Origin of the sequence: Streptomyces sp. 6N223 (assembly GCF_052246635.1) — a bacterium.
GTDB lineage: Bacteria > Actinomycetota > Actinomycetes > Streptomycetales > Streptomycetaceae > Streptomyces.
Genome location: NZ_JBQQCA010000001.1, coordinates 172,011 through 229,681, shown reverse-complemented (window position 1 = coordinate 229,681; position 57,671 = coordinate 172,011). Strand labels below are relative to the sequence as shown.

Annotated in this window: 48 protein-coding genes and 2 pseudogenes (2 of these 50 cut by a window edge); 39 read left to right on the top strand and 11 right to left on the bottom strand. The window is 72.4% G+C overall.

Going from position 1 to position 57,671, the window contains the following annotated elements; genetic code table 11:
* Positions 1–451, top strand: partial view of an eCIS core domain-containing protein gene (locus tag ACTWQH_RS00940; protein WP_443284312.1) — the 3' portion only. It extends 350 nt beyond the left edge of the window; 451 of the gene's 801 nt are visible here — the last part of the coding sequence; its start codon lies beyond the left edge, outside the window; its stop codon occupies positions 449–451.
* A gap of 134 nt (positions 452–585) precedes the next feature.
* Here ACTWQH_RS00940 and ACTWQH_RS00935 read toward each other — a convergent pair whose 3' ends face one another.
* Complete coding sequence (locus ACTWQH_RS00935) at positions 586–1,971, bottom strand: COG1470 family protein (RefSeq protein ID WP_443284311.1); 1,386 nt, start codon at positions 1,969–1,971, stop codon at positions 586–588.
* A 310-nt stretch (positions 1,972–2,281) separates the two neighbouring features.
* On the opposite strand from ACTWQH_RS00935, the gene ACTWQH_RS00930 reads away from it, so the two are divergent.
* The 6 genes from ACTWQH_RS00930 (at position 2,282) to ACTWQH_RS00905 (ending at position 10,527) form a co-directional block, all read left to right on the top strand.
* The gene (locus ACTWQH_RS00930; protein ID WP_443284446.1) at positions 2,282–2,851 is read left to right on the top strand and encodes a helix-turn-helix transcriptional regulator; all 570 of its coding nucleotides are present in this window, start codon (positions 2,282–2,284) and stop codon (positions 2,849–2,851) included.
* A 230-nt stretch (positions 2,852–3,081) separates the two neighbouring features.
* Positions 3,082–5,751, top strand: coding sequence for an HYR domain-containing protein (locus tag ACTWQH_RS00925; RefSeq protein WP_443284310.1), 2,670 nt, complete (start codon positions 3,082–3,084; stop codon positions 5,749–5,751).
* An 18-nt stretch (positions 5,752–5,769) separates the two neighbouring features.
* Positions 5,770–6,525 (top strand): DUF4255 domain-containing protein, encoded by a 756-nt coding sequence (locus tag ACTWQH_RS00920; RefSeq protein WP_443284309.1) that lies wholly within the window; start codon positions 5,770–5,772, stop codon positions 6,523–6,525.
* On the top strand, positions 6,522–8,612 hold the full coding sequence (locus tag ACTWQH_RS00915) for an ATP-binding protein (protein WP_443284308.1): 2,091 nt from the start codon (positions 6,522–6,524) through the stop codon (positions 8,610–8,612). Before ACTWQH_RS00920 ends, ACTWQH_RS00915 begins: the two co-directional genes overlap by 4 nt.
* Before the next feature lie 229 nt (positions 8,613–8,841).
* Complete coding sequence (locus ACTWQH_RS00910) at positions 8,842–9,741, top strand: lysozyme (protein ID WP_443284307.1); 900 nt, start codon at positions 8,842–8,844, stop codon at positions 9,739–9,741.
* 99 nt (positions 9,742–9,840) lie between these two features.
* A complete protein-coding gene (locus ACTWQH_RS00905; RefSeq protein ID WP_443284306.1) occupies positions 9,841–10,527 on the top strand; it encodes a peptidoglycan recognition protein family protein in 687 nt (228 codons plus the stop codon).
* A 253-nt stretch (positions 10,528–10,780) separates the two neighbouring features.
* On the opposite strand, the gene ACTWQH_RS00900 is transcribed toward ACTWQH_RS00905, so the two are convergent.
* The gene (locus tag ACTWQH_RS00900; protein WP_443284305.1) at positions 10,781–11,401 is read right to left on the bottom strand and encodes an MBL fold metallo-hydrolase; all 621 of its coding nucleotides are present in this window, start codon (positions 11,399–11,401) and stop codon (positions 10,781–10,783) included.
* Positions 11,402–11,438: 37 nt separating this feature from the next.
* Here ACTWQH_RS00900 and ACTWQH_RS00895 point away from each other — a divergent pair, with 37 nt between their 5' ends.
* Positions 11,439–12,368, top strand: coding sequence for a type IV toxin-antitoxin system AbiEi family antitoxin domain-containing protein (locus tag ACTWQH_RS00895; RefSeq protein ID WP_443284304.1), 930 nt, complete (start codon positions 11,439–11,441; stop codon positions 12,366–12,368).
* A gap of 80 nt (positions 12,369–12,448) precedes the next feature.
* Here the strand turns inward: ACTWQH_RS00895 and ACTWQH_RS00890 are convergent, their stop codons facing one another.
* On the bottom strand, positions 12,449–13,924 hold the full coding sequence (locus ACTWQH_RS00890; RefSeq protein WP_443284303.1) for an ATP-binding protein: 1,476 nt from the start codon (positions 13,922–13,924) through the stop codon (positions 12,449–12,451).
* A gap of 99 nt (positions 13,925–14,023) precedes the next feature.
* Positions 14,024–14,428: pseudogene (locus ACTWQH_RS00885) on the bottom strand (saccharopine dehydrogenase); the annotation flags it as partial.
* Between the two features lie 6 nt (positions 14,429–14,434).
* On the opposite strand from ACTWQH_RS00885, the pseudogene ACTWQH_RS00880 reads away from it, so the two are divergent.
* The 4 genes and pseudogenes from ACTWQH_RS00880 to ACTWQH_RS00865 all read left to right on the top strand — a co-directional run.
* Positions 14,435–14,829: pseudogene (locus ACTWQH_RS00880) on the top strand (helix-turn-helix domain-containing protein); the annotation flags it as partial.
* Positions 14,830–14,932: 103 nt separating this feature from the next.
* On the top strand, positions 14,933–15,202 hold the full coding sequence (locus ACTWQH_RS00875) for a hypothetical protein (protein ID WP_443284302.1): 270 nt from the start codon (positions 14,933–14,935) through the stop codon (positions 15,200–15,202).
* Entirely contained in the window at positions 15,199–15,603 is a 405-nt protein-coding gene (locus ACTWQH_RS00870; RefSeq protein ID WP_443284301.1) for a hypothetical protein, read from the top strand. The genes ACTWQH_RS00875 and ACTWQH_RS00870 overlap by 4 nt, the downstream gene beginning before the upstream one ends.
* Before the next feature lie 134 nt (positions 15,604–15,737).
* Positions 15,738–16,073 carry an ATP-binding protein gene (locus ACTWQH_RS00865; RefSeq protein WP_443284445.1) on the top strand — a complete coding sequence of 112 codons (336 nt, stop codon included), beginning with the start codon at positions 15,738–15,740 and terminating at the stop codon, positions 16,071–16,073.
* A 952-nt stretch (positions 16,074–17,025) separates the two neighbouring features.
* On the opposite strand, the gene ACTWQH_RS00860 is transcribed toward ACTWQH_RS00865, so the two are convergent.
* Complete coding sequence (locus ACTWQH_RS00860) at positions 17,026–20,298, bottom strand: phage tail protein (RefSeq protein ID WP_443284300.1); 3,273 nt, start codon at positions 20,296–20,298, stop codon at positions 17,026–17,028.
* 394 nt (positions 20,299–20,692) lie between these two features.
* Between ACTWQH_RS00860 and ACTWQH_RS00855 the strand changes: the two genes are divergently transcribed.
* From ACTWQH_RS00855 to ACTWQH_RS00755, 21 genes are all read left to right on the top strand, one after another.
* Positions 20,693–22,252, top strand: coding sequence for a phage tail sheath subtilisin-like domain-containing protein (locus ACTWQH_RS00855; RefSeq protein WP_443284299.1), 1,560 nt, complete (start codon positions 20,693–20,695; stop codon positions 22,250–22,252).
* Positions 22,253–22,298: 46 nt separating this feature from the next.
* The gene (locus ACTWQH_RS00850; RefSeq protein WP_443284298.1) at positions 22,299–22,745 is read left to right on the top strand and encodes a phage tail protein; all 447 of its coding nucleotides are present in this window, start codon (positions 22,299–22,301) and stop codon (positions 22,743–22,745) included.
* The gene (locus ACTWQH_RS00845; protein WP_443284297.1) at positions 22,745–23,212 is read left to right on the top strand and encodes a hypothetical protein; all 468 of its coding nucleotides are present in this window, start codon (positions 22,745–22,747) and stop codon (positions 23,210–23,212) included. Before ACTWQH_RS00850 ends, ACTWQH_RS00845 begins: the two co-directional genes overlap by 1 nt.
* Positions 23,209–23,358 carry a DUF6760 family protein gene (locus ACTWQH_RS00840; protein WP_443284296.1) on the top strand — a complete coding sequence of 50 codons (150 nt, stop codon included), beginning with the start codon at positions 23,209–23,211 and terminating at the stop codon, positions 23,356–23,358. The genes ACTWQH_RS00845 and ACTWQH_RS00840 overlap by 4 nt, the downstream gene beginning before the upstream one ends.
* 101 nt (positions 23,359–23,459) lie before the next feature.
* Positions 23,460–25,004 (top strand): hypothetical protein, encoded by a 1,545-nt coding sequence (locus ACTWQH_RS00835; RefSeq protein WP_443284295.1) that lies wholly within the window; start codon positions 23,460–23,462, stop codon positions 25,002–25,004.
* 40 nt (positions 25,005–25,044) lie between these two features.
* Positions 25,045–25,479 carry a phage tail protein gene (locus ACTWQH_RS00830; protein ID WP_443284294.1) on the top strand — a complete coding sequence of 145 codons (435 nt, stop codon included), beginning with the start codon at positions 25,045–25,047 and terminating at the stop codon, positions 25,477–25,479.
* Between the two features lie 3 nt (positions 25,480–25,482).
* On the top strand, positions 25,483–26,247 hold the full coding sequence (locus tag ACTWQH_RS00825) for a CIS tube protein (protein WP_443284293.1): 765 nt from the start codon (positions 25,483–25,485) through the stop codon (positions 26,245–26,247).
* A 16-nt stretch (positions 26,248–26,263) separates the two neighbouring features.
* Positions 26,264–28,129, top strand: a complete 1,866-nt coding sequence (locus ACTWQH_RS00820; protein WP_443284292.1) for a VgrG-related protein — start codon at positions 26,264–26,266, stop codon at positions 28,127–28,129.
* A 78-nt stretch (positions 28,130–28,207) separates the two neighbouring features.
* Positions 28,208–28,483 (top strand): PAAR domain-containing protein, encoded by a 276-nt coding sequence (locus ACTWQH_RS00815; protein ID WP_443284291.1) that lies wholly within the window; start codon positions 28,208–28,210, stop codon positions 28,481–28,483.
* Between the two features lie 5 nt (positions 28,484–28,488).
* On the top strand, positions 28,489–28,911 hold the full coding sequence (locus ACTWQH_RS00810) for a GPW/gp25 family protein (RefSeq protein ID WP_443284290.1): 423 nt from the start codon (positions 28,489–28,491) through the stop codon (positions 28,909–28,911).
* On the top strand, positions 28,908–30,881 hold the full coding sequence (locus tag ACTWQH_RS00805; RefSeq protein WP_443284289.1) for a putative baseplate assembly protein: 1,974 nt from the start codon (positions 28,908–28,910) through the stop codon (positions 30,879–30,881). Before ACTWQH_RS00810 ends, ACTWQH_RS00805 begins: the two co-directional genes overlap by 4 nt.
* The gene (locus tag ACTWQH_RS00800) at positions 30,881–31,489 is read left to right on the top strand and encodes a phage tail protein (protein ID WP_443284288.1); all 609 of its coding nucleotides are present in this window, start codon (positions 30,881–30,883) and stop codon (positions 31,487–31,489) included. Before ACTWQH_RS00805 ends, ACTWQH_RS00800 begins: the two co-directional genes overlap by 1 nt.
* Positions 31,486–32,724, top strand: a complete 1,239-nt coding sequence (locus ACTWQH_RS00795; RefSeq protein ID WP_443284287.1) for an NADase-type glycan-binding domain-containing protein — start codon at positions 31,486–31,488, stop codon at positions 32,722–32,724. Before ACTWQH_RS00800 ends, ACTWQH_RS00795 begins: the two co-directional genes overlap by 4 nt.
* A 151-nt stretch (positions 32,725–32,875) precedes the next feature.
* On the top strand, positions 32,876–33,943 hold the full coding sequence (locus ACTWQH_RS00790) for a LacI family DNA-binding transcriptional regulator (RefSeq protein ID WP_443284286.1): 1,068 nt from the start codon (positions 32,876–32,878) through the stop codon (positions 33,941–33,943).
* Positions 33,944–34,092: 149 nt separating this feature from the next.
* A complete protein-coding gene (locus tag ACTWQH_RS00785) occupies positions 34,093–35,274 on the top strand; it encodes a sugar ABC transporter substrate-binding protein (RefSeq protein WP_443284285.1) in 1,182 nt (393 codons plus the stop codon).
* 10 nt (positions 35,275–35,284) lie between these two features.
* A complete protein-coding gene (locus ACTWQH_RS00780; RefSeq protein WP_443284284.1) occupies positions 35,285–36,262 on the top strand; it encodes a carbohydrate ABC transporter permease in 978 nt (325 codons plus the stop codon).
* A 39-nt stretch (positions 36,263–36,301) separates the two neighbouring features.
* Complete coding sequence (locus ACTWQH_RS00775) at positions 36,302–37,141, top strand: carbohydrate ABC transporter permease (RefSeq protein WP_443284283.1); 840 nt, start codon at positions 36,302–36,304, stop codon at positions 37,139–37,141.
* A 50-nt stretch (positions 37,142–37,191) separates the two neighbouring features.
* Positions 37,192–38,583, top strand: a complete 1,392-nt coding sequence (locus ACTWQH_RS00770) for a GH1 family beta-glucosidase (RefSeq protein WP_443284282.1) — start codon at positions 37,192–37,194, stop codon at positions 38,581–38,583.
* A complete protein-coding gene (gene yicI, locus ACTWQH_RS00765; RefSeq protein ID WP_443284281.1) occupies positions 38,580–40,871 on the top strand; it encodes an alpha-xylosidase in 2,292 nt (763 codons plus the stop codon). Before ACTWQH_RS00770 ends, yicI begins: the two co-directional genes overlap by 4 nt.
* Positions 40,872–40,929: 58 nt before the next feature.
* The gene (locus ACTWQH_RS00760; protein WP_443284280.1) at positions 40,930–41,589 is read left to right on the top strand and encodes an endonuclease; all 660 of its coding nucleotides are present in this window, start codon (positions 40,930–40,932) and stop codon (positions 41,587–41,589) included.
* A 45-nt stretch (positions 41,590–41,634) separates the two neighbouring features.
* Positions 41,635–41,985 (top strand): DUF3140 domain-containing protein, encoded by a 351-nt coding sequence (locus ACTWQH_RS00755; protein ID WP_443284279.1) that lies wholly within the window; start codon positions 41,635–41,637, stop codon positions 41,983–41,985.
* 55 nt (positions 41,986–42,040) lie between these two features.
* On the opposite strand, the gene ACTWQH_RS00750 is transcribed toward ACTWQH_RS00755, so the two are convergent.
* The 5 genes from ACTWQH_RS00750 to ACTWQH_RS00730 all read right to left on the bottom strand — a co-directional run bounded on the left by ACTWQH_RS00750 (position 42,041) and on the right by ACTWQH_RS00730 (position 47,769).
* Entirely contained in the window at positions 42,041–42,895 is an 855-nt protein-coding gene (locus ACTWQH_RS00750) for an amidohydrolase family protein (protein WP_443284278.1), read from the bottom strand.
* Between the two features lie 7 nt (positions 42,896–42,902).
* Positions 42,903–43,913, bottom strand: coding sequence for an aldo/keto reductase (locus ACTWQH_RS00745; protein WP_443284444.1), 1,011 nt, complete (start codon positions 43,911–43,913; stop codon positions 42,903–42,905).
* A gap of 135 nt (positions 43,914–44,048) precedes the next feature.
* Positions 44,049–45,257, bottom strand: a complete 1,209-nt coding sequence (locus ACTWQH_RS00740; RefSeq protein WP_443284277.1) for an MBL fold metallo-hydrolase — start codon at positions 45,255–45,257, stop codon at positions 44,049–44,051.
* Between the two features lie 60 nt (positions 45,258–45,317).
* A complete protein-coding gene (locus tag ACTWQH_RS00735; RefSeq protein ID WP_443284276.1) occupies positions 45,318–47,072 on the bottom strand; it encodes an acyltransferase in 1,755 nt (584 codons plus the stop codon).
* A gap of 52 nt (positions 47,073–47,124) precedes the next feature.
* Complete coding sequence (locus ACTWQH_RS00730) at positions 47,125–47,769, bottom strand: TetR/AcrR family transcriptional regulator (RefSeq protein WP_443284275.1); 645 nt, start codon at positions 47,767–47,769, stop codon at positions 47,125–47,127.
* Between the two features lie 171 nt (positions 47,770–47,940).
* Here ACTWQH_RS00730 and ACTWQH_RS00725 point away from each other — a divergent pair, with 171 nt between their 5' ends.
* The 5 genes from ACTWQH_RS00725 (at position 47,941) to ACTWQH_RS00705 (ending at position 54,547) form a co-directional block, all read left to right on the top strand.
* Complete coding sequence (locus ACTWQH_RS00725) at positions 47,941–48,846, top strand: SDR family NAD(P)-dependent oxidoreductase (protein WP_443284274.1); 906 nt, start codon at positions 47,941–47,943, stop codon at positions 48,844–48,846.
* A gap of 260 nt (positions 48,847–49,106) precedes the next feature.
* On the top strand, positions 49,107–49,952 hold the full coding sequence (locus ACTWQH_RS00720; RefSeq protein WP_443284273.1) for a phosphatase PAP2 family protein: 846 nt from the start codon (positions 49,107–49,109) through the stop codon (positions 49,950–49,952).
* 169 nt (positions 49,953–50,121) lie between these two features.
* Positions 50,122–51,354, top strand: coding sequence for a transglycosylase family protein (locus ACTWQH_RS00715; protein WP_443284272.1), 1,233 nt, complete (start codon positions 50,122–50,124; stop codon positions 51,352–51,354).
* A gap of 242 nt (positions 51,355–51,596) precedes the next feature.
* Entirely contained in the window at positions 51,597–52,409 is an 813-nt protein-coding gene (locus ACTWQH_RS00710; protein ID WP_443284443.1) for an SAM-dependent methyltransferase, read from the top strand.
* Complete coding sequence (locus ACTWQH_RS00705; RefSeq protein ID WP_443284271.1) at positions 52,406–54,547, top strand: putative bifunctional diguanylate cyclase/phosphodiesterase; 2,142 nt, start codon at positions 52,406–52,408, stop codon at positions 54,545–54,547. The genes ACTWQH_RS00710 and ACTWQH_RS00705 overlap by 4 nt, the downstream gene beginning before the upstream one ends.
* 82 nt (positions 54,548–54,629) lie before the next feature.
* Here ACTWQH_RS00705 and ACTWQH_RS00700 read toward each other — a convergent pair whose 3' ends face one another.
* Positions 54,630–55,793, bottom strand: a complete 1,164-nt coding sequence (locus ACTWQH_RS00700; RefSeq protein WP_443284270.1) for an anhydro-N-acetylmuramic acid kinase — start codon at positions 55,791–55,793, stop codon at positions 54,630–54,632.
* Between the two features lie 190 nt (positions 55,794–55,983).
* Between ACTWQH_RS00700 and metG the strand changes: the two genes are divergently transcribed.
* Positions 55,984–57,671, top strand: partial view of a methionine--tRNA ligase gene (metG, locus tag ACTWQH_RS00695; protein ID WP_443284269.1) — the 5' portion only. 55 nt of this gene lie beyond the right edge of the window; the window shows 1,688 of its 1,743 coding nt (coding positions 1–1,688); its start codon is at positions 55,984–55,986; its stop codon lies beyond the right edge, outside the window.

The window sequence follows — 57,671 nt, the reverse complement described above, 5'->3', positions numbered from 1 at the left end:
CACCGCCGCCCACGAGTCGGCCCAGGACGTCGGCGCCCGCGCGTACACCGTCGGCAGCGACGTGGTCTTCCAGCGCGACGCCTACGACCCCGCCTCGAGCACGGGGCGGACCACCCTCGCCCACGAGCTGACCCACGTCATCCAGCAGCGGAGCGGCCCGGTCGACGGCACGGAGGCGCCCGGCGGGATCCGCGTCAGCGATCCCTCCGACCGCTTCGAGCAGGAGGCCGCCGCCACCGCCGAACGCGTCATGTCCCAGCCCGCTCCCGCCGCCATCGCCCCCGCCCCCGCGGAGGCCGCGGCCCCGGCCGGCGCGCCGGCGCCGGTGCAGCGGCAGAGCGAGTCGGAGGGCGAGGACGAGGAACCGGCCGACGTGCAGGGCGAGTTCGTGCAGCGCACCGCGACGGACGCCGGGGCTCAGGAAGAAGAGGAGGCGCCGCCCGAGGCGTGACCGACCCCGACGGGCGCCCGGCCCGGCTCCGGGGCCCGGGGCCCGGGACGGGCGCGCTTCCGTGCGGGCGGCGGCCCGGCACCCCGGCCCGTGCGTTCCGCGTCGGTGCGAACCGGCCCCGGCCCGTGCCCGCGTCAGTTCGCCGTCAGCACCCCGCTGACGAAGACCGCCTCGGAGCACTCGGACAGCTCGGGCGCGCCCACCGGCGTGCCGACCTCCCGGCAGTCCAGGGACACCGTGATCTCGCCCCCGGCGGGCACCGCGATCCCCGAGACGAAGTGCTGGTCCCAGTCGCGGAAGTTCTCCAGCGCCATGCTCCACAGCGGCTCCCCGCCGCTGGAGATGACCAGCGATCCGGCGTCTCCCTGCGGGTTCTGCACCAGGACGTCGGTCAGCTCGAAGGTGCTGCCCTCGGGCACCGTCATCACGACGTCCTCCTCCCTCTCGCCGCCCACGGCGTCCTGGATCTGCCGCCGGTCGCTGGTCGGCCCCGTCACCGTCTCGCCGCCGTCCGGCCCACCCGTGCCGGCGCCGTCCGACCCGCCCGTGCCGCCCGGGCCACCGCCGCCGGGCTCTTCCTCGGTGCCGCCGGTGCCCCCGGTGACGCCGCTGTCGATGCCGCCGTCGGCACCGCCGGCGTCGGCGCCCCCGCTGCCGCCGCCGACCGACTGTCCGCCCTCGCTGCCGCCGTCCGAGCTGCCCTCGGTGTCCTGGGCGTCCTGGATGGCCTCGGGCGTGATCGCCTCCCGCGCCGCCGACTCCACGGTGGGCCGCAGCACCGAGTACCAGAGGCCGACCAGCAGGATCGCCACCACCGCGGCCGCCAGCAGCGCGCGGGGCAGCCAGCTCGGCAGGATGGGCTGCTGCTCGTACGCCCCGTCCAGGACGACCGGCGCGGGCGCCGTCTCGCCCTCCGCCACCTGGGGCGTCACCACGGCCTGGAAGGGGTGGGTGATCGGCGAGCCGCGCCACACCCGGTTGGCCGGGCGCACGGTGAGCTGCCCGAACTTCGCCTGCCCCGGCGGGATCTCCAGCTCGGCGGGCTCGAACGCCAGGCGGGCGCGTTCGGTTCCCTGCTGCCCGGTCAGCGTCACCTTGGCCGGCACGTTGCCGGTGTTGTCGACCGCGACCTTGTGACGGCCGCGCCAGGAGCTGTGGGAGCCGCGCGGCACCAGCTCGCCGGTGACCTCGGTGAAGGGCGTCACGGTGACGGTGCCCTCGGGGACCACCGTCTCGCTCGCCTCGCTCGTCGGCACGACCCGGACGCCGAACGGCGTCTCGCCGGCCGGGACCTCGGCGCCGCGCGGCGGCCGCAGCGTGAGCATGGCGGCCCCGGAGCGGCCGGGATAGAGCGAGAGGCTGCCCGGCTCCACCGTGGCCCAGGCGGCGCACGCCCCGACCACCTCGAACGTGACCTCCTCCACGGTGTCACCGGAGTTGAGCACGTGCACCGCGACTCGCTCCTCGGCACCGGGCTCTACGGTGACGGAGGACTCAGCCAGGCTCGCCGAAACAGTCATGCCCGGACCGTACGGCGCGCGGGAGCCCGCGACAGCGGCCGTACAGGAACACTTTCGGGCAGCAAAGGTTCCCTCTGAGCCATCGTCAAGCTTCCTTATTAATCCTATGGTTACCGGGGAATCAGGTAATGGGGGGCCGCCTCCCAGGGGCCCAGGGCGTTGAGACAGGCGAGTTGAGCGAGCACGTCACCAACTGCCGGGGGGAGTCACGCGTGATCGGGGGATCAACCACGTGAACAACACCACCACCACTACTACGGATCGCGTATTAGTCGACCTGCATGCCGAGGACCCCATTTCGCGGGCGGGGGTGGCAAGTCATCTTCGCACCAGGCCGGAGATCCGCCTGGCCGAGCAGGGCGGCGCCGAACCGCCCCAGGTGGTCATCGTGGTCGTCGACGCCATCGACGACGACGTGCTGCGTCTGCTGCGGCAGATCCACCGCGGTACCTCGGCCCGCGGCGTCCTGATCGTCACGCACGTCGACGAGCAGCAGTTGGTCAACGCCGCCGAGTGCGGCTTCGTCGGCGTGGTCCGCCGCTCCGAGGCGACGCCCGAGCGCATGGTGCAGGTCATCGGCGCCGTGGCGAAGGGCGAGGGGTACGTCCCGCCCGACCTGCTGGGCAGCCTGCTCGCCCAGGTCGGCCGGGTGCAGGGACAGATCCTGGAACCCCGGGGGCTGAACTTCACCGGGCTCGCGGCCAGGGAGGTCGAGGTGCTGCGGCTGGTCGCCGAGGGATACGACACGGCGGACATCGCGCTGAAGCTCTCCTACTCCGAGCGGACGATCAAGAACGTGCTGCACGCCGTCATGACACGGCTGAATCTGAAAAACCGCTCCCACGCCGTGGCGTACGCGCTGCGGCAGGGCCTGATCTGACGTCTGTTCACGCGACGCTCTCGGGAGTGCGGGCGCGCGGCGGGTTCCTGTCCGCGCGTCCGCCCTTTCGTGCACCGGCCCCTTCCCGAAGGTCTGGCTCGCTCCCCGCTGCGGGATCCGCCCCGGAGGGCGACCGTGGAGGTCAGCGCGCCTGTCTCGAATGATCTCGAATGCGCCGATCTCGAATGGGGTGTTCCGTGCGGGGGTTTCAGCGCATCCGCCTGGGTCACGTGAGCCGTCCGGGCCCTGGCTTCCGGCGGCCGAGCACGCTGGGCCTGCTGCTGACCGCCGCCATGCTGCTCACGCTCGTCCTCGTCTCGGGCTCCCTGGTGAACGCCCGCGGCCCCGACGATCCCGGCGTGACGCCCGCCCTGGTGGAGTCGGCGCTCGACCCGGGCGAGGCGACCACCGCCGAGGCCCGGGTGCGCACGCCGGTCGTGCCGCCGAGGCCGGAGGTGGTGCTGCTGGTGGACGGCACGCAGAGCATGGAGCCGACCATCGAGAACGTGCAGGACAACCTGGACGCCATCACCGGCGCGGTGCGCGAGCAGCAGCCCGACTCGCGGTTCGCGGTGGCGGCCTACGGCGACGCCCAGGTCGACGGCGCGCGGGCGTTCGAGGTGCTGCAGGGACTGACCTACGACCTGAACGAGGTGGCGGACGCGGTGGACCGCCTCACCGCGGATCGGGGGGCGTTCAGCGACGGCCCGGCCGAGGACTGGATCAACGCGCTGTGGCAGATCGGGAACGGCGCCGGCGGGACGACGGAGTTCCGCGAGGGCGCGAGCCCGGTCGTCGTGCTGGTCGGCGACGCCTCCAGCCACGACCCGAGCGCGGGGCACACCCTGGACGACGCGATCGACGTGCTCACGGCCGCGGGCGTGCGGGTCCTGGCGGTGGACGTGGAGACCGACATCGGCGACGGGCTCGACGGCGACGGCACCGCCGACTGGGGCAGCGAGCCGCCGCACGAGCCGGGCCAGGCCGCGGCGGTCGTGGAGGCCACCAGGGGGCGGCTGTTCACGGGGATCGACGCGGGCGGGGTCAGCGCGTCCGTCACCGAGGGCCTGACCAACCTTCGCACCACCGTCGGCTACGAGACGGTGGGCTGCGATCCGGCGCTCGACGTCACGCTGGAGCCGTCGAGCCAGACGGTGACCAGCGGCGAGGTCGCCACCTTCACGGAGAGGATCGAGGTGGCGGAGTACGCCGAGCAGGGCGCCGTGCTGAACTGCACCGTGCAGTTCCTGCTGGACGGCCGGGCGCCGAGCGGCGAGCCGACGCCCGAGGAGCTGCGGGAGGCGTACCGGGGGCTCCACGGCGGGCACGTCGCCGGAGCGGTCGGCGGGGTTGTCGGCGGCGCGGTGGGCGGCGGCGACGAGGGCGCCGTCGCGGGCGTGGCCGCCGGGGCGGCGGTCGGGGTCGCGGGCGGTCCGGACGGCGGCGACGAGTCGGACGCGGGCGGCGGTGGCGTTGCCGTCGGAGGGGCTGTCGGGGGTGCCGTGGGCGGCGAGGACGGCGTGGCGGCGGGCGTGGCGGCCGGGGCGGCGGTCGGCGTCACCGGCGGTCCCGGCCACTGCGAGGCAGCGCTGCTCGGGCTGGCGGCCGGCCTGGTCGGCGGCGTTGACGAGGAGGACAACGTGGGGCTGCTGGGCGGCCTGCTCGGCGGCCTGATCAGTGGCTCCACGGGCGACGACTGCGAGGGCGATCCCGACGGTGGTGACGGCGGGCCCGACGGGGGTGACGACGGCGGAGCCGACGGGGGCGCGGCCGTTGGCGGCGTGGTCGGCGGTGTCGTCGGCGGCGAGGACGAGGGCCCCGACGGTGGACCGGACGGCGGACCCGACGGCGGCCCCGACGGAGGTCCGGACGGCAGTCCCGACGGCGGCCCGGACGGCGGCGACGGCGATCCGGACGGCGATCCCGGAGACCCCGAGCCCGAGCCCGACCCCGACTACCGGCAGACCATCAGCATCGCCGTCAACGACGTGACCGCGCCCGTCGTCATCGTGGACGACCGCACCGTCGAGGCCCCGGGCGAGAACGGCGCCCCCATCGACTTCACCGCGACCGCCGAGGACGAGGTGGAGGGAGAGCTGCCCGTCACCTGCGACCCCGCCCCCGGCTCGCGCTTCCCCGTCGGCACCACCGAGGTGACCTGCACGGCGACCGACTCCTCCGGCAACACCGGCACCGACACCGCCACCTTCACCGTGCTGCCGCCCTCCGACACCCCTCCGGACGAGGCCGACCTCGCCGTCACCGCGACCGTCGAGCCCCGCCCCGGCTACACCGGCACCGAGATCCAGGCCCGCTTCACCCTCACCAACGCGGGGCCCGCCCCCGCCGAGGACGTGGTGCTGGCCACCGCCTGGCCGCGTGCCTCCGAGCCCGGCGACCGCACGCTGAGCGACCTGCCGGGGTGCACCGAGGCCGAGCCCTGCACCATCCCGGCGGGCGGGCGCCTGGTGATCGACCAGACCGCCGTCTACGACGCCGCGGTGACCGGCACGGTGCGCGCCGGCGCCACCGCGTCCGCCCCCGACCCCGACGCGGGCGACAACGACACCACCGCCCCGCTCCGCGTCCTCCAGCCCGAGATCACGCTCGCGCCCGAGGTCGGCGCCCCCGGCGAGGTGGCGATCGTGCGGGGCGAGGACTTCCCGCCCGGCGCCACCATCGCGCTGGACTGGGAGCCGGGCCTGACCGCCGCGCGCTCCCCGGTCGTCGTCGGCGAGGACGGCACCTTCGAGGCCCAGATGCTGGTCCTGCGCAAGGACCGGACAGGCCCGAGAACGCTCCGCGCCGAGGTGGTGGCGTCCGGCATCGACCCGCTGGAGGAGGAGTTCCTGGTGGTGCAGGGCAACCTCCAGCCGCCCGACTTCGCCGGGCGCAGCTGAGAGGCGGGAGATCCACGCATGATCCACGAGGTCGACGAGGTGCTGCGCACCCTCTTCCGCACCGACGCGCTGGCGGGCTCCCCGGTCAGCGTCGTCTTCGACGCCCCGACCCGCGAGTGGGCCGCCACCGTCAACGCCCCCACCGTCAACCTCTACCTCTACGACATCCGCGAGGACATGCGCCGCCGCGAGCGCGGCCTGTACAACGAGTACGACGAAGAGGGCTCGGTCGTCTCCCGGCGCCGGCCGCCGCGCTACTTCAAGCTCTCGTACCTCATCACGGCCTGGACCAAGCGCCCCGAGGACGAGCACCGGCTGCTGTCCTCATTGCTGACCTGCCTGCTGCGCTACGAGGCCCTGCCTCCCGAGCGCCTCACCGGCCAGCTCGCCGACGCCGTCGTGCCCGTCCCGCTCACCATCGCGCTGCCGCCACCCGAGGACCGGTCCTTCGCCGATGTCTGGAGCGCGCTCGGCGGCGAGCTGAAGCCCTCCCTCGACCTGGTGGTCAGCGTGCCCCTCACCGAGTCGCCGGTCTACACCGCCGGCCCGCCGGTCGGCGACGACGGCCTCCGCCTCGGCTTCTCCGGCCTGGCCCCGGCCGCGGAGCCCGCCCCGACCGGCGGCCGCGGCCGGCCCGTCTACGGCAGGCTCCCCGACGTCCCGACCCCGGCCTCCCGCCGGAGGGCCCGCGCCACGGCCCGGCGCACCGCCGCCGCCCGCCCCGGCATCGCCTCCCGCATCGCCGAGGAACAGCGGGAAGAAACGACCGAATGACCGACCCGAGCCTGCGTCACCTCCTCGACCGCGCCATCCTCGTCGAACGCCGCGTGCGCCGCGCCGTCCACGCCCGGCAGCAGAACGACCCGGCGCCCGAGGACCCCTTCCGCGGCCTGTACCTGAGCGACGAGACGATCACGCGTCTCCTCGACGCCGGCCGCCCCACCGCCGCCCCCGACCCGGCCGACGCCGAACACCTCGCCCGGGCCGAGGAGAACGCCGCCGCGCAGCCCACGCCCACCCGCCTGAACGCCCTCACCCGCGGCTTCTCCCTCACCGCGCTCGACACGGAGATCCTCCTCATCTCCCTCGTCCCGGACCTCGACGACCGCTTCGAGCAGTTCTACGGCTACCTCAACGACGACGTGACCCGCCGCCGCCCCACCATCGGGCTGGCGCTCGGCCTGTGCGCCCTCTCCCCCGCCGACGCCGGCGCCCGCGCCCGCCTCGCCGCCGACTCCCCCCTGCGCGCCGGCGGCCTGCTGCTCGTCGAGGACGCCGAACGCCCCTTCCTGGCGCGCTCCCTCCGCGTCCCCGACCGCGTCACCGCCCACCTCCTCGGCGACGACACGCCCGCCCCCCGCGTCACCGAGCTCCTCACACCCCCTCAGCGCCTGCTCCACCTGCCCCACCTGCCCGAGGCGGGCGTCGGCGACCCGGCGCCGCTGGCCCGCTCGCTCGCGGGCGGCGTGCCGCTGGCGTACCTTCACGAGGACCAGGGCGGCGCCGGCACCGCGCTGGCGGCCGCCGCGCTCGCCCACGCCGGGCGGGGCGTGATCGGCGTGGACCTCGCCCGCCTGGCCCGCGACCCGCAGCCCGCCGAGGCCGTGCGCGTGCTGGCCCGCGAGGCCCGCCTGACCGACGCCGGGCTGGTGTGCGGCCCGATCGACGCCCTCCTGCCCGACAGGCCCGAGGTGCTCCGCGCCCTCACCGCCCTGGCCCCGCCGACCGTCCTTGTCGGCCGCGTCCCCTGGGACGCCACCTGGTCGGCCCGCTCCCCGCTCCTCCTGCACGCCCCGCGCGTCGAGCCCGCCGCCCGCGCCGCGCTGTGGCGCGAGACGTACGACGGCTGCGACGGCCCGGCCCCGCCGCCCGGCCACCCCGAGGTCGTCGGCCTGCTGGCGCCCTTTCTCCTGACGCCCGACCAGATCACCCGTGCCGCCCGCGCCGCCGCGCAGGCCGCCACCCTGGACGGCGGCCCGCTGCGCGGCGACCACGTGCGCGCCGGCGCCCGCGCCCAGAACGCCGCCGGCCTGGACCGCCTCGCCCGCCGCATCGAACCGGCGGTCGGCTGGCCCGACCTGGTGCTGCCGCCCGGCTCCCTGGCGCAGCTCCGCGAGCTGGCCGCGCGCGCCCGCCACCGCGACCGCGTCCTCGGCGCGTGGGGCATGCGCCCGGGCGGCGGCCGGGGCCGGGGCGTCACCGCCCTGTTCGCCGGCGACTCGGGCACCGGCAAGACCATGTCCGCCGAGGTCATCGCCGCCGACCTGGGGCTCGACCTCTACACCGTCGACCTGGCGACGGTCATCGACAAGTACGTCGGCGAGACCGAGAAGAACCTGGAGCGGATCTTCTCCGAGGCCGCCGGGATCAACGGCGTTCTCCTCTTCGACGAGGCGGACGCCATCTTCGGCAAGCGCTCGGAGGTCAGGGACGCCCACGACCGGTACGCCAACGTCGAGAGCGCCTACCTGCTGCAGCGCATGGAGACCTTCGACGGCCTGGCCATCCTCGCCACCAACCTCCGCGCCAACCTCGACGACGCCTTCACCCGCCGCCTCGACCTCGTCATCGACTTCCCGCTCCCCGACGCCGACCACCGCCGCGTCCTCTGGGACCGCTGCCTCGGCCCGCTCCTCCCCCGCGCCGACGACCTCGACCTCGACTTCTGCGCATCCTCCTTCGAACTGGCCGGCGGCAACATCCGCTCCATCGCCGTCACGGCGGCCTACCTCGCGGCCGCCTCCGGCCGCCCGGTCACCATGGCCGACCTCATCCACGCCGTGCAGCGCGAGTACCAGAAGCTGGGCCGCCTCACCCTGGCCTCGGAGTTCGGCCCGTACACGGAGCTGCTCCAGGCGTGAAACTTCTCGCCGATTTACGCGCGTAACCGCAGGTCGGACAGTCCTTCACTGGACCAGACCTCAGAGGTCACCCGGAACACCTTTACGCCGTAAGGATTCGTATGCATCACTTATGACGCGCGTTGATTGTGACGCGACCACGTCAATCTTCACCTCAACAACCGTCGACCACCTGACGACGTCAGCGATCCCCTCCCCACACCCCTGATGAGCCAGGAGGTAGCCCGTCATGCGGTTACTCAGCCGCCGCCCCCTCAGACCCCGTTGGCGCAGCGCCGCCCTCGCCGCCGCCGTCGGCGCCATCCTCGCGCTGGTGGCCCCCACGCTCAGCACCACGGCGAGCGCCGCTCCCCCCGCGTCACCCACCGTCGGAAGCCTTGAACCGGGCGAGGCCTACATGGGCGTGGGCCTCCAGATCGAGCAGGGCCTGGCTCCGGAGGGCGACGCCCCCCTGGACCTGTCCCGCGTGACACCGCGCCAGAGCAGCGTGCCGGGCATCGACATCTCGCACTGGCAGGGCTCGATCAACTGGACCTCGGTGCGGAACGCCGGCATCCAGTTCGCCTGGATGAAGGCGACCGAGGGCACCTCGTACAAGGACCCGAGCTTCAACACCAACTACCCGGCGGCGCACGGCGCCGGAGTGATCCGCGGCGCCTACCACTTCGCCCGTCCCGACGTCTCCAGCGGTGCCACCCAGGCCGACTACTTCGCCTCCAACGGCGGCGCGTGGTCGGCCGACAACCTGACACTGCCGGGCGTGCTGGACATCGAGGCCAACCCGTACGGGTCGACGTGCTACGGCCTGTCGACCTCGTCGATGCGCTCCTGGATCATGGACTTCTACAACACCTACAAGGCGCGCACCGGCCGGGACATGGTCATCTACACCAGCCCCAGCTGGTGGAACACCTGCACCGGCAGCTGGAGCGGCATGGCCTCCCTGAGCCCGCTGTGGGTGGCGCACTGGACCACCGGCAGCCCGACCCTCCCGGGCGGCTTCTCGGTCTGGACGGTGTGGCAGTACACCAGCTCCGGCTCGGTCAGCGGCATCTCCGGCAACGTCGACCAGAACTGGTTCAACGGCTCGCGTGACCGCCTGTTGGCCCTGGCCAACAACACTCCGTAACTCCGCGCTCGTTTGCTCCTGGGGTGGGGCCGGCGCGTGCCCGCGGCGGCCCCACCCGCCTTTCCCGTCCTCCTCCCTCGTCCCCCCAGAGGAGTCATCGTGCTCAACGCGCACTCGATCCGCCGTCGCCTCCTGCTGGCCGGCACCGCGGGCCTCGCCACCGCTGCCGCCCTCCCGGCCGCCGCCAAGGCCGCGAACCCCTCGCGGCCCGCCGAGTCCGCGTCGCTCGTCGAGCCGGACATCGACAGCTGCGAGGAGTGGAACGCCCGGCCACCGTCGGGCAGCATCAGCATCCTGCAGACCCCGCCGAACAAGATCATCGTGCACCACACGGTCAGCGAGAACACCAGCGACTTCTCCCGGGAGCAGGCCCACGCCCACGCGCGCTGGGTGCAGGACCTCCACATGGACGACAACGGCTGGTCCGACACCGGCTACCACTTCGTCAACTCCCGGGGCGGCTGGATCACCGAGGGGCGCCACGACAGCCTGGCCACCCTGACGGCGGGCAACGGCCTGGTGCTCGGCGCCCACACCTCCGGCCAGGGCCAGAACTACGAGGCCATCGGCATCTCCAACGAGGGCGCCTACCACGACGGCGCCGTCCCGCCGGACGCGCAGTGGGAGACGCTGGTGCTGATGTGCGCGTACGTGTGCGTGCAGTACGCCATCCCGGCGACCGAGATCTACGGCCACATGGACTTCGACGCCACGCAGTGCCCGGGGATCTTCCACGAGATGCTGCCGCAGCTGCGCGACGAGGTCGCGACCGCGATCGGCGGCTGAGCGGGCCTCGGTCCGGCCGGCCCAGCCGCTCGGCCGGGGACGTCGTTCAGCGGCACGCCCCAGGGCGAGCCGTTGCCCCGGTACTGGCACCACCGGCCGTCGTCGTCGCGGAACACGACGGGGTCGATGGCCTGGCCGCCGCCGTCCGGGTTGGCCGCGATCAGCCGCTGTAGCTTCATGTTTCGCCGCCCCCGGACGCGAGGCAATGCCGCCTGCCGGACATGACCGTTCTCGCGTCTCCCCCGGCGCGAGCTCATAGCACGTACGACCGCCCCTCCCTCCCCCACTCCCCCACGTCCGGCGCGAGCCCCGCATCCATGGCGCGGATGCTGGGCCGCCCGATGTGGGCGTACACGACCCGCCGCACGCCGCGCCGCGCGGCCTGCTCGCCCACCTCCCGCACGCTGGCGTGGCCGCCGACGCCGCCACGGAAGCGGATGGGCCGCGTCCAGGACGACGCATCGGCGAACATCAGGTCCGCCCCCGCTGCCCACCCCGGAAACTCCCAGAACTCCGGCGCCCACACCGCCACCCGGCCGTCGCGCTCGATCCGGTACCCGTACGCCGGATGGCTGGTGTGCACCACCGGGTGCACGCTGACCCGCACCCCGCCCCGCGCCACGTCCAGATCTCGCACGCGCGGCTCCAGCCCCCGCTCCCCCGCCATGCGCCGCAGCTCCGACCGCAGCTCCGCGCGCTCGTCCGTCACCAGCCACGCGACCAGCCGCCGGGGCGGGTCCGCACCGGGCCCGCCGTCGAACGCCACGGCCCGCCCGCCGTACCGCAGCAGCAGCCCGGCGGGCGCGAACCGGGGCGAGTTCATCGCCCCGACCCCGAGCAGCCGCAGCCTGGCTCTCTCCGTTCCTCTCCTCACCCGCTCCAGTGTCAGAGCCCACGCCGACACTGACCCCATGACACTCCGCAACGATCCGCTACACCATGTGCGCGCCATCGTCGCCCGCCAGGACGGCGTGATGACGGCCGCTCAACTTCACGACGCCGGAGTCGGACGCGGCACCATTCGCGGCATGGTGCGCTCAGGCGCCTGGACACGCCTGTTCCAGGGCGCGTACTGGGTACGCCATCACCCTCGAGGCCCATCCCTCCGCGCCCAGGTGCGCGCCGTGCTCCTCATGGCCGGCCCGAACCTCGTGGCAGCCGGCCCAACCGCCGCCCGCCTCCTGGGCATCCAGGGCCTCCCCCACGACCCCACCCTCCACTTCGCCGCCCCGTACGCCCACGAGGTCCGCAACCGACCCGGCGTTCGCGTCCACCGCACCGTCCTTCGACCCGAGGCCCGCACGGTCCTGCGCGGCATCCCCCTCACCACTCCCGCCCGCACCTGCGCCGACCTCCTCCTTGCCCTCCCCCGCGAGGAAGCCGTCAGCACCCTGGACTCCGCCCTGCACCAGGCCCTTCTCACTGCAGCCGACCGCCCGGCCGTCCTCTCCCACCTCGCCGGCCGCCGGGGCGCCCCGCGGGCCCGCGCGTGGATGCGCCTGGCCGACCATCGCGCCGAGTCCCCGTTAGAGACCCGCATCCGTCTCATCTGCCAGGACGGCGGCCTGCCGCCACCCGTCCTCCAGTGGCCCGTCTGCGACCCGGACCACGCCTGCGGCTACCGCCTCGACCTCGCCTGGCCCACCCACCTGGTCGCCATCGAAGCCGACGGCCGCACTCCCCACGCCACCCCGCACGCCCTCTACCACGACCGCACCCGCCAAAACCGCCTGGCCACCCTCCTCCCCGGCCTCACCCTCCTCCGCTTCACCTGGGCCGACGCCCACGCCCCCGAGGAATCCATCCTGACCCCGCTCCGCCAGGCCCTCCGCGTTCCATGATCCCGACGACTGCGACGGAATGGCTCGCTTGGCGGCGAATGCGGTGCGAAACGTCGCAGTGGTGCGGCCGTGGAGCCAGATCAGTCGCCGCCGTAGAGCCGCTGCAGACCAACGAGCTGGACCCCCGGGTCGCGGTCGGCCACGCCCCTCACCTCATCGGTGAAGCCCGCGCCGCTGAAGCAGAGCAGGCGTGTTCGCGCGGCGCCCTCCCCCTGGCGCGCGCGCAGCAGCTCCCGGACGTGCTCCAGCCGGCGAAGGTGCCCGATGCCCATCACGTCGTTCCACTTCACTTCCCCGATCGCCAGCAGCGACTCGCGGTCGTCCTGATCCCTCCCAAAGACCACGACGTCAAGCTCATGGCTGGTCTTCGCCGCCGGGTCGGAGACAACGCCCGACTCCACACGCGTACGCCGCCCGCCGAGGGTGTCGGAGCCGGCGTGCCAACGGGTCCAGCTGCGGCAGACCTGCTCGAAGTGCGGCCCGACGACCTTGCTGTGAAACGTCGCCTGCGACCGCTGCCAGACTTCCGCTCCCTGCCCGGGGCGTTCCAGATCACTCCACTCCGGCCGCATCAGCGCGTGATAGAAGGTCAGGATCGGCTCGGCGATGTGGTACGCGGAGCGCTTGCCGTGGAACGCGTCGGGCTCGCGGACGATCATGCCGGTGTCCTCCAGCACAGTGAGAGCATGCCCGAGGTCCGTCGACTTGCGCTCCAGATAGCCCGCGATGCCGCCCCGCGTATGGTTGCCCTGGGCGATGGCCGCGAGTACGCCGTGATACAGCGCGGTGTCATGCAGGTCTGGCTCCTCGGCCAGCAGGAACCTGGCCTCCCGGAAGAGCGGCCGCCCCGGGTTCAGCACGTTCCGCAGCACCCACGGCCCGAAGTCATCCACATCCTTCGGTCTGTCTCCCAGGACGAACTCGCGCCCATAGGCGGGCGTCCCACCCACGACGGCGTTCACCAGCAGCGCGAGACGCGGATCCGTGATGCCCCAGAACGCCGCGGCCAGCCGGTAGTCCAGCGTCGGCACGATCAGCTCAAGGCTCGCACGCCCCCTCAGCGGCGCAGTCCCGCCCAGCAACCCGCCCATGAAGGACAACGCCGAGCCGCACAGCAGCAGCCGCACCGGCCCGACCTCGCGTCGCGCCTGCGGCCCCAGCGCGCGCTGGAGCAGCGAAGGCAACTCAGGAGAGGCCTTCGCCAGAAACGGGAACTCATCCAGCACCGCCACCACCGGCCGCCCGCCAGGAGCCGCAACGCCCATGAGCACCGTGACAGCCTCGTCCCAGTGCGTGAAGCGATACGGCACGCTCCGCTCCTCGAACCGCGCCAGTGCGGCCCCGAACTGCCGTAGCGACTCGGCCTCGGTCGCCTCACTCGCAGCGAAGAAGAACCCCCCTGTCTCCCGGCACAACGCGTCGAGCAGGAACGTCTTCCCCTGGCGCCGCCGCCCGGAGACGACCCCCAGCGTCGCCTCCGAGCCCTCGTACGAGGCGAATCTCACCAGCTCCGACCACTCGAAGTCCCGGTCGAACATCTCCGTGGGCTTGTCCACCGCACACCTCCGAGGCAATTATAGACTGACCTATAATTGCCTCGTTTATCATTGCGCCCACGCCCGGGACCATGGCACGGACAGCCAGGTCCCTGCCCGCTACTGAGGCAGTTCGAGGGACATGTACCCCCGGACAGCGCGCGGGAAGTCGGGTGCGTCGAAGATCTCGCCAGCGGAGGCGACACCGACCGTCCTGGTCCGGCCCGTGAGGATGCGGTCGACCGCCTCCACCACGAGCGGCGCGGCGACAGCGTAAATGTCCTGGCCCCTCGCCACAGCGCGCCGCTCAGCGTCACCGGAGCGCACGACCACGTCGACGAGGAAGGTCTGCGCGGACCGCCCGCGCTCGTCGACCGCGGCCGGCGTCGGCGTGTCCGGGGCCGACAAGTCCCTGGCCGCCTCGACCGTCATGTAGGTGCGCACTTCAGGAATGGACAGGTGGCTGGGGATGGTGACGACATCGGCCATCGTGAACCCTCCGATGACGGCGCGGGTGCCGCCTGGTCGTGCCCACAGCACCGGGCGGGCAGCCAGGCCCAGTTCGTCACACCCCGGTGCCTACCTGGGACGACCACTCGCTCGCCGCGCTGCTTCCCTGAGTGACCGAACGGTTGGATCAGCCGCTGACCGTCGAAGACCTGGCGCGCCAAGCGAGGATGAGCTCCCGCAAGCTGGGCCGCCACTTCAGAGCGGCGACCGGCACCACTCCGCTGCAGTGGCTGCTGACGCAGCGGATCCGCCGCGCCCAGGAGTTGCTGGAGACCACCGACCACGGTGTCGACGCCATCGCGACAGCCACCGGTTTGGGCACCGCCACGACCCTGCGCCGCCACTTCGACCGCACCGTCGGCGTGCCCCCGGACACCTACCGCCGCACCTGCCACTCGCGGTCCCAGCCGGCGTGAGCGACGGCCGGCAAGACCCTCAGCATGGGAGCGGTGCGTAACACCGCACCGGACCGTGAACTGGCTGCCAGAGTCCAGATTCGGGGGAAGTATGATTCCCAGTATGAGCATGAAGAGGGTAACCGTCACCATCCCGGAAGAACTCCTGAGCTCGATCCGTGAGCGCATCGGAGAACGCGAGCTGTCGGCGTATGTCACAGAGGCTCTTGTGCACCAAGATCGCATCGACCGACTCGGTGAACTGTCCGACTGGCTCCAAGAGGAGTACGGCGCCGTCACAGACGAGGAACTCGCAGAGGCCCGCCGCGTCCGCGAGGCCGCCCAGTCCCGCATCGCCGCACAGATCGCCGCATCGCGCCAGGACGCAGCGTGACCGAATTGCTTGTCTACGTCTTCGACTGCGAGGCACTCTCCAGGGCGGTGAGGGGCGATCGAATGATCACCTCACTCATCGAGGACGCGCGGCGCGAGGGGATTCCCATCGTCGTCACACCACTGACCATCGTCGAAGCCGATGACGGCCGCATCCAGTGGGCCCGCTGGAACTGGATCACCTCGCGACTGGTGGTCCATCCCCTTGGCCTGGACCAGGCCCGATCGGCCCAGCAACTCCGCCGGGCCTCTGGGATGCACGGCCACAAGTACGTGATCGACACCTTCCTCGCGGTTGCCGCACTCGATCAGCGGAGCGCCGTGATCGTCTTCACCTCGGACGTGGATGACCTGTCCAAGCTGCTCGCCGACCATCCGCAGGTGACGATTCAGGGTATCTGACAGCGCATCATGCGAGCTGCTCGCCGGAGGGCACTCCTCGATCCGCGGTCAGGCACTGGTCAGTTCGCTTGCTCGTTCCATGAAGCCAGCCATGTGACCGGCTCACCTACACCCCGTTCGCCCGCAGCGTCAGCCTGGCCCGGCGCCGCTCGGCGCGGCTCGTCGGCGAATGGGGCTACCCGGACCTCGCCGGAGATGTCGAGCTCGTCGTCAGTGAGTTGACGAGCAATGCGCTGCTGCACGGCTCCGTCCAAGACCGCCTGTTCCGGGTCCACCTGAAGCTGACGACGGCGGTGCTGCGCATCGAGGTCACCGACGCACGCGCCGAGTGCCTCCCGATACAGCGAACCCCAGCAGACGACGATCAGTTCGGCCGGGGCATGACGCTGATCGGCGCGCTCACAGCGCGCTGGGGTGTCGAGCCATGCGTGGTCGGCAAGACTGTCTGGGCCGAGTTGGATCTGTCATGAGGGGAAAATGACGGCCGGTCCAGATCCGTCCGATAGGCGTCCGCTTCCTTAAGAAGAGGATGCGATGTTGGTGAGGCCACGGTGGATTGTCCAGGGAGGCTAGGTTCTTCGGCGCCTGATTTTCGTGAAGGAACGTCATCTTGGCGCGCCCGTCCGAACCGGATCCCCAACTGCCGAAGGGAAGAGCCCTTGGAAGGGGTTCCCACGGCAAGATCGTCCAGAACACCAGAGGCTTCACGTTGAGCTCCTATAACCTCGCTCGATGTCCGACACCCGACTACTGGTCGCCCATGCTGGAAGATTGGTTCCCCGAAGGAACTGTGGCCACAATCCTTCTGCCGATTATGCTGCGCTGGTTCTGCGAGGTCACGTGTCCCAAATTTGACTTGGGACGCCGAAATCTCCGGTCCGTCGAAATCGGCAGTGGCGTGTGGCGCTCCAGCAAGGCTAGACGCTTCGCCGATAACTGCGACCAGCGGCCAAGATCGGCCGGTTGGAACGGCTAGCCAATTATGAGTCGACCGTAATCATCGGGCCGACAGCACGTGGCTGTGGGCGAGCCATCATGTCATCCCTGAGGCCTAGCGACCCTAATCCAGCCCTCATCCCCTCTCTCCACATACGTATCTTCGAATTCGGATACCAGCTTCGCGATCAAGTCGCTAACACCCTCAGAACTTAGTCCATCCATTTCCGCAAGGAGAAGTTCGAGCAGCTTATCCAGTTGACCACGAATGAATGTGGACAAATGGATTTGATACCCGGAGTTTCGATATACAATCAGCAGGTTCACCGTCTCATTGTCGCTGTGATACGACAGATAGAGGGACAAGTCATGAGACCGCGAAGAGTATTCGCAATATTCGAACTTGGAACTCTGCACCTCCTTCCAATTGCAGCTTTCAAGCTTCGCAACGAAGAATTTCCAATCTCTCATATATTTTTCCTCGCACTACGAGATCCTGCGACGCACATTCTCTCTCATATTGCTGATAATTGCTACCAACTCTGCATTGCGAGAACGAATTAGCTTCTGGATTCTTTCTTGCACATCCGGAGGAAGATCCGAGTAATCTGGGATCACGTCATCATAGTTATTCACGACCGACAAACGTATCCCGGGACGCCAAAGCTCACGCAACCCTTCCAGCCCTGGTCCTTGTTGATTATTTGGCTTGTAAAGCCCAACGGCTCCGACATCAACAAAGAGCCTCCATCCTATTCCATGTGCGTGATTCTGTTTCCGTGCTATTTCTCCAGCGCAGAGCGAACACGGACTTCTAGTCACCTCTATTACGAGATCCAGCTCTCTGGGTAGATTCACCCTCCTCCTTCCCTCCATAGCATTAATTCGCTCTGCCCTGATATTTTTGAACATTTTGTCATACTGATGCAGAACGCGGCTTTCTGCATGGATTCCCTTGTCCCCCGGCCGAGGACTTATAGCCTCACCGGGCTCTGGCTGCCCACTTGGATGTCTGCCAAGAGGATGGAGCACCCCATTATATCCAAGCTTCCCCACTGCGACCGTTGGGATCGAATTCCAAAGTTTGAGATCATCAGCCTCCAACTGCTCACTAACGTTCGATGCTGGAGGTATCAGATCTCCAATCTCTGCCTCGTGCTCTCGTGTTTCCGGACTCGCGGTTACGTATACAGCAAATCCCCCGGGCTTGCTGTCAACGGGCTCCACTCTAAGAGCAGCGAGGCCGTCCTTCTTTCGGCTCAAGAAGAGTGACTGCAGCTTCGGCACAACCTCTTCAGACGGGATACCGTCGGGAAGGCCTCTTACCAGATCTCTTCTCACGAGCTCGCGAACACGAGTCGATTTTTCACCGTCTTGCGACTTGGCGGGACCATCAGGCTGGCTAGATGAAATTCGCTCCCTCTTCGACTTTGACAACTTCGCCCATAGCTGCTTTCCGGCGTTGACGATCTTGGTGATGATCTTGTCGATGGCGCGGTTGACGGGGCGGGAGAGTTTCTGGAAGACGGATTTGACCTTGTTGGCCAGGCCGCCGACGCCGATGAGGGCGGCGAGGAAGCCGATGAGGAGTGGGATGGAGTTGGCCAGGGCCTGTTCGATGAGTTGAGGGGCGCCGCCGGTGTCGCCGTTGGCGATGGCTATGACGGCGTCGAGGACGGAGTTGACGAACTCCAGGATCTGGGCGCCTTGGGTGACGATGAAGGTGACGATGTCGATGATGCCCTTGACCGCCCGGATGAAGGCTGAGGCGGGGGTGAGCAGGGACATGATCCAGGTGATGCCCGCGATGATGACGGTGGGGATCAGGTAGGACTTCAGGTCGTCCAGTATTTGCTGCTTCAGGTCTCCGGTGTCCTGCTTGATTTCTTCGACGGCGCCGGAGGGGCCCTCCTTGGCCAGGGCCTGGGCGACGGGGACGGATGCCTCGACGGCTTCCATGGCCTGTTCGGGGACGCCCTTGCGGACGATCTTGGCGCGGATGTTGTCCCATGTCAGGCCGAGGAGGGAGGCGATGAGCTGGATGATGCCCTTGAGGTCGAACTTCGAGGGGATCTCGATGCCGGATTTGACGGCGGTGCCCAGGAGCCACGAGACCAGGCCGGTCTGGAGGTGCGTGGTGATGTTGGAGATGAAGTTCTGCAGGCCCTGGCCGATGCCGCGGACGAGGTTGCCGAGGAAGCCGATGGGGTCCTTGATGATCTTCATCACGGCGGAGGCGGCCTTGGCAAGGATGTTCAGGAGGAGGTTTTTGAGCTCGAGGATGGTCTGGATGACTCCGACAACGGCGTCGATGGCCTTCTGGACCAGGCCCTTGTTGGCTTCCTGGAGCTTCTTGATCTCCTCGTCGACGGCGTTGAGGGCCTCGGTGTACTTCTGGGCGAGGGTCTGGACGAGTTCCTGGGACTTGTCGTTGACCTGGGACTCGAGGTCGTCGAACTGTGAGGTGAAGTCGGCGGCGGCCTCCTGGCCGAACTGCTTCAGGTCGGCGGGGAGCTTGTCGACCTCGGCCTTGAGTTCGTTGCGGCCTTGGGCGATGCGGTCCTTGGCCTTGCCCAGCTCCCGGCCGATGGTGTCGGCGATGCCGGAGATGACGCCCTGCATCTTGTTGACGTAGAGCCTGCGGGAGTGCTGGTAGATCTGGTTGGCCTCCTCGGGCATCCCGAGGAGCTTGTCCTTGGCCCACTTGGCCGGGCCGAAGAAGCCGCCGTAGCGCTCGTCCTTGTACTCCTTCATCCGGCGTTCGTGGTCGGCGGTGAAGGCGTCGCGGGCGGTCTTTTCGCCGGCCGTGAACTGGTCGTCGACGAGTTTGTCCAGGCCGTTGAGGGTGTTCTCGACGTCCTTCTTCGTGGCGTCGAAGACGCTCTGGAGCTTGGCGGTGACCTCCTCGCGGCGTTTCTCGTCCTTGGACTTGGTTTCGCCCTTGCCGCTGTCGACCTGCTTCCCGGCCTGCTGGCGCGTCTGGGTGAGCTGGTTCATGGCCTGCGCGCCCTCTTCGGCGGCGGCGGCCTTGGTCTGGGCCAGCTGGGCGTCCTCGGCCGAGCGGGCCTGGGTGGGGGCCTTGGCCGAGTGGTCCTCTGCGGACTTCTTGGAGGACAGGGCCTCGTTGAAGGATGGTTCGTTGCCCTTGGCGAGTTGTTCCTCGGTGACCTCCGCGTCCGCCATTTTCTGGTTGGTCTCGGCAGGGCCCTCGGAGAAGTCGGTGACCTCGGGCGGCTGCTTCTCCGGGGTCGCGTCCTGGGCGTTGGGCGCGCCGGGGTTGGCGGGTGGCTGGTCCGCCTCCATGGGCGTGACCTGCTTCTCCTTCGCCTGGGAGGTGTCGGGCGGGGCCCCGGTGGTGGTGGCGATGTCCTCGGCTGAGGACTCCTTGCCGTCGGAGACCTTGCCGTCGACGGACTGCTTGATCTCGTCGGCCTTGCCGGAGTCGGAGAAGTTGTCGGCCTCTTCGAGGTTCTTTGGGGCCTGCTTGTCGATGGCCTCGTTGACGGCGGCGATGAAGGCGGCCTTGTCGAACTCGCCAGGCTTGGCCTCGTTCATCTTCTCGGCGTTGGCGGCCTTGCCCTGGGCCTCGATGTCGTCGGGGGGCGCGACGGCGGCGTCCTGGGCGGCGCGAGATTCGGTGGCGGGGGGATTGTGCGTGGCGAGCTTGGTCTTCTTGGTGGTGACGTCCTGCTGGACCTTCCGGAAGCCCGGCGCCTGGGAGGGGGGCGGCTTGACCGGCTCGGTGTAGCGCTGGACCACCAGGCGGGAGACGGCGGCGTTGCCGGCGGAACGTTGGAGGGCCGTGAGGTTGCCGGGCGTCAGGCCCCGCGCGGGAGCGGGGGCCGGCGCCGGCTGCGGCGGCGCGGCGGACGGGGAGGACCGGGCCGGGTGTGGGCGGTCCCTGGGGGCGGAGGGCCTGTCTGGGGTGGCCTTCATCGCATCACCCCGCCCCGCACACGCTCGAACGCCCGGCCACGTCCGTCAGGATGCGTGCGGGCGGAGATCGTTCGCGCCGGGAACGGGGAATCAGGCCGGGCACACCCACGTGCCCCATCGGGCAGCACGCTCTGTACACCGGTGCGGCCGATCGCTCTTCCTGGGGTTACGGGCGCGCGGCGAGAATCGCTGACGTTTCCCGGTCGAGGAGAGTGGCATGCCGCAGTATCTGTCCCCGGGTGTCTACATCGAGGAGATGGAATCCGGGTCGCGGCCGATCGAAGGGGTGGGGACCTCCGTCGCCGCCTTCATCGGGTTCGCGCAGCAGGGGCCGTTCAACGAGCCGACGCTGATCACCAACTGGACGCAGTTCCAGACGGTCTTCGGCGACTTCGTCGAGGGGACGTACCTCGCCTCGTCGGTGTATGGCTTCTTCGCCAACGGGGGTGGCGTCTGTTACGTCGTGCGCATCGGCGCCGACGAGGGCAGCGGCGGCGGGGTCGAGAGCCTGGGCCACCACGGCACCGGCTCGGCGGCCGCGCAGCTCGGGCCGTACACCGTGCGGGCGCTGCCCGGGGTCACCGGCGAGATCTCCGTCGAGGTGACGGAGCCGGACGGTGAGGACGCGCCACCGGAGTCGTTCAATCTCCTCGTCAGACGGGGTGGGGAGATCGCCGAGACGTACGAGGGCGTGACGACGCGGCGCAGCAAGGACAACGCCGTGACGCGGGTGAAGGCCCAGTCGCAGCTCATCGGCCTCGAAGGCGCGAGCAGAGGCGCGGCGCCCGACCGGCCGGAGGCGCAGTCGGTGACGCTGGCCGGGGCCTCGCCCGCCGCCGCCGGCGGCCCGGCGGGGCTGCCCGCGACGCTCTCGGCGGAGGCGTACGTCGGCGACCCCGATCAGCGGACCGGCTTCGGCGGTCTGGAGGCCGTCGAAGAGGTCACGATGGTCGCGGCGCCTGATCTCATGAGCGCCTACGAGCGTGGGGCGCTGGATCTGGAGACGGTGGTCTCCGTGCAGCAGGGATTGATCACGCACTGTGAGGCGATGGGGGACCGGATCGCGATCCTCGATCCGCCGCCGGGGCTCAGCCCGCAGCAGGCGCGCGCCTGGCGGCAGGAGACGACGGGGTTCGACTCGAAGTACGCCGCGATGTACTACCCGTGGCTGCGGATCTTCGACCCGTCGGTGGGAAGGAACGCCTTCGTGCCGCCCAGTGGGCACGTCGCCGGGATCTGGGCGCGCAACGACGAGACGCGCGGCGTGCACAAGGCGCCGGCGAACGAGGTGGTGCGGGGCGCGATCGGGCTGCAGACGCAGCTCACGAAGGGCGAGCACGACCTGCTGAATCCCATCGGGCTGAACTGCGTGCGCGCCTTCCCCGGGCGCGGCATCAGGGTGTGGGGGGCGCGGACGCTGTCGGGCGACCCGGCCTGGCGTTATCTCAATGTCCGGCGCCTCTTCAACTACCTGGAGGAGTCGATCCTGGCGGGCACCCAGTGGGTGGTGTTCGAGCCGAACGACGACGCGCTGTGGGCCCGCATCCGCCGTACGGTCTCGGCGTTCCTCACCAACGAGTGGCGCAAGGGCTCGCTGTTCGGGCTCACCCCGGACGAGGCGTTCTACGTCAAGTGCGACCGCGAGACGAACCCGCCGGAGAGCATCGACGCCGGTCAGGTGATCTGCGAGGTGGGCGTCGCCCCGGTCAAGCCGGCGGAGTTCGTGGTGTTCCGGCTCGCGCAGCTCTCGGCGGGCACCAGCGCCGTCGACGAATGACGAGTCGACGAGTCGACGAGTGACCGACTGAGACAAGGAGAGTGGCATGCCGCTGCCAGAGCTCGACAGTTCCGTCGGGCATTCCTTCGGCCTGGAGTTCGACAGCGTGCTCATACGGCAGATCACCGAGGTGAGCGGGCTGAAGATGGAACAGGACGTCATCGAGCTGAAGCAGAACACCGCCGACGGCAAGTTCGCCATCAAGAAGCTGCCTGGGCGGCCCAAGGCGGGCGAGGTCACGGTGACGCGCGGCCTGACCGAGGACAGCAGCTTCGAGCGGTGGATCAGGGACTCGCGGTTCGGGCAGATGACGAACGCCCGCCGCAACGGCTCGATCATCGTCTACGACTTCGAGGGCATCCCGATCAAGCGGTACAAGCTGATCAACGCCTGGCCCAAGTCGCTGGAGATCAGCACGCTGAAGGCGGGCGACACCTCCGTGCTCACCGAGAAGCTGGCGATCACGTACGAGAGCATGGAAGTCGAGTTCTGATGCGGCGGGCGATTTCGGGGTCCGCGGCGACCGCGACCGCCACTGCCACCGCTCCCCCGCCGGAGCCGGAGCCGCTGCGGACGGAGTTCGCCTTCGAGCTGCCGCGCGGGTACGTGGACGGCTCGGGCACGGTGCACCGCGACGGCGTGATGCGGCTGGCGACGGCGCGGGACGAGCTGGTGCCGCTGCGGGACGACCGGGTGCGGGAGAACTCGGCGTACCTGTCGGTGGTGCTGATCTCGCGCGTGATCACCCGGCTGGGCACGATCGAGGACGTGCACCCGGGGGTCGTCGAGGACCTCTTCGCGTCCGATCTGGCGTTTCTGCAGGACTTCTACCGGCGGATCAACGCCGAGGGGCACACGCGCGCGTCGGTCACCTGCCCGGCGTGCAAGGAGAGCTTCGCGGTGGACCTGTCCGGTGGCGGCGCTGGCGGCGGCGGCGGTGGTCGCCTGGGGGAATCATGACGTACGCGGCCGACCGGATCCACGAGGAGGTCGCGTACCTCGCCTACCACTTCCACTGGTCGCTGGACGAGATCCTCGACCTTGAGCACGCCGACCGGCTGCGGTACGTGGAGCAGATCGGGCGGCTGAACGGGGCGCGGCGCTGATGGGGTTGCTGTCCTGGTTCGGTGGGCGACGGCGCGGGGCGGCGGCGCCGTCGCCCGGGCCTGGGACCGGGCCCGGCCCGAGGCCAGCGGGGTGGCGGGAGGTGCCGCCGCTGCAGCGCACGGTCGGGGACCTGGATCTGGTGGTCGATCCCGACGGGTTCCGGGGGTCGCTGGGGACCTGGCAGAACGCGTCGCTGACCGGGGTTCTGGGGCACGTGGTCAGTCCGGAGGCGCCGTCCGGGCTGGTGCACGGGGTTGCCGAGCCCAGCCGGGATCCGGAGCCGGTTCCCCATGAGGGGCCGCCCGCCACGCGTCACTTTCCCGCGCCCGGGAGGGGCGGCGTGCCGGAGCCTCCGGCGGCCGTTCCGGTGCAGCGGGTGGCTGCGGCGGAGCCGCTGACGCGGGTCAGGCCGCTGACCTCGGCGTCTCCGCCGCAGACGCGGCTGCAACGCCAGCTCACGCCGGTGGGGACCGATGACGTCGTGTCGCCTGAGTCGCCGCCGCGCGCTCCCGTCGTGCCTGGGGCAGACGACAGGAGCGAGGGGCGTGGGCCAGTGCAGCGGGCGGCCGCCGCCGAGGGCGGCGAACCGGCCAGGCCGCCGCGCGTCTTCGGGCTGGGCCGGCCGCTCAGCGAACTGCCGCCCACCGCGCAGCGCGAGCCCGCCGCGCGCGCCGATGTCCCGTCGCCCTTCCCTCCTGGGCCCGCGCCCGAACCGGAGGCGGAGCCGGCACAGGAGTCCGGGCCCGGGGAAGAGGCGCCGTCGCGGCCGCTGCTCGGCGAGGACCCGCTGACCGTTCCGGAGGCGCCGACGCCGCCCGAGCCGGCGGTCCGCCATGCCCCTGTCCCCCTGCAACGCCTCCCGGCCGCCACCGACGAGCGCACCGGCCCGGTGCCCGCGCCCACCGGGCCGGTGGTCCCGCTCGTCGCGCAGCGGTCGGTGCCGCTGTTCTCCTCACCGGAGCAGCCCTCGTCGTCACCGCCCGAACCCGAGGCGGGGCCGAGGGTGGTGCCGGTGCGGTGGGAGGCCCCCGCCGCTCCCCCTGCGCCCGGGCCAGGACCGGGAGCGGGGCCGACGGCCGCAACGCCGGTGCAGCGGGCGGCCGTTCAGGCCGTTCCCGAGGACGCCACGGTTCTGGACAGCCGTCCGCCGTCCGGCCCGCGCCGCCTCGCTTCCCCGCCCGCGCCCCCGCCCGCGCCCGTGCAGCGTGCGACGCCCGGCCCGGCGTACGCCCGGCCCGCCCCCTCCGGTGGCCTGGTGGACGCGGGGGCGGTGGCCGTGGCCGCCGGGGTGGCGCAGCGCATGCCGGACGGCTCGGTGGTGTTCCACACCCCGGCTGCGATGCCGGCTCCGGCGCCGACCCTGCAGCGGCAGGACGAGACGGACGCCGCCCCGGAGCCGATGCCCGAGCCGCCGGGCGCGGAGTCCACGGCCGGGATGGGCGACCCGGCGGAGGCCGCCGCCTCCACGGCCCCGGCCCCCGAGCAGGCAGGCGGTGGCGCCGACGGCGCGGGCGGACAGTCCGGCACCCCGGCGGTCAGCGACGAGATGGTCCGCGCGCTGTACGCGCCGCTCAGCCGGATGCTCCGCGCGGAGCTGCGGCTGGAGCGCGAACGCGCCGGGTTCCTGATCAACACCAGGCACTGACAGGCACCGAGAGCGAGAGTGAGAGCGAGAGGAGCACGGCATGGCGGTCACCGATGATGATCCGGCGGTCAGCGTCTGCTTCGTCGTCACCATCGACGGGATCGAGCTGGGCTCGTTCAACAAGTGCGAGGGCCTGGGCTGCGAGGTGGTGCTGGAGCAGCGCGAGGAGGGCGGCAACAACGGGCACCTGTGGCAGCTGCCCACCCGCCTGAAGTACTCCAACGTCAAGCTCTCCCGCCCCCTCACCCGCGACACCGAGAAGGTGGCGAAGTGGTTCGCGAGCATGACCACCGGCTTCACCCGCAAGACCGCGCACATCGAGGCCCGCACCGGCGACGGCCGGAAGGTGGCGCAGTGGGGGCTGCTGGAGGTGGTGCCGGTGCGCTGGACCGGGCCGTCGTTCGACCCGAGCACCCCCAAGGTGGCGATCGAGACGATCGAGATCGCCCACCACGGCTACGTGATGGAGGGCTGAGCGGTGACCTCACCCGTGGCGTTCACCGCCGCCGGGAGCGGTGGCCCGGCGGCGCCGGGCGGCGGCGGGGCGGCGGCCCGGCCGAAGCTGGAGCACGCGTATCTGGAGCTGCGGACCCCGCCCGCCGGCGGCAGCCTGACGCCGGGCGCGCCGTGCGGGCGGATCGACTTCCAGTTCAACCCCAAGGAGGTGAGCCTGACCAAGGCGGCGCAGTGGAAGCGCAGCACCGCCAAGGGCGCCAAGAGCGCGGGCCCGCCCGAGTACCAGGGGCCGCAGCCCAGCAAGCTGACGGTGGAGATGTTCTTCGACGCCAGCGACACGCAGGACTCCAGCGTGGTGACGGCGGTCGAGCGGCTCCTGGCGTGCTGCGTGCCGACGTCCGAGAGCCGCCAGCAGCAGCGCTCGTCCCCGCCCTGGGTGGTGTTCCACTGGGGCGGGCTGACCGGCTTTCCCGGCTACGTCGCCCAGGTGCAGGCCAAGTACACCCTCTTCACCACCTCCGGGGTGCCGATCCGCGCGACCTGCGCGGTGACGGTGGAGGAGATCAGCGGGGAGACGCCGGCCCAGAACCCGACCTCCGGCACGCTCCACGCGCGCCGCGTCCACCGCGTTCAGGCCGGGGACACGCTGCCGCACCTGGCGTGGCGGGAGTACGGCGACCCGGCGGCGTGGCGGGTGATCGCCGAGACCAACGGCATCGACGACCCGATGCGGCTGGCGCAGGGCCGGGAGCTGCTGCTGCCCGCGCTCGACGAGCTGGGCCGCTGAGGAGGGAGGGCGCCCCGTGGCAGGCGAGAGCGTAGCCAAGGCGCTGGTGGTGGAGTTCGCAGGCCGCCCGCTGCCGCCGGCGTTGGCGAACACGCTGGTGGAGGCGTACGTGGACGACAGCCGCACGCTGCCCGACCTGTTCGTGCTGCGCTTCCGCGACCCCAGCCGCACGCTGCTTCAGCAGGCGGGCGTCGCCATCGGCACCGAGGCGCGGCTGCTGGCCAGCGCCGACGGCGGGCCCTCGCCCCAGCCGCTGCTGACCGGCAGCGTCACCGCGCTGGAGGTGGAGATCGACGACACCGGCACGTTCACGGTCGTGCGTGGCCTGGACGACTCGCACCTGCTGTTCAGGGGCCGGCGGGTGGCGAGCTACCAGAACATGACGCTGACCGACATCTGCACCCAGGTGGCCCGGCGCGCCGGGCTGAAGCCGGGGCGCATGGACGTGGCCGGGCCGGTGCTGGAGCACGTGGCGCAGCCCAACATCAGCGACTGGGAGTTCCTGCGCGGGCTGGTGGAGGAGGCCGGGGCCCAGCTGTACGTGGCCGAGGGACGGGTGCACGTCGCCAAGCCGACGGAGGCGGGCACGGCGCCGGACACCTCCGCCCGCGCCCGGACCGACCCGCTGGTGCTGGAGATGGGCGACAACCTGCTGCGGTGCCGGGCCGGGGTGAGCGCCGCGGAGCAGGTCAGCACGGTGGAGGTGCGGGGCTGGGACCTGCGCACCAAGCAGCCGGTGATCGGCCGTGCCCAGGCCGGCACGGCTCCGACGCTGGAGCTGGGCACCACCCCGGCGGAGGTGACGGGCGCCTTCGGCGAGGCGGCGCTGGCGGTGACCGACGCGCCGTACGCCAGCCAGGCGGAGGTGGACCAGGCGGCCGAGGCGCTGGCCGCGCGGATCGCGGGCTCGTTCGCCGAGCTGGAGGCGGTGATCCGGGGCAACCCGTCGGTGCGGGCGGGCGGCGCGGTGACGTTGACCGGGGTGGGCGCGCCGTTCGAGGGCCGGTACACGGTCACCTCCTCGCGGCACGTCTTCGACCCGCTGCGCGGCTACGAGACGTGGCTCACCGTCTCCGGCCAGCAGGAGCGCTCGCTGTTCGGCCTGACGGCTGGCGGGGCCGGGGGCGTCGGGCGGCACGCCGGGCTGGCCAACGGCACGGTGACCGACACCAAGGACCCCGAGGGCCTGGGCCGGGTGAAGGTGCGCTTCCCGTGGCTGTCGGACGAGTACGCCAGCGACTGGGCCAGGACGGCGCAGGCGTCCGGCACCGGCGGCGGGGAGGCGTTCATCCCCGAGGTCGGCGACGAGGTGCTGGTCGGCTTCGAGCAGGGGCACCTGGACCGGCCGTACGTGCTGGCCGGGCTCTTCAACGGGCAGGACAAGCCGGGCGGCGGCGCGGGCGGGGGCGGCGCGCCGGGCGAGGAGGCGGTCGATCCGACGTCCGGCGCCGTCAACCGGCGGGCGCTGGCGTCCAAGGGCGGCAACAAGGTGGAGCTGCTGGACGCGGCGGGCGGGCCGCAGGGCGTGCGGCTGCGCACCGGCGACGGGAAGCTCACCATCTCCCTGGACCGCAACGCCACGGAGATCGTCGTCTCCAGCGACGGCACGGTGCGCATCGAGGCGGCCAAGCAGGTGTCGATCAGCGGCGAGGGCGTCGTGCTGGACGCCGGCGGCGGGTCGCTGGAGCTGACCGGGGACGCGGTGAAGCTGACCGCGCGCGGCGGCGTCGAGGTGGACGGCGGCAACGGCTCGCTGACGCTGAACACCGGCGGCTCGGTGGACGTCAAGGGCAACCAGGTGACGGTGAACGGCACGGCCCGCACCGAGGTCAGGAGCGGCAGCTCGCTCTCCGTCAACGCGCCTCTGGTGCAGATCAACTGAGTGGACGGACAGGACCGGACGGGACCGGACGGGACACGACCAGAGCGGACCAGAGCGGACCAGAGAGGAGCCGGAGTCATGCCAGCAGCGGCCCGGATCGGCGATCCGACCGGTCACCCCGGGGTCATCGTGGGGCCCGGCGTGCCCACCGTGCTCATCGGCGGCCAGCCCGCCGCCACCGTGGGCACCTCGCACCAGTGCTCCTCGCCCGCCGCGCACCCGCCGACGCCGATCGCGCCGCCCGGCAGTTCCGGCGTGCTGATCGGGGGTCAGCCCGCCGCGCGCGTGGGCGACGTGACGGGGTGCGGCTCGCCGATCACGGCGGGCTGCCAGAGCGTGCTGATCGGGGGGTGAGGGGCGTGGCCGAGCAGTTCATCGGCGCGGGGTGGGCGTTCCCGCCGCGCACGGACGCCACCGGCAGCGTCGCGCTGGTGCGCGGCGAGCGGGAGATCGAGGAGGCGATCCGGCTGATCCTCACCACGGCGCCGGGCGAGCGGGAGATGCGGCCGGAGTTCGGCTGCCCGCTGAACGACTACGTCTTCGCGCCCGCCGACGCGGGCACCGCCGGGCAGCTCGCCTACGAGGTGCGCCTGGCGCTGGAGCGGTGGGAGCCGCGCATCGACGTGGCGGACGTGGCGGTGCGGTTCGACGAGGCGGACAAGGGAGTGCTGTACATCGACATCAGCTACGCGGTGCGCGGCGCCAACGACCCGCGCAACCTCGTCTTCCCGTTCTACGTGATCCCGCACCACGACGAGACGTCAGGGGAGGACACGACGTGACGCTGCCCAGCCCGAACCTGGACGACCGCCGCTTCCAGGGCCTGGTGGACGAGGCGAAGCGGCTGGTGCAGCAGCGCTGCCCGGAGTGGACCGACCACAACGTGCACGATCCGGGCGTCACGCTCATCGAGGCGTTCGCCACCATGGTGGACCAGCTGCTCTACCGCCTCAACCGGGTGCCCGACAAGAACTACCTGGCGTTCCTCGACCTCATCGGGGTGCGGCTGTACCCGCCGACGGCGGCCCGCACCGAGGTGACGTTCTGGCTGTCGGCGCCGCAGCCGGAGCCGGTGCGCGTCCGGGCGGGCACGGAGGTGGCGACGGTGCGCACCGAGACGGAGGAGGCGGTGGTCTTCACCACCACCCAGCAGCTGTCGGTGGTGCCGTGCGAGCTGGCGCACCTGGCGACCTGGTACGCCACCGGCGAGGCCGTCGACCGTTCCGAGGAGCTGGCGCTCGGCCAGGACGTGCCGTGCTTCAACGCCGCGCCCACGCCCGGGGACTGCCTGTACCTGGGGCTGTCCAACCCGGTGCCCGGCTGCGCGCTGGTGCTGCGGATGGACAGCCGCGTGGAGGGCGTGGGCGTGGACCCGCGCCGCCCGCCGGTGCTGTGGGAGGCGTGGGACGGCAGCGGCTGGGTGCCCTGCGAGGTCGCCAAGGACGACACCGGCGGCTTCAACAAGGCGGGCGAGGTGATCCTGCACGTGCCGGCGGAGCACGCGGTGTCGGTGGTGGCGCGGCAGTCCGGCGGCTGGGTGCGCTGCCGCCTGCTGCCCTCGGCGGCGGGGCAGCCGACGTACGTGGCGCCGCCGACGGTGCGTCAGGTGTCGGCGTTCACCATCGGCGGCACGGTGGAGGCCATCCACGCCGAGACCGTCACCGAGGAGATCCTGGGCCTGTCGGAGGGGCTGCCCGGGCAGCGCCTCCGGGTGGCCAGGCCGCCGGTGGTGCCGGGCGAGGAGCCCTTCGTCGTCGAGGTCGGGGAGGGCGCGGGCTGGGTGGAGTGGACGCGGGTGGACAACTTCGCGCACTCGACGGTCTACGACCGGCACGTCACGCTCGACCCGAACTCCGGCGAGGTGGACTTCGGCCCGGCGGTGCGGGAGGCCGACGGCAGCGCGCGGGCGTACGGGGCGGTGCCGCCGAAGGGGGCGCCGATCCGGGTCCGCGCCTACCGCACGGGCGGCGGGCGGCGCGGGAACGTGGCGCGGGGCGCGCTGCGGGTGCTGCGCAGCTCGCTGCCGTTCGTGGCGCGGGTGGAGAACCGGCGCCCGGCGCTGGGCGGCGTGGACGGCGAGACGATCGAGAACGCCCGGGTGCGGGGGCCGATGACGCTGCGGACGCTGCACCGGGCGGTGGTGCCGCACGACTACGAGCAACTGGCGCGCGAGGTGGCGCCGGACGCGGCGCGGGTGGCGTGCGTGCCGGCCGGGGACGGCTCGGGCGAGGGCCAGGGCGAGGACGGCGCCGGGGGCGTGCGGCTGCTGGTGGTGCCGGCCGGGCGCAGCGACGAGCAGGGCAGGGTGCGGTTCGAGGAGCTGATCCCGCCCGAGGCGACCCTCGCCAGGATCGCCGCCCACCTGGACGAGCGGCGCCCGATCGGCACGCGGCTGGTGGTGGAGCCGCCGTTCTACCAGGGCGTGACCGTCGTCGCGACGGTGCGGGCCGGGCGCGGGGCGTCCGCGGAGCCGCTGCGCGAGGAGGCCCTGACCGCGCTGTACAGCTACTTCAACCCGCTCTCCGGCGGGCCCGAGGGGCAGGGGTGGCCGTTCGGGCGGCCGGTCCACTCGGGCGAGGTCTTCGCCGTGCTGCAGCAGGTGGCGGGGGTCGATCTCGTCGAGGACGTGCGGCTGTTCGCCGCCGACCCGGTGACCGGGCAGCGCTCGGAGCCCACGGCCCGGATCGAGCTGGGGCGGCACGCGCTGGTGTTCTCCTACGGGCATCAGCTGCGGGTGCGGGAGGGCGGCTGATGCGCGGCACGGTTCCGGGGCTGCGCTCGCCGCACCCGCTGATCCACCGGCTCCCCGCCGTCTACGGGGACGACGACTTCCTGCGGCGGTTCCTCGCCGCGCTGGACGAGGTGCTGGCGCCAGTGCTGCTGACGCTGGACAACCTGCCCGCACACCTGCATCCGCGCACCGCCCCGGAGGACCTCCTCGCCTGGCTGGCCGGATGGGTGGCGGTCGAGGTGGACCAGGAGCGGCCGGTCAACCAGCGGCGGGCGGTGGTGTCGGGGGCGGTGGTGCGGCACCGGCGGCGCGGCACGGTGGCGGGGCTGGCGGCGGCGGTCCGGCTGGAGACCGGGGTGGAGCCGGAGATCACCGAGAGCGGCGGCACGACGTGGTCGGCGACGCCCGGGGGCACGCTGCCGGGGGCGGCGCGGCCCTGGGTGCGGGTGCGGCTGCGGGTGGCCGACCCGGCGCGAGTGGACCGGGGGCGGCTGGAGCGGCTGGTCGCGGGCGAGGTTCCGGCGCACGTGGCGTACCGGCTGGAGATCGTCCCGGAGGGCGAGCCGGGCGGCGCCGCGGAGAACGGTGGGGGCGAGAACGACGACGGAACGGAGGCCGAGGCGCCGTGACCTGTCCCGAGTGCGGGCACCGCAACCCGGAGGGCGCGCAGTTCTGCGCCTCCTGCCAGGCGTTCCTGGAGTGGGAGGAGCCGGTGGGCGGCGAGGAGGAACGCCCCGCCGCGCCGCCGAGCCCCTCTCCGGCACCGGCCGCACCGGCGGCCGCGCCGGCGGCCGCGCCGCCCCAGCCCACCGCCGATCCGGTGCCGGCAGCGCAACCCACGCCCCAGGCCCCCGCACCGGCGCGGCCGGAGCCCGAGGCGCGGCCGCCCCAACCGCAGCCGCAGCCGCAGCCGCAGCCGCCCGCGTCTACGCCGGGTCCGGCCGCCGGCCCCACGTGGGCGCGGTCCGCCGCGCCGCCGCCGGACTCCGGCCAGGACCCGCACCCGCTCGGGCTGCGGCGCCCGGGCGACGGTGCCGATGACGGCCCCGTCCACCCGCCCGGCGAGCCGCCCGCGCCCGCTTCCCCCGCTCCGGCCCCCGAGCCCGTCCTGGCCCGGATCTGCCTGCGCTGCCACTCCCAGAACCCCCCGGAGCGTTCCCTGTGCCAGCGCTGCGGCGCGCCGCTCGCCGCCCCCGACCGCGCACCGGTCGTGCCGGGCCCGGGCCGCCGCCCGCCCTGGTGGCGGCGGATCCTCCGCCGCCCCGGCCCCGCCCGCCCGCTCGCCGCCGGGACCCGGCCGGAGCACCGCGCGCGCCGCCGCCCTCGCCTGCTGTGGCCGGTGCTGCTGGTGCTGCTGGCCGTCGCCGCCTGGTTCGGGCGCGACCAGCTCGCCGACCTCTTCGACTTCGCGCGGGACCAGACCTCCGACCCGGAGCCGCTGGCGCCCGGCGCCGCGGAGTCCTCCAGCGAGGCGCCCGGCCACCCGGCGCGCGCGGCGTTCGACGGCTTCAGCAACCGCTACTGGGCGCCCGACGAGACCGGCCGGGCGAGCGGCGAGTTCCTCGTGGCGCGCTTCGACGAGCCGGTGGACCTCACCTCACTGATCGTCACGCCAGGCGTCTCGACCCGGCGGGACGAGTTCATCGACCAGGCCAGGCCGTCGGAGATCACCCTCACCCTCACCAGCGAGAACGGCGAGGAGACGCGGGAGGAGATCAGCCTGCGGGACGAGCCGGAGGGGCAGACCTTCCAGGTGCGCGCCTCGGACGTGACGTCCATCACGCTCACCGTCCGGGCGGGCTACGGCGAGGACCCCGATCGCCGCATGGCGGTGGCGGAGGTGGAGTTCTTCGGGCACCGCTGACGCCCGCCGTCGGCTCCGGCAGGGTCTTGCCCCGCCGGGGAGCGTGTGCATACGATCCCTGCCGTCGCCGAAGTCGAATCGATTCGACGAAGCGCTTCGACGACGGGCACAGAGGTAGCCGACACGGCGCGAACGCCGCGAAGGAGCGGGAATGGCCACCATCAAGGACGTCGCGGAGCGGGCGGGCGTCGCGCCCAGCACCGTCTCGTACGTCCTGAGCGGCTCCCGCAAGATCTCCGACGAGACGCGGAAGGCCGTGCGCACGGCCATTGCGGAGCTCGGCTACCACCCCAGGGCCAGCGCCCGCACGCTGCGCAGCGCGCGCAGCGACGTGCTCGTCCTGGCCGCGCCCCGCCTCCCGGGCAAGTACCGCGCCGTGGACGGGCGGTTCGCGATCGAGATCAGCGACGCCGCCCGCGGCCACGGCTACGACGTGCTGATGCTGACCGACCCCGACGGCGTCGCCGGGCTGCGCCGGATCGCGGGCAGCGGTCTGGCCGACGCGGCGGTGCTGATGGCGGTGCGGCAGGACGACCCCCGGGTCTCGGCGCTGCGCGAACTCGGCTTCCCCGCCGCCCTGCTGGGCCACGGCGACGAGCTGCAGGAGCGGGAGCTGCCGTGGGTCGACCTCGACTGGGCGGCGGCGGTGGACCTCGCGGTGCGCGAGGCCGCCGCGGGCGGCCACCGGCGCATCGCGTTCCTCGCCTCGGCCGACCGCGAGATCGACTCCCGACGCGGCTACGCCCTGCACGGCCTGGCCGGGGCCGAGCGGGCCGCGCGGCACAGCGGCGCCGAGGTCACGATCCACCCCACCCCGAGCGACCCGGAGCGGCTGCGCGCCCTGCTGCGGCGGATGCTCGCCTCGCCCTCGCCCGGCGGGCCCGCGCCGACGGCGTTGGTCATGCAGTACGTGCTCCTGCTGCCGGTGGTGCTGAACGAGGTGGCCGCGCTCGGCCTGCGGGTGCCCGGCGAGCTGACGGTGCTGCCGGTGGGCACCCTGCCGGAGGACCCGAGCCTGCGCGCCCTTCCGCGCATCGACCTGCCGGTGGGCCGGATGTCGGCCGCCGTCGTCCAGCTCGCGGTGGACGCCGTCGCCTCGCGCCGCTCCTCCCCCGGCGTGGCCGGCGAACGCCCGGAGCCCGGCCACGAGCTGATCCCGCCCCGGTTCGCCGAGGGCCCCTCCGTCGCCCCGCCCCCGGCGCGCGCCCACGCGCCCTGACCGCCGCGCCACGCGGCAGCCGCACGCAGCCCGAGCCGTCGACCGAAGAGACCCCAGCCATGCACACACCCCGCACAGGGCACGCCGGACACCGCGGGCGCCTCCCGCGCAGAACCGTTCCGGCAACGGCCCTGACCCTCGTCGCGGCCATGGCCGCGACGGTCCTGTCCGCCTGCGCGGCCAAGCCGGACGCCGACACCGTCACCGTCCTCAACTCGGCGACGGACACCGCCGAGCACGACGCCAACCAGGACTTCTTCGACCGCTGCGCCGAGCCGCTCGGCCTGAACGTCGAGCAGATCAGCGTCCCCGCCGACCAGGTCGCCTCCCAGGCCCTGCGGATGGCGTCCTCCAACTCGCTGCCCGACATCCTGGAGCTGGACGGCTCGGAGCTGCCGCAGTTCGCCGAGACCGACGGGCTGCGCCCGCTTCGGGAGGTCGGCGTCGACACCTCGGTCTTCTCCGACAGCGCCGTGGCCATGGGCTCCTTCGACGGCGCCCAGTACGGGGTGGCCCGCTCGGTCAACTCGCTGGCGTTGATCTACAACACCGAGATGCTGGCCGACGCCGGTCTGGAGCCGCCGGCCACCTGGGAGGAGCTGGAGTCGACCGCGGCCGCGCTCACCCGGGGCGACACCTACGGCATGGCGTTCAGCGCCAGCCCGAACGCGGACGGCGTCTACCAGTTCCTGCCGTTCTTCTGGACGGCGGGCGGCGACGAGGCCCACCTCGACGACGGCGCCGGCGCGCCCGCGCTCCAGCTGTGGAAGGACCTGGTGGACGCGGGCTCGGTCTCCCGCTCGGTCGTCAACTGGAACCAGCAGGACGTCAACGACCAGTTCCTCTCCGGCCGGGCCGCGATGATGATCAACGGCCCGTGGCAGGTGCCGGTGCTCGACGCCCAGGACGAGGTGGACTGGGCGGTGGCCGGCATCCCGGTCCCCGAGGCCGGGCAGGACCCGGTGCCGCCGATCGGCGGCACGGTCATGACCATCCCGAAGAACGAGGACGGCGACCGCGGGCGCGAGGAGAACGCCGCGAAGATCCTCAACTGCCTGAACTCTTCGGAGAACCAGCTCGCCTGGGGCGAGCGGGTCAACAACGTGCCGACCCGTGACGACGCCGCGCAGGCCTACCGGGAGAACCAGCCCAAGCTGTCGGCCTTCGCCGACCTCGTCCGGACCGCCCGCTCGCGCACCGGCGAGGTCGGGACGCGCTGGCCGGTGGTGGAGACGGCGCTCGCCGGGGCGTTCCAGTCCGTGCTGACCGGCCGCTCCTCGCCCGAGGAGGCCCTGGACGACGCCCAGCGCCAGGCCACGGCGGGAGAGTGAGGACGACATCATGAGCAGCACCACGGTCACCACCGCACCGGGCGGCAAGGGAGGGGACGCGGCCGAGCCGGCGCCCCGCCGCGCCGCCAGGCGGCCGGGCGCGGCCCGCCGCCGCCTCTACCAGTGGCTCTTCGTCACGCCCGCGCTCGCCTACCTGCTGGCGTTCTTCGGCTATCCGCTCGTCCGCAACGTGCTGATGAGCTTCCAGGAGTACACGCCCCGCACCTACTTCACCGGCGAGGCGCCTTTCAACGGCCTGGAGAACTGGCGGAAGGTCTTCGACAACGAGCTGTTCGGCGACGCGCTCGCGCAGACGATGCTCTTCACCGTCGGCTCGCTCGTCGGCCAGTTCACCATCGGCCTGGGCCTGGCGGTCTTCTTCTCCCGCCACTTCCGCCTCTCCGGCTTCATCCGCGCCGTGCTGCTGCTGCCCTGGCTGGTGCCGATGGTGGTCTCGGCCGTGGTGTGGCGGCGCATCATGGACGAGGAGCACGGCGTCCTCAACAGCTTCCTGGAGACCATCGGCCTCTCCGGCGACGGCGTGCCGTGGCTGTCCAGCCCCAGCGTGGCGCTGCTGTCGGCGGTCCTGGTGAACATCTGGATCGGCATCCCGTTCAACATGGTGATCCTCTACGGCGGGCTGCAGGAGATCCCGCGCGAGCTGTACGAGGCCGCCGCGCTGGACGGCGCCAGCCCCTGGCGCACCTTCCGCAGCATCACGCTGCCGATGCTGCGCCCGGTGGTGACGGTGGTGCTGGTGCTGGGCTTCATGTCGACGATCAAGATCCTCGACCTGATCCTGGCGCTGACCGGCGGCGGCCCGGCGGACTCGACGCAGACGCTGGGCACCCTCACCTACCAGCTGTCGTTCCTCCAGCTCGACTTCGGCGCCGGCGCCGTGGTCGGCAACGTCCTCATCCTCATCAGCGCGGTCTTCGCCGTGCTGTACCTGCGGATCAACCGCGCCGACCTGGGCAAGGGGAAGTGACCCATGAACGGGACCACGCAACGGACGACGAACCGGACCATGAGCCGCGCCGCGGGCCGCGCCCCGGCCCGCACCCGGCTGCGACGCGGCTGGAACACCGCCGCCGCGCTGCTCATCCTGGCCGTGATGCTCTTCCCCGTGTACTGGATGCTCTCCACCGCCCTCCAGCCGCACGGCACCATCGCCGACGCCGACCTGATCCCGGCCTCGCCGAGCCTGGACAACTTCGAGGCCGCCCTCGACTCTCAGGGCGGCTCGCTGGTCACCAGCCTGGTGGTGGCGCTCGGCGCGACGGCCGTGTGCCTCGCGCTGGCGGCGCCCGCGGCGTACGGGCTGGCGCAGTTCGGGCTGCGCGGCAGCCGCACCATCGTCTTCGGCACGCTGATCACGCAGATGGTGCCCGGCATCGTCGTGGCCAACGCCCTCTACAGCGCCTACGCCGAGATGCGGCTGATCAACTCCTACCTGGGGCTGATCCTGGCCGACGCCTCGCTCGGCCTGCCGTTCGCCATCGTGCTGCTGCGGGCGTTCATGGTGTCGATCCCGGGCGAGGTCATCGAGGCGGCGATGGTGGACGGCGCCAACCGCTTCACGGCGTTCGTCCGCATCGTGCTGCCGATGAGCCGCAACGCCCTCATCACGGCCGGCCTGTTCGCGTTCCTCTTCGCGTGGGCCGACTTCATCTTCGCGCTGACGCTGAACACCACCGAAGACGTGCGGCCGGTGACCCTGGGCATCTATCAGTTCATCGGCGCCCACGTCACCGACTGGGGCGCGGTCATGGCCACGGCCGTGCTCTCCGCCGTCCCGGCCGCCGTGCTGCTGGTCGTCGCCCAGCGGTACATCGCCGCCGGGATCGCCGACGGCTCCCTGAAGTAGCCGACACAGTCCGCATGTCACGCTCACCGAGTCAGGAGTAGAAGGGCACCATGACCGCAGACGACTTTCCGCGCTTCCCCGAGGGCTTCTTCTTCGGCGCGGCCACCGCGAGCTACCAGATAGAGGGGGCCCACGACGCCGACGGGCGGGGCCCGTCCATCTGGGACACCTACTGCCGCGAGCCGGGGCGGGTGCTGAACGGCGACACCGGGGACGTCGCCTGCGACCACTACCACCGCTACCTCGAGGACGTCGCCCTGCTGGCGGGCCTGGGCGTGGACAGCTACCGCTTCTCCGTCGCCTGGCCGCGCGTCCAGCCCGAGGGCAGCGGCCCGGCCAACGCCGCCGGCCTGGACTTCTACGACCGGTTGGTGGACGAGCTGCTGGCCGTCGGCATCGCCCCGGCCGCGACGCTCTACCACTGGGACCTGCCGCAGGCGCTGGAGGACCGGGGCGGCTGGCGGGTGCGGGAGACGGCCGAGCGCTTCGCCGAGTACACCGGGCTCGTCGTGGCGCGGCTCGGCGACCGGGTGGACCGCTGGATCACCCTCAACGAGCCGTTCTGCACGGCGTTCGTGGGCTACGCGATCGGCCGCCACGCGCCCGGGGCGCGCGAGGGGCGCGGCGCGCTGGCCGCCGCGCACCACCTGCTGGTCGGGCACGGCCTGGCGGTGCGGGCGCTGCGCGCGGCGGGCGCGGACGAGGTCGGCATCGCCCTCAACCCGGACCGGCTGGTGCCCGCCACCGCCGCGCCGACGGACCTGATGGCGGTGCGCCGGGCGGAGACCCTGCACAACGAGGTATGGCTCGACCCGCTGTTCGCCGGGCGCTACCCCGCGTTCGAGGCGCAGACCTGGGGCGAGATGGCCGACGGCTCCTACCGCGAGGACGGGGACCTGGCGATCATCGGGGAGCCGCTGGACTTCGTCGGCGTCAACTACTACCGGCCGACGACGATCGTCGACGCCCCGTACGCCGACCCGGACCCGGCCACCCGCACGGCGGTGGACATCCGGACGGCGGAGACGATGCGGGACGACGTGCGCCGCACCACCATGGGCTGGCCGGTGGTGCCGGAGTCCTTCACCGAGCTGCTGACCGACCTGGTGCGGCGCTACCCCACGCTGCCGCCGGTGGTCATCACGGAGAACGGCTCGGCCGAGGCGGACGTCGTCTCCCAGAGCGGCCAGGTGCACGACTCCGACCGCGTCGCGTACCTGCGCGACCACCTGGCCGCCGTGTCCGCCGCCATCGACGCGGGCGTGGACGTGCGCGGCTACTACGTCTGGTCGCTGCTGGACAACTTCGAGTGGGCCTTCGGCTACGAGCGCCGCTTCGGCCTGGTCCGCGTCGACTACGACACCCTTCAGCGCCTTCCCAAGGACAGCTACCGCTGGTACCGGGACATGATCGAGCACCACCGCAAGGAGACCACCCCATGAAGTTCACGGACGGCTACTGGCTGATGCGCGAGGGCGTGGACGCCTCCTACGCCCAGCAGCTGGTCGACGCGCGGGTCGCGGAGGACCGGCTGACGCTGTACGCCGCCGTGCGGCCGGTGGAACGCCGCGGCAACACCCTCAACAGCCCGCTGCTGACCGTGGAGTGCTTCTCCCCCGCCGAGGGCGTGATCGGCGTGCGCGCCACGCACCACGCCGGCCGGGCCGAGCGGGGCCCGGCGTTCCGGCTGAGCCCCGAGACCGGCCACGCCGGGAAGGCCTCCCGGGACGGCTCGGTGCTGGAGCTGTCCAGCGGCTCGCTCGCGGTGCGGCTGGACGCCGACGCGCCCTGGCGGCTGGACTTCACCGCCGAGGGCCGCGTCCTGACCTCCGCCGAGAAGCGCGGCACCGGCTTCGCCACCACGGGCGACGGCCGCCACCACGTGCTCGCGCAGCTCTCCCTCGGCATCGGCGAGCTGGTGTACGGGCTGGGCGAGCGGTTCACGCCGTTCGTGAAGAACGGCCAGGTGGTGGACGTGTGGATGGCGGACGGCGGCACCTCCAGCGAGCAGGCGTACAAGAACGTGCCGCTCTACCTCACCAACCAGGGCTACGGCGTCTTCGTCAACCACCCGGGCCTGGTGTCGTACGAGATCGCCTCCGAGTCGGTGGGGCAGGTCCAGTTCAGCGTCGAGGACCAGTCGCTGGAGTACCTGGTGATCTACGGCCCGACGCCCAAGGAGATCCTGCGGCGCTACACGGCGCTGACCGGGCGGCCCGCGCTGCCGCCCGCCTGGTCCTTCGGGCTGTGGCTGTCGACCTCCTTCACCACCGACTACGACGAGGAGACCGTGGGCCGGTTCGTGCGCGGCATGGCCGAGCGCGACATCCCGCTGGGTGTCTTCCACTTCGACTGCTTCTGGATGCGGGCCTACCAGTGGTGCGACTTCACCTGGGACCCGGAGGTCTTCCCCGACCCGGAGGGGATGCTGCGCCGCCTGAAGGAGCAGGGCCTGAGGATCTCGGTGTGGATCAACCCCTACATCGGGCAGAAGTCCCCGCTGTTCGACGAGGCCAGGCGGCACGGGTACCTGGTGCGCACGGCGAGCGGCGACGTGTGGCAGTGGGACCAGTGGCAGGCCGGGATGGGCCTGGTGGACTTCACCAACCCGGACGCGCGGACCTGGTTCGCCGGCAAGCTGCGGACGCTGGCCGGGCAGGGCGTGGACTGCTTCAAGACCGACTTCGGCGAGCGGATCCCCACCGACGTGGTGTGGCACGACGGCTCCGACCCGGCGTTGATGCACAACTACTACACGCAGCTGTACAACGAGACGGTCTTCCAGGCGCTGAGCGAGCTGCGCGGCGAGGGTGAGGCGGTGCTCTTCGCCCGCTCGGCGACGGCGGGCGGGCAGCAGTTCCCGGTCCACTGGGGCGGCGACTGCGAGTCCACGTTCCCCGCGATGGCCGAGTCGCTGCGGGGCGGGCTGTCGCTGGGCCTGTCCGGCTTCGGGTTCTGGAGCCACGACATCGGCGGCTTCGAGGGCACGCCGACCCCGGCGGTCTTCAAGCGGTGGGTGCAGTTCGGGCTGCTGTCCTCCCACAGCCGCCTGCACGGCAGCGGCTCCTACCGGGTGCCGTGGGACTACGACGAGGAGGCCGTGACCGTCACCCGCGACTTCACCCGGCTGAAGCTGCGGCTGATGCCCTACCTGTTCCGGGCGGCGAGCCAGGCCCACGAGCAGGGGACGCCGGTGATGCGCGCGATGCTGCTGGAGTTCCCGGACGACCCGGCGTGCCACACCCTGGACCGGCAGTACATGCTCGGCGACGACATCCTGGTGGCGCCGGTCTTCTCCGAGGACGGCACGGTGGAGTACTACGTGCCCGAGGGCACCTGGACCCACCTGCTGTCGGGCGAGCAGGTCACCGGGCCCGGCTGGCGGCGCGAGCGCTTCGGCTTCGACAGCCTGCCGCTGCTGGCCCGCCCCGGCTCGGTGATCCCCTTCGGCGCGGGCGAGGAGCAGGCGGCGTACGACTGGGCGCACGGCGTGACGCTGCACGTGCACGGCCTGGCCGACGGCGCGGAGGTGATCACCCGCGTCCCGGCGCCGGACGGCTCGACGGCCGCCGTCTTCCGCACCCGCCGGGAGGGCGGCACGGTCACCGTGGAGGCGGAGCACGCGCCCGGCCCGTGGCGGGTGCGGCTGGCCGGGCCCGGCGGGCACGGCGAGCCGGTGGCGGTGGCCGACGGCGCCGCCTCGGTGTCCCTGGCGACGGCGGAGGCCTGACGCGTGGCGGCGGCGTGACGGCCGCATGACCGGGTGCCCCGCGGGGCACCCGGGGCGCATGAACAGTGGAAGCGGAAGAAGCGGAGCGAGCGAGAAGGAGACGGTCCGGGCGCTGCTGGACCGCGCCGGGCAGACCTACGCCGCCCAGGCGGGCATCCGGCTGCGGAACACGCCCGGGCCGCTCTTCCAGCTGCTGGTTCTGTCGCAGCTGCTGTCCGGCCGGATCCGCGCGGACGCCGCCGTGGCGTCCGCGCGGGAGCTGTTCGACGCGGGGATGCGCGACGCCAAGCGGATGGCCGAGGCGAGCTGGCAGCAGCGGGTGGACGCGCTCGGCCGGGGCGGCTACCGCCGCTACGACGAGTCGACCGCGACGCGGCTGGGACAGACGGCCGAGAAGGTGCTGGAGCGGTACGGCGGCGACCTGCGGCGGCTGCGCGAGCGGCACCCGATCGCGGAGGCGCTGCGGGAGTTCCCGGGCATCGGGCCGATGGGCGTCGACATCTTCCTGCGCGAGGTGCAGGCGGTGTGGCCGGAGTACGCGCCCCACATGGACGCCAAGGTGCGCGACGGCGCGCAGCGGCTCGGCCTGCCCCGCTCGCCGGGGCCGCTGACGCGGCTGGTGGGGCGCGAGGAGGTGCCGCGGCTCACCGCCGGCCTGGTGCGGGTGGCGCTCGACAAGAGGCTGGCCGAGGAGGTGCGCTCGCTGGCGGCGCGCTGAGGATCTCCGGTGTTTCCGGCGGGCGAGGGTGGGGACCCGGCGGACATGTCCGGTTTCCATGACGAGCGCCCCTTCGACGAGCTGGAGCCCCTGGAACTCGACGTGGTGTCGTCGGAGTTCCGGTCGGTGGTGAACATGACCTCCCAGGAGCTGGCGGCCTGGCTGCGCACCGCCGGCGGGGCGGAGACGGAGTCCCCGGAGGTCAAGCAGGGCCGCGGGGTGCTGTCGCTGCTGCACAAGCGCCCGATGGACCTCAACGAGTCCGACCTCCGCCTGATGCGCGAGGTGGTCGACACCGTCCAGACCGAACGCTCCGCCGGCCCGCGCCCGTCCCTTCCCGAACCCGACTGGCGCTACCGCCTGATGAGCCTGGGACACGACCCGCTGCGCGGCTAGACCGGCCAGCGGCTTCGGGAAGGGAGGGCAGGGCGGGGACAGACCCCCTGGCCTCCTAGGCGGACAGGCCGTACGTACGGATCGCCGTCCCCGCGAAGACCTCCTCCCGCTCGGCGGCGGTCAGCCGCTCCGTGAGATCGCGGGCGGCGGCCATCACCTCGGCGTAGGTGGCGGCGAGGCGGCACACCGGCCAGTCGGAGCCGAACATCACGCGCTCGGGGCCGAAGGCGTCGATCACCGTGTCGGCGTACGGGCGCAGGTCGTCGGAGGTCCAGGCCTGCCAGTCCGCCTCGGTGACCATGCCGGACAGCTTGCAGACGGTGTTGGGCAGGGCGGCCAGCCGGGCGATGTCCTTGGCCCAGGCGCCGATGTCGCCGGCGGCGATCGGCGGCTTGGCCAGGTGATCGAGGACGAAGGTGAGCTGGGGCAGCCGGGCGGCGGCCTGGACGGCGGCGGGCAGCTGGTGGGGCAGGACCAGCAGGTCGTAGACGAGCCCGGCGGCGGCGACGGCGGCGAGGCCGCGCTCCACCTCGGGCCGCAGCAGCCACGCCGCGTCCGGCTCGGACTGCACCTGGTGCCGGATGCCGACCAGGTGGCGGCCGCCGGGGAGCGCGGCGAGCGCCGCGAGCGCGTCGGCGACGCCGGGGTCGGTCAGGTCGGTCCAGCCGACCACCCCGGCGACCAGCTCGTGGTCGTCGGCCAGGGCCAGGAACTCGGGGGTCTCCTCGGCGACCGTCACGGTCTGGACGAGGACGGTGCCGGTGACCCCGGCCGCGCTCGCCTCGGGCTCCAGGTCGGCGAGGGAGAAGTCGCGGCGCAGCGGGGCCATGGCCTCGCCGGTGATCCAGTCCTGGTCGCGGACGGCGAGGTCCCAGACGTGGTGGTGGGCGTCGATGATCGTCACGGGCACGCGCCTTTCAGTGGGCTTCGGGCACCGGCACTCCGGCGGGCAGCAGCTTCTCGGCGCGCAGCTCCTCCCACAGCGCGGCCGGGACGGGGTGGTGGAACATCTCGGCGGCGTCGCGCACCTCGGCGACCGAGCGGGCGCCGACGAGGACGCTGGCGACGGCGGGGTGGCCGAAGGGGAAGCGCAGGGCGGCGGCGCGCAGCGGCACCCCGTGGCGCTCGGCGACGTCCTTCATGCGCAGCGCCCTGTCCAGCACGGGCTCGGGCACCGGCTCGTAGTGGTAGGTGGCGCCGGGCTTGGGGTCGGCGAGCAGGCCGGTGTTGTAGACACCGCCGATGATGACGCTCTTGCCGCGCTCGGCGGCGGCGGGCAGCAGCTCGGCCAGCCCGTCCTGGTCCAGGAGGGTGTAGTGGCCGGCGAGCAGCACCGCGTCGACGTCGGTGTCCTTCACGAACCGGGCGAGCATCGCGGCCTGGTTCATGCCGGCACCGATGGCGCCGACCGTGCCCTCGGCGCGCATCCGCTCCAACGCCGGATAGGCCTCCGCGAACGCCTGCTCCTCGTGGTCGTCGGGGTCGTGGATGAGGACGATGTCGACGCGGTCGAGGCCGAGGCGTTCCAGGCTGGACTCCAGGCTGCGGCGCACCCCGTCGGCGCTGAAGTCCCACTCGCGGCGGTGGGTGGCGGGCAGCGCAGGGAAGCCGTGCTGGGCGTCGGTGCCGAAGGCGGCCGTCATGTCGTCGGTGGGGTCGTTGGGTATGAGGAGCCGGCCGACCTTGGTGGAGAGGGTGAACTCCTCGCGGGGCTTGGCCTTCAGCACGCCGCCGAAGCGGAGCTCGGACAGGCCCAGGCCGTAGTGCGGGGCGGTGTCGAAACCGCGGATGCCCTCCTCCCACGCCGCCTCGATGGTGGCGCGGGCGTCCTCCTCGGTGACCGCGCTGTAGAGCCCGGCGAGCGGCGCGCCGCCGAGCGAGAGTTCGGTGATGGTGACGTGGCTGCGGCCAAGCCCGTTCCGCCGGATCCGCACGGTGGTTGCCACCTTTCGGCTCTGAAGTTGTCGCGGCTCAGCGGCACCCTAAGGTCGGCACAACATCGAACACAAGGACACAGCAGGGCGGGGCTTCGCGGCCTCCGCACCGATCGCTCCCGATCGCTCTCAGCCTCGGCCCTCGGCGGTCTGCGGGCTCAGCGGGGCCTCGGGCGCGGGCACCCTCCCCCAGGCTCCTGGGGGCCTGGGAGGTGCCCCCATGCCCGGGCGGGCGGCGACGGCCTGCCACCACGGCTCGCCGGGCAGCGGGCCCGCGGGCTCGAAGGACTCCCCCGGCCGTGGCGCCGCCACGGTGACGCCGGCGCCGGCGGCGTGCGCCACGGTGCGCTCGGCCGGCTCCTCCCAGGGGTGCGGCGCCAGGTTGAACGTGCCCCAGTGGATGGGCAGCATGACGCCGCGGGGGCCATCGCCGGAGAGGTCGAGGTGCGCCTGGACGCCCTCCTCGGGCGTCATGTGTATGTCGGGCCAGTACTCGCTGCTGTAGGCCCCGATCTGCACCATGGTGGCGTCGAAGGGGCCGTGCTGCGCGCCGATCGCGGCGAATCCCGGGAAGTACCCGGTGTCGCCGCTGTGGTAGATCCGGTGGCCGGGGCCGGCGGCCACCCAGGAGGCCCACAGCGTCCGCGAGTGGTTGATGAGGCCGCGGCCGCAGAAGTGCTGTCCGGGAGTGGCGGTCAGCGTCAGCTCGCCGACCCGCGTCGACTCGTGCCAGTCGAGCTCGCGGATGCGGCGGGGCGGCACGCCCCAGTGCTCCAGGTGGGCTCCGACGCCCAGCGGCACGGCGAAGACGGTGCCGCTGGGCGCCAGCGCGCGGATGGTCGGCATGTCGAGGTGGTCGTAGTGGTCGTGGGAGATGACGACCGCGTCGATCTCGCCGAGTTCGGCCAGCGGCGCGGGGAGGGGGTGCAGCCGCTTCGGGCCGGCGAAGGTGAAGGGGGAGCAGCGCTCGCCGAAGACCGGGTCGAACAGCACGCGGTGGCCGTCGATCTCGGCCAGCACGGTGGCGTGTCCCAGCCAGGTCAGCCGCAGGCCGGAGGCGGGGACGTCGCCCGGGTCGGCGGCGGCGGGGCGCACCAGCGGCGGCGCGGACGCGGGCACCCGCCGCACGCGGTTGGCGCGGCGCAGCGAGTCCCGCAGCAGGGGCAGGACCGCCCCGACGCGGAGGGTCTGGGTGGGCCGGTCGTTGCGGAAGGCGCCGTCCCGGTACTGCGGGGAGCGCTGGATGCGGGCCAGCCGCTCGCCGGTGGGCCGGGCACCGAACGAGGCGGGCCGCAGCCTGGCCAGGATCCGGGCGGGCGAGAGGGACAAGCCGGTCACATCAACCTCCCAGGGCGCGGTTTACGCCACTGTAGTCGAGGCGTCTGACAGGCCATCGGATCACGCGCGACGGGCAAGGGTGCGCACGGGTTCGGGACGGTGAACGCCCCGGGGCCGGTAGCCGAGGACGTCGGCGCGGCCGGTGAGATCGGCCAGCAGCCAGAGGATGGCCAGCCACATCTCCGTGCCCTGCAGTCCGGGTTCGCGGCCGGGCCCGGTGCCGTCCGGGGCCGGGCCGAAGCCGAAGCCGCGGCCGTCGTGCCAGCGGCCGAGGGCCTGGGCGAGCTGTGTCTCGGACCAGGCGCGCGCCTCGGCGGCGCGGTGGCCGGTCTGCCGGGCGGCGAGCCACAGCGGGTGGGCGACGTCGAGCACGTTGCAGGCGTTCTCCCGGTCCTGGCCGAAGTACCGGGGGTCGCGGGCGTGGTCGAGGACGGTGTCGATCACCCGCTCCGGGTGCGGCACCGGCACCCCGAACTGGGCGAAGCTGCCCCGCGTGAGGCGGTAGTAGCCGTTGACGGGCTGGAGGCGGCCGGTCGCGGGGTCGGCGTCACCCCATATCCCGGTCCAGGGGTCGACGCGGGTCAGCAGCCAGCCGAAGAGCGTCTCCAGGGCGGCGGGCGGGGCCGGCGGCGCGCCGTGGCCTCCGGCGACGTGGTCGAGGTTGAAGTGCACGGCGGTGGCGTAGGTGTCGATCCAGCTGCCGGCATGCCAGGCCCGCTCCCGCCAGGGCAGCCGCTCCAGGCGACGCAGCAGCTGGTCGGCGCCGAGCCGCCGCACGGTGTGCACGGGGTGGGGGAAGGCCGGGGCGGACTCGTCGAGCAGCCGCAGGGCGTAGCCGACGGACAGGACGTGGTAGAGCGCGGCGCCGTCGTCGACGAAGCCGTCGTCGGGGTCGGGCTCGGCCAGGGCGCGCGGCCGGCCGGTGGCGGCGTCCAGCTCGGGCACCAGGCCGGTTTCCGGGTCCTGGGCGGCGCGCAGCCGTTCGGCGTGGGCGGCGGCCAGAAGGTGGGCGGGGGCCTCGCCCAGCAGCAGGTCTGCGATCTCGATGGCGTCGCAGTGGGCCCGGACCGTGGGCGGGGCGCCGGGCCGGTCGCGGTAGCGCTCGCCGTCCCAGCAGCGGTCGAGGACGGCGGCGGCCTGCTCGCGGGCGGTGTCCGCGAACCTGGCCAGCCGCTCGTCGAGGCCGCCGGGGCGGGAGCCGCTGCGGCCGCGCTGGTCCCGGCGGTCGCGGATGAAGCGGGCGGGGTTTCCGGCGACGACGGCCCAGTCGGGCACGTCGCGGGTGACGACGGCTCCGGCGCCGATGACGCAGTGGTCGCCGATGGTGACGCCGTCGACCACCACCACGTGGGAGCCGATCCACACGTCGTCCCCGACGGTGATGCCGCGGCTGGTGGTGGGCTGCTTGTGGACGCGGCGGTCGGGGGCGATGGAGTGGTTGAAGCCGAGCAGCGAGGTGTGGGCGCCGATGCGCACCGCCTCGCCGAGGGTCACGGTGCCGCGCACGGTGGTGAAGGGGTTGAAGGTGCAGTCGGCCCCGGCGTGGACGACCCCGGTGACGTAGGCGTGGGCGGCGATGTAGGAGTCGTCGCCCAGCCGCAGGCTGTCGGGGTGGACGGCTGCCAGCGGGGAGACGAAGCACCGCCGGCCGATCCGGACGTCGCCGGTCTCGGTCAGCCGCCGCTGGCGTTCGCGCTGCGCGGCGCGCTGCGCCTCGGAGGCGTCCTTCTCGAAGAACCAGGGGCAGAAGTCGAAGAGCCCGTCCGGGCGGTCCTGCTCGTCGGAGAGGTCGGTGGCGTCGGTGGGGTCGGTCACATGGGGACGCTATGTGCCCGAGGGGAGCAGGGCAAGCGCTTTCGCACCGTGGTCAGCGGTGGCCCCGCGCGGGCTGCCGCTCGCCGAGGACGGAGGCGAGGTAGGCGTGGATGGCGCGCTTCGTCTCGCGGATGGCCGCCTCGCGCTCCTCGCCCTCGGAGGACACCACCATGGGGATCAACGCCTTGAAGATCTGGCCGCCGATCTGCGCGGTGAGGGTGGCCTCGGCGGCGGTCAGGTGGGGGGCGCGCGCCGCGAAGAGGTCGATGATGCGGCCGAGCACGGCCTTGTCGAGGGCGCCGGCGGCCTCGGTGAGCGCGGCGGGCTGGTCGGGGCGGGCGTAGAGGGCCTGGAAGCCGGGGTTGGCGATGTTGAAGGCGACGAGGGGGTCGACGACCTGGTCGATCAGGGCCGGGAGGTCGAGGGAGGCGAGGTCGACGCCGCGGAAGACCGCCTCATGGGCCTGGGCCAGCTCGGTCACGTACCGGTCGGCGAGGGCCTTGGCGATGGCCTCCTTGTTGGGGAAGAACTGGTAGAGCGAGCCCGGGGAGATGCCGGCGGCCGCGGAGATCTTCACGGTCGTGGTGCCCTCGTAGCCGTGGCGCGCGAAGACGTCCGCCGCCGCGTCGATGATCTGGGCGATCCGCTGCTCGCCGCGCGCCTGACGCCGACGCCGTGGTCGCGTCCCCTCGGCCATGGGCCTCGTTCCCTTCCCGTCCCCGGTGCTTCGCCCGCCCATGATGGCAGCCTTGACAACGCGAATAAAGATTCGTAATCTCTGGGGACCAGAACACGAATAATCATTCGCATACCGTGGAGGCGCAGCGCCGCCGGCCACGACGACAGCAGAGCATTGCGAGGGAGAGCCATGAGCGAAGGCAGCGACGGCCGTGCGGTGTTCCTGACCGGAGCGTCCGGCGGCATCGGGGTCTCCACGGCCGGGGCGCTGGCCGAGCGGGGATTCACGGTGTTCGCCGGGGTGCGCCGGGACAGCCCGGAGCTGGACGGCATCCCGGGCGTGCGCCAGATCCCCCTGGAGCTCACCGAGCGCGGCTCGGTGCGCGACGCGGCGTCGGCGGTGGCCGACCTGCTGGGCGGGGCCGGGCTGCACGCCCTGGTGAACAACGCGGGCATCATGATCCAGGGCCCGGTGGAACTGGTGCCGTCCGAGGACCTGGAGCGGCAGTTCGCGGTCAACGTGCACGGCGCGGTCCACGCCATCCAGGCGTTCCTCCCGCTGTTGCGCGCCGGTCGCGGCCGACTGGTCAACGTCTCGGCCCCCACCGCTCGGCTGGCCGTGCCCTTCGCGGCGCCGGTCTCGGCCAGCAAGGCGGCCCTGCAGTCGATATCCGACGCGCTGCGCGTGGAGTTGGCGCCCTTCGGCATCACGGTCTCGCTCGTGGAGCCGGGCACCACGCAGACGCCGCTGTGGGCCAAGACCGAGGCGGCGGCCCGCGCCGCGCTCGTCCGGGCCGACCCGCGGCTCACCACGCTGTACGCGGCGCGCGTCAAGCGGCTGGAGGTGGCCGCGGCCAAGACCAGGCGGCATCCGGCCGAGGGTGTGGCCAAGGCCATCGTCAAGGCCGTGACCGCCCGCCGGCCCAGGATCCGGTACGCCGTGGGCTCGGCCCGGCAGGTCGGGATGCTGACCAGGCTGCCCACCCGCACCCGGGACCGCGTCCTCACGGCGGCGTTGGGCATCGGCGGCAAGGACGCGGGCGCGGGCGCCGGCGGGGAGGGGGAGGTGACGAGCGCGGCGGCACCGCGGGCGTAGCGGTCGGCCCGGCGGCGAGGGCGAAAATATGCCGAACGGGAGTGAGACCGCATCTGGACGGGGGGTGGCCCGTAGACTCAGCGAAGGGCAAAGACTTCGAGGCGTGGTTGAGAGGGACTCTCCGCGCTTCCCTCACCGCAGTCCGAGAAACCTGCCATTCGGGATTACTGTCTATGCGAAGCACAGGGGTGCTGAAGCGCGTCGCCGCGCGAACCCGAGAGCCTGTCGCGCCGTCACGCCGGCCGCCACTCGTCCGGGAGTTGTTGCTGATATCCGCGCTGTACCTGGGGTACAAGTTCGGCAGACGCGCGGCCAACGGGCAGTTCGCGGACGCGTATGACAACGCGGAGCGCGTCTGGGATCTGGAGCGGTGGCTGCACCTGCCCAGCGAGGCGTCGGTGCAGGATCTGCTGCTCCACAGCGAGGCCGTGATTCGCTCCGTCAACGTGTACTACGCGACGGTGCATTTCCCGGCCACGGTGCTCTTTCTCGTCTGGATGTACTGGCGCCGCCCCGCGCACTACGTGTGGATCCGCTGGGTGTTCACCTGGCTGACCGGAGCCGGGCTGGTGCTGCACCTTCTGGTGCCGCTGGCCCCGCCCCGGCTGTTCCGCGAGTCGGGCCTGGTGGACACCGGCGTGGTGTACGGCCCCGCCGTGTACGACAAGCCGGATGCGGACTCGATGGCCAACCAGTTCGCGGCGATGCCCTCGCTGCACGTCGGCTGGGCCGTCGTGATAGCCATCGGCCTGATCGTCGCCACGCGCGGCCGGCTGCGCTGGCTGTGGCTGCTGCATCCGCTCATCACGGTGCTGGCCGTGGTGGGCACGGGCCACCACTACTGGATGGACGGGATCGTGGCCACGGTGCTGCTCGGCGGCATCCTGCTGATGCTGCGGCCGCCGCGCATCCTGCCCGGCGAAACGGCGCCGTCACGGCGGGAAACGGAGGCGGGCCGGGACGCGCGCTCGCCCGCGCCCGGCGCGTCGGCGGAGCCACAGGGCCCCACCGCGGAGAAGCCCACCGCACGCCCCGAGGAAGAGGAAGCGGAGGAGGCTCCAGCGCGCACCGCGGCCTCGCGAGGCACTCAGAGACGGGGCCGCTGACGCCGGCCGCCGGCCCGCTCCTCCCAGCCGGCCCTCTCCGTCCTTTCCCTCCCAGCCGTTCTTGAGGTGTGGATTCCGCGCTCATATCGTTGATCCGCCATACAACTCCCATGATCAGGACATAATCTGACGGGATGCAGTGAGCGCCGGCCCGGGGAGGGATCCGCCCATGACCACGCGTGGACGTCATCGCCGCTACAAGCCCAGCGCGGTATCCCGCGCCTCTCTCACCGTCACCGCCTCCGGGGCCGGGCTGGCGCTGCCGCTGATCAGCGCGAGCGGCGCGGGAGCGGCGTCGGTGGACACCTGGGAGGAGGTCGCCGACTGCGAGAGCGGCGGCGACTGGCGGATCAACACCGGCAACGGGTACTACGGCGGCCTGCAGTTCCTGCAGAGCACCTGGGAGGCGTACGGCGGCACCGAGTACGCGGCGCGGGCGGATCTGGCCACGATGGACCAGCAGATCTCCGTGGCCGAGGAGGTGCTGGCCGGCCAGGGGCCGCAGGCCTGGCCCGCCTGCGGCCCGCAGGCCGGGCTGACGCGCGACGGTGTGGCGCCCGACGTCGCCCCGGAGCCGGAAGCGGAGCCCGCCGGCCACCAGCAGGCCGGCCAGCAGGGCGCAGGCGCCGGAGCACGGCAGGCGTCGAACGCCGCGGAGTACGAGGTCGTCGGCGGCGACACCCTCTTCGGCATCGCGCAGGACCACGACGTCTCCGGCGGCTGGCGGTCGCTCTACGACCTCAACCGCGAGGTCGTGGGCCGGAATCCGAACCTGATCTTCCCCGGCCAGGTGCTGGCGCTGCGCGCGCCGGACACCGCGAACGGGCAGAACGGGCAGCGGGAGGACACCCGCGAGGAGCCCGAGGCCGAGCAGGAACAGGACCAGGACCAGGACCAGTCCCAGGGGCAGCCGCAGGAGGACGCGGGCGCCGACGAGCCGCAGGGGGAGCGCGAGCAGCAGCCCCAGCAGCAGGACCCCGGACAGCAGGAGCAGGCCGCGAGCTACACGGCCCCGGTCGACGCCGCCGCGGGCACGGTGTACGGAGCCACTGGGGGCAGTTGGTCCCTCGGGTACCACACCGGCGTGGACTTCCCCGTGGCGACGGGCACCTCGGTGAAGGCGGTGACCAGCGGCGAGGTGATCTCGGCCGGGTGGGCCGGCTCCTTCGGGTACGAGGTGATCGTCAGGCACCCCGACGGCAGGTACAGCCAGTACGCCCACCTCTCGGCGATCTCCGTCTCCGAGGGGCAGCCGGTGAGCGGCGGCCAGCGGATCGGGCGCTCCGGCTCCACCGGGAATTCCACGGGGCCGCATCTGCACTTCGAGATCCGCACCGGCGAGGCGTTCGGGACGGATATCGACCCGCTGGCATACCTGCGGGAGAAGGGCGTCTCGCTCTGAGGTCCGCGGCCGGCTCCGGCTGATCTCGGCACGATCACGGCCCCATGAGGTGGCCGAATCGGCCAGCGAGGTGGCGCGTTGTCGTCCTTGTTCCCGGCGGCCAATCGGGACAGACATCGCGATACCGACCCAGAATGGGGAGGGCGATCCTCCGTTTCCTTCCCCCGCCCGCCGTGAGGTCAGTACCCTCAATGCGTCGCGGGGGCCAATTCGCACGCATGCTGGGGACATTGGAGATGGCGATGGAGCGACCCGCCTGGGCGCCGCCGGGTATCGATCTGTCCGTGCCGAGCGTTTCGCGCATGTACGACTACTACCTCGGTGGATCGCACAATTTCGAGGCGGACCGGGAGGCCGCCCGCAAGGCGATGGCCGCCTTTCCCGGCCTGCCCAAGATCATGCAGGCGAATCGTGCCTTCATGCGGCGCACGGTGCGGTACGCCGTCGCGCGGGGCATCACGCAGTTCCTCGACATCGGCTCCGGCATCCCCACCTTCGGGAACGTCCACGAGGTCGCCCGGGCCGCCAGCGACGAGGCCCGCGTCGTGTACGTCGACAACGACCCGGTGGCCGTCGCCCACGGCCGCGCCGTGCTGAAGGGCGACGACCGGACCGACATCGTCGCGGCCGACTTCCTCGATCCCCCGGGCATCCTCGGCAGCGAGCCGGTGCGGCGGCTGCTCGACCTCGACCGCCCGGTGGCGTTGCTGCTCGTCGCCCTGCTCCACTTCCTCGACGACGAGGACAAGCCGCATGCCGCGCTGGCCGAACTGCGCGAGGCGCTCGCGCCCGGCAGCCTGGTCGTCGTCACCCACGCCTCCACCGAGGGCGGCCCCAACACCCCCCAGCAGGCCCAGGCCGTGACGGACGTCTACCGCAGCAGCGGCTCCAACCTCGTGATGCGCTCGGGCCCGGAGGTGGCGCGCTTCTTCGAGGGCTTCGAGCTGGTGGAGCCGGGCCTGGTCGCGATGCCGAACTGGCATCCCGACGGGCCGGTCGAGGAGGAGGACCCCATCGTCTTCACCGGCTACGCGGGGGTAGGGCGCAAGCCGTGACATCCCTGCCGAGAACGCCCGCCGAGCCGTCCGACGCGCTGCGCCGCCTGGCACGCGCCTGGTGCCGGGCGGTCTATCCCGACATCACCACCTCCATGACGCGCGCGGAGTTCGAGGAGATGCTGCTGCGGCTGGCCACCCGGCTCGCCGACGCGCTGCTCGCCGAGCCCTTCGACCCCTCCCCCGGCGAGGCCGTGGGCGCGGAGCTGGTCGCGGCCCACTGCACCGCCGCCGAGTCCCTGCCGGGCACGCTGGGTGTGATCGACGCCGAGCTGCCCCCCGCCTGCGGCGCCGCCGCCTCGCTCACCGAGGAGGAGGCGGCGGGGCGCTGCTCGCGGCTGCAGCACGCCGTGGCCGCGGGCTTCGCGCGGGCTCTGCAGGAGCGCACCCGCAGCGAGCAGGAGGCGCTCTCCCGGGCCGCGCTGGCGGCGCAGACCGAGATCGCCGACGCGCTGCACGAGAGCGAGGCCCGCTTCCGGGCGGTGTTCAAGGACGCGCGGCTCGGCATCGGCATCGCCGACATGAGCGGCAGGATCCTCGACGTCAACAGCGCGCTGACCGACATGTTCGGCGGCACGGTGGGCGACGCGCTCCGGTACAACGCCATGGACCTCACCCACCCCCAGGACTCCCCCGAGGTGTGGCGGCTGCAGCGGGAGCTGATGCGCGGCGAACGCGAGCACTACCAGGTCGAGAAGCCGTACCACCGCCGCGACGGCACCGTGCTGTGGACCAACCTCACCGTCTCCCTGCTGCGCGACGCCGAGGGCGAGCCGCGCTACATGCTGGCGATGATCGAGGACATCTCCGAGCGGCGCCTGCTGAACCTGCGGCTGCGCTACCAGGCGACCCACGACGCACTGACCGAGCTGCCCAACCGCTCGATGTTCTTCGAACGCCTGGAGCAGACCCTCGCCCCCGGCTCCGGCTGCTCCCGCATCGGCCTGTGCTACATGGACCTGGACGGCTTCAAGGTGGTCAACGACAGCCTCGGCCACGACGTGGGCGACGAGCTGCTGATCGCCGTCGCCGAGCGGCTCCAGGCGTGCGCGACCGGCCCCGGGCAGCTGCTGGCCCGCATCGGCGGCGACGAGTTCGTGGCGCTGGTCATCGACCCGCCCTCCCCCGCCACGGTGATCGCCCTCGCCGAACGCGCGCTGCGGGCGTTGGCCTCGCCGGTGTCCATCCGGGGCCGGGAGCTGCTGGTCCGCGCCAGCATCGGCATCGTCGAGGGCCCGGCCGAGCGCCTGACCCCGGCCGAGGTGCTGCGCAGCGCCGACATCACGATGTACCGGGCGAAGGCGGAGGGCGGCAACCGGTACGCGGTGGCCGACCCGGACGCCGACGCCACCGCCATCAGCCGCCACTACCTCACCCACCACCTGCCCGCCGCGCTGAAGGGCGCCGAGTTCTTTATCGAGTACCAGCCGCTGGTGAAGATGGCGGACGGCAGCCTGGAGGGCGCGGAGGCGCTGGTGCGCTGGAGCCACCCCCGGCACGGCGTACTCGGGCCCGACCGCTTCATACCGCTGGCCGAGCACACCGGGCTGATAGTGCCGCTGGGCCACTGGGTGATGCGCGAGGCCGTGATGCAGGCATGCCAGTGGCAGAGCGGCGGCGTCGGTGGTGGCGTGAAGCCGCTGAAGATCAACGTCAACCTCTCCCCGCGCCAGCTCCACCACCCCGACCTCGTGGAGGAAACCGTCGCCGTGCTGGAGGAGGCCGGGCTGCCGCCGAGTTCGCTGTGTCTGGAGGTGACCGAGACCGCGATGATCCAGGCGGACGAGCACGAGCTGAAGCCGCTGCGGCAGCTCGCCGAGCTGGGCGTCGGCATCGCCCTGGACGACTTCGGCACGGGCTACTCCAACCTCGCCAACCTGAGGCGGCTGCCCGCCAACACCCTGAAGCTGGACCGGTCCTTCACCGAGGGCCTGCAGCACGACCCGGCCGACCCGGTGGACCTGAAGATCGTGGAGGGCATCGTCTCGCTCGCCCACACCCTGCGGCTGTCGGTCACGGTGGAGGGCGTGGAGACCTCCGCGCAGGCGCAGCAGCTGCGGGACCTGGGCTGCGACACGGCGCAGGGCTGGTACTACGCCAGGCCCGGCCCGCCCGAGCGGCTGCCCGTGGCGGTCTGACCCGGTCCGGGTCCGGCCTGGTCCCGTCGGTCCGGCCGGTCCGGCCCGGCGCGGGTCCGAGCCGCCCCTGCCTCCGCCGTCCTCAGTCCCCCTCCGATCCCTCTATCCGCAGCCGCAGCGGCGCGTCCCGGCGGGGCGGCGGCAGCCGCAGCGGACGCTCCCCCGGCGTGAACGAGCCCAGCACCGCCGCGCCCCGCGCGCCCGTGGCCGAGGGCAGGCTGCCGGCCAGTCCGTGCAGGCTGAGGAAGCCGAGCAGGGCGAAGAGGTACGCCTCCTTCGCCTGCGAGGGCAACCCGTGGTCCTCGGCCCGGCTGATCCTGGTGGGCGCCGCGAGCGTCCGGAGGCGTTCCATCAGCACCGGGTTGCGCACCCCGCCGCCGGAGGTGACCAGTTCGGTGAGGCGGTGCGCGCTGCAGGCGGCGGCCACCAGCCGGGCGGTGAGCTCGGTGACGGTGGCGGCCAGGTCGTCCGCCGCGATCGGCCGGCCGCGCAGCCGCTGCCGCAGGTACCCGGCGTGGAAGAGCTCCTTGCCGGTGGACTTGGGCGGCGGCAGCCGGTAGTACGGCTCGTCCAGCAGCTCCGCGAGCAGCGCGGCGTCCACCGTGCCGCGCGCCGCGCGGGCGCCGCCGGTGTCCATCCGCTCCGCGCCGCCGCTCGCCTCCGCCGCGACCGCGTCGATGAGGGCGTTCGCCGGGCCGAGGTCGTACGCGATGACCTCGCCATGGCCGTCGCGCACCGTGATGTTGGCGATGCCGCCGAGGTTGAGCGCCCCGCGCCGGGTGCCGTCGCCGAGCAGCAGCAGGGCGTCGAGGATCGCGGCCAGCGGCGCGCCCTGCCCGCCGCGCGCGATGTCCCGGGTGCGCAGGTCCGACACGACGGGCAGCCCGGTGGCCTCGGCGATCCAGGCGGCGCCGCCGAGTTGGAGGGTGCCGCGGGCGCAGGGGCCCTCGACCCAGTGGTAGACGGTCTGGCCGTGGGAGACCACCAGCTCGGCCGCCGAGGCGGTGAGGGTGGTGTTGGCCCGGGCAGCGACCTGGCCGAAGAAGCGGCCGAGGCCGGTGTCCAGGCGGCAGACCCGCTCCAGGGTGGTGGGGGCGGGCGGCAGGCTGGCGGTGATCTGCTCGCGCAGCCAGTGGGGGTAGGGCTCGGTGTGCAGCCCCCTGGGCCGCAGCGCGATCTCCCGCCCCTCGAAGCGGAACTCGGCGGCTGCCGCGTCCACGGCGTCGTACGAGGTGCCGCTGAGCATGCCGATCACCGTCCAGGGCCGGTCGGGCGGAAACCGGGTGGGGTGGGGATGGCCGGTCTCGGTAGGATGAGTGCGATCCCTGACGTGATCCGTAGCGCGATCCGTCACGCCGCGTGACTCCTTCACTGTCGCTTCGCTTCTCGCATCGATCGTCCCCCTCAACCGTTCTCACCCATTGGAGCATCCGAGGATGGCCCGACACCTCATCACCAGCGCGCTGCCCTACATCAACGGGATCAAGCACCTGGGGAACATGGTCGGCTCGATGCTCCCCGCCGACGTCTACGCCCGGTACCTGCGGCAGCGGGGCCACGACGTGCTGTACATCTGCGCCACCGACGAGCACGGGACCCCGGCGGAGCTCGCCGCGAAGGCGGCCGGGCTGCCGGTCGCGGAGTACTGCGCGCGGCAGCACGACGCGCAGAAGGCGGTCTACGACGGCTTCGACCTGGCGTTCGACTACTTCGGCCGCACCTCCTCGCGGCAGAACATCGAGGTCACCCAGCACATCGCACGCCGCCTGAAGGAGAACGGCTTCATCGAGGAGCGGACCACCCGGCAGGTCTACTCGCTGACCGACGGCCGCTTCCTGCCCGACCGGTACATCGTGGGCACCTGTCCCTACTGCGGGTACGAGGCGGCGCGCGGCGACCAGTGCGAGAACTGCACGCGGGTGCTGGACCCGACCGACCTGCTGAACGCCCGCTCCGCCGTCAGCGGCAGCACGGACCTGGAGGTCCGCGAGACCAAGCACCTGTTCCTGCTGCAGTCGAAGCTGGAGCGCGAGGTCGAGGCGTTCGTGGAGGCGACCGGCGCGAAGTGGCCGACGCTGGCGTCGTCGATCGCCCGCAAGTGGCTGACCGAAGGGCTGCACGACCGGGCGATCACGCGCGACCTGGAGTGGGGCGTTCCGGTGCCGGCCGACGCCTGGCCCGACCTCGCGGCCGAGGGCAAGGTCTTCTACGTCTGGTTCGACGCCCCGATCGGGTACATCGGCGCCACCAAGGAGTGGTCGGACGCCGCCGGCGAGGGAGAGGAGCGGGACTGGCGGTCGTGGTGGTTCGACGTGGACACCGACGTGCGCTACACGGAGTTCATGGCGAAGGACAACGTGCCGTTCCACACCGTGATGTTCCCGGCCACGCTGCTCGGCACCCGGGAGCCGTGGAAGAAGGTCGACTACGTCAAGGCGTTCAACTGGCTGACGTACTACGGCGGGAAGTTCTCGACCTCGCAGAACCGGGGCGTGTTCACCGACGCCGCGCTGGAGCTGCTGCCCGCCGACTACTGGCGGTACTTCCTGATGGCGAGCGCCCCGGAGTCCGACGACGCCTCCTTCTCCTGGGAGCTGTTCGCCTCGGTGGTCAACAAGGACCTCGCCGACACCCTGGGGAACTTCGTCAACCGGGTGCTGTCCTTCTCCCGCAAGCGCTTCGGCGACGAGGTCCCGGCCGGGCACGAGGCCGGCGAGGCCGAGCGGCGGCTGGGCGAGGAGATCGCCCGGCTGCTGGCGGAGTACGAGGAGCACATGGAGGCGCTGCAGTTCCGCAAGGCGGCGTTCGCCCTGCGGGCGCTGTGGAGCGCGGGCAACTCCTACCTGGAGGAGAAGGCGCCCTGGCTGGAGATCCGGACCGACCAGGACGCCGCCGCCCTCACGCTGCGCACGGCGATGAACCTGATCGCCCTGTACGCGGTGGTCTCCGAGCCGTTCGTGCCGTCGACGGCGCGGGCGATGCGGGAGGTGTTCGGGCCGGTGGACGGCGCCCCGGCGCTGCCGGAGGGCGGCTGGGTCGGCGCCGGCCGGGCCCGCGCGCTGGACGCGGTCCCGGCCGGGACCGGGTTCACCGTTCCGCCGGTGCTCTTCACCAAGATCACGGA

Bases quoted from the DNA above. Each gene is read 5' to 3' on its own strand.
- ACTWQH_RS00935 (WP_443284311.1), bottom strand. From the start codon at position 1,971: ATGACTGTTTCGGCGAGCCTGGCTGAGTCCTCCGTCACCGTAGAGCCC.
- ACTWQH_RS00920 (WP_443284309.1), top strand. From the start codon at position 5,770: ATGATCCACGAGGTCGACGAGGTGCTGCGCACCCTCTTCCGCACCGAC.
- ACTWQH_RS00915 (WP_443284308.1), top strand. From the start codon at position 6,522: ATGACCGACCCGAGCCTGCGTCACCTCCTCGACCGCGCCATCCTCGTC.
- ACTWQH_RS00910 (WP_443284307.1), top strand. From the start codon at position 8,842: ATGCGGTTACTCAGCCGCCGCCCCCTCAGACCCCGTTGGCGCAGCGCC.
- ACTWQH_RS00895 (WP_443284304.1), top strand. From the start codon at position 11,439: ATGACACTCCGCAACGATCCGCTACACCATGTGCGCGCCATCGTCGCC.
- ACTWQH_RS00875 (WP_443284302.1), top strand. From the start codon at position 14,933: ATGAGCATGAAGAGGGTAACCGTCACCATCCCGGAAGAACTCCTGAGC.
- ACTWQH_RS00855 (WP_443284299.1), top strand. From the start codon at position 20,693: ATGCCGCAGTATCTGTCCCCGGGTGTCTACATCGAGGAGATGGAATCC.
- ACTWQH_RS00850 (WP_443284298.1), top strand. From the start codon at position 22,299: ATGCCGCTGCCAGAGCTCGACAGTTCCGTCGGGCATTCCTTCGGCCTG.
- ACTWQH_RS00845 (WP_443284297.1), top strand. From the start codon at position 22,745: ATGCGGCGGGCGATTTCGGGGTCCGCGGCGACCGCGACCGCCACTGCC.
- ACTWQH_RS00840 (WP_443284296.1), top strand. From the start codon at position 23,209: ATGACGTACGCGGCCGACCGGATCCACGAGGAGGTCGCGTACCTCGCC.
- ACTWQH_RS00830 (WP_443284294.1), top strand. From the start codon at position 25,045: ATGGCGGTCACCGATGATGATCCGGCGGTCAGCGTCTGCTTCGTCGTC.
- ACTWQH_RS00815 (WP_443284291.1), top strand. From the start codon at position 28,208: ATGCCAGCAGCGGCCCGGATCGGCGATCCGACCGGTCACCCCGGGGTC.
- ACTWQH_RS00800 (WP_443284288.1), top strand. From the start codon at position 30,881: ATGCGCGGCACGGTTCCGGGGCTGCGCTCGCCGCACCCGCTGATCCAC.
- ACTWQH_RS00790 (WP_443284286.1), top strand. From the start codon at position 32,876: ATGGCCACCATCAAGGACGTCGCGGAGCGGGCGGGCGTCGCGCCCAGC.
- ACTWQH_RS00785 (WP_443284285.1), top strand. From the start codon at position 34,093: ATGGCCGCGACGGTCCTGTCCGCCTGCGCGGCCAAGCCGGACGCCGAC.
- ACTWQH_RS00780 (WP_443284284.1), top strand. From the start codon at position 35,285: ATGAGCAGCACCACGGTCACCACCGCACCGGGCGGCAAGGGAGGGGAC.
- ACTWQH_RS00775 (WP_443284283.1), top strand. From the start codon at position 36,302: ATGAGCCGCGCCGCGGGCCGCGCCCCGGCCCGCACCCGGCTGCGACGC.
- ACTWQH_RS00770 (WP_443284282.1), top strand. From the start codon at position 37,192: ATGACCGCAGACGACTTTCCGCGCTTCCCCGAGGGCTTCTTCTTCGGC.
- yicI (WP_443284281.1), top strand. From the start codon at position 38,580: ATGAAGTTCACGGACGGCTACTGGCTGATGCGCGAGGGCGTGGACGCC.
- ACTWQH_RS00760 (WP_443284280.1), top strand. From the start codon at position 40,930: ATGAACAGTGGAAGCGGAAGAAGCGGAGCGAGCGAGAAGGAGACGGTC.
- ACTWQH_RS00755 (WP_443284279.1), top strand. From the start codon at position 41,635: ATGTCCGGTTTCCATGACGAGCGCCCCTTCGACGAGCTGGAGCCCCTG.
- ACTWQH_RS00730 (WP_443284275.1), bottom strand. From the start codon at position 47,769: ATGGCCGAGGGGACGCGACCACGGCGTCGGCGTCAGGCGCGCGGCGAG.
- ACTWQH_RS00725 (WP_443284274.1), top strand. From the start codon at position 47,941: ATGAGCGAAGGCAGCGACGGCCGTGCGGTGTTCCTGACCGGAGCGTCC.
- ACTWQH_RS00715 (WP_443284272.1), top strand. From the start codon at position 50,122: ATGACCACGCGTGGACGTCATCGCCGCTACAAGCCCAGCGCGGTATCC.
- ACTWQH_RS00710 (WP_443284443.1), top strand. From the start codon at position 51,597: ATGGAGCGACCCGCCTGGGCGCCGCCGGGTATCGATCTGTCCGTGCCG.
- ACTWQH_RS00700 (WP_443284270.1), bottom strand. From the start codon at position 55,793: ATGCTCAGCGGCACCTCGTACGACGCCGTGGACGCGGCAGCCGCCGAG.